Here is a 55554-nt window from a genome sequence, read left to right as displayed (position 1 = left end):
GCGCGAAGGCAAGCATCTGGTGATGGGCGAGGAGACCGACCGCCTCGTGCTGGGCCTTGCCGCGGCTGGCCTTGCCGTGACCGCCGCGACCTATGTCTCCGCCGGCACCGCGGCGCCGGTGCGCGCCGGTCTGACCCTGGTGAAGGATGCCCGCAAGGTCGGCCGGCTCGGCGAGGGACTGGCGGCCTGGGCCGGACGGTCCGCGCGCGAGGTGGTCGATGCGCCGATGCTGCAGCAGGCGGTCGCCTCCGGCTCGGTGCTGCGTCCCGGAGAGACCGCGACCGCGATCAGGGCGGCGTTCCGGGCCGAGAAGGCCGGTGCCCTGGTGCGGCTCGGCAAGGATGTCGGCCGCATCACCGAGAAGGCCGGAACGCGCGGCGCGCTCGATTCGCTCAAGCTCGCGGAGGGGCCGAAGGACGTCGCCCGTGCGGCCCGTCTGGCCGAGGCCAAGGGCGGCCAGACGCGCGCGATCCTCAAACTGCTCGGCCGCGGCGCGCTGCTGCTGACGGCGGGCGCGTTCAACCTCGCGCTCTGGCTGTTCGGTGCACTGATGACGCTGTTCGGGATGCTCGGCTCGCTCAAATCGATAACAGAGCGCGCCACCCAGTCCGCGATCGATCGCGGCAAGCGGCGGCGATTGCGGCAGGCGCAGGCCGCTGCGGCCAGACCCGAACTGGTCGCCGCCGCCTCCTGCGGCTAAACTCCGTCGCAGCATCTTCATTCTCAACTCCGGGACCGCAGGCCGATGCCGAGCTTTCACAACGGCGCCGTCGAAATCGCCTTCATCGATGAGGGGGAGGGCGATCCGATCGTGCTCGTCCACGGCTTCGCGTCGACCAAGAATGTCAACTGGGTTTATCCAGCCTGGGTGTCCGAACTGCGCAAGGACGGCCGCCGCGTCATCGCGCTCGACAATCGCGGCCATGGCGACTCGGCCAAGCTCTACGATCCCGCGAGCTACGCGATCGCGGAGATGGCCAGTGATGTCACCGCGCTGATGGACCATCTCGGGCTCGCAAGCGCCGATGTCATGGGCTACTCGCTGGGCGGTCGCATCGCCGCCCATATCGCCCTCGCCAGGCCCGAGCGCCTGCGTTCGGCGATCTTCGGCGGCATCGGCATGGCGATGATCGAGGGCGGCGGGCCGGGCGAGAACGTCGCCGCGGCGCTGGAGGCGCCGTCGATCGACGAGGTGACCGATCCCGTCGGACGCACCTTCCGCGCCTTCGCCGACCAGACCCGCTCCGACCGGCTGGCCCTGGCCGCCTGCATGCGCGGCTCGCGCGGATTGATCTCGCGCGAACAAGTCGGCCGCATCGCCGTGCCGGTCCTGGTCGCCGTCGGCACTGCCGACGAGGTCGCAGGCTCCGGGCCGGCGCTCGGCGCGCTCATTCCCGGCGCGGAGGTGCTCGATATTCCCAACCGCGATCACATGCGCGCCGTCGGCGACAAGGTCTACAAGGCTGGCGTGATCGATTTCCTGTCACGGCGTTGACGGTCGATCCGAGCGCGAGCTGATGGGCCGGCAGCCGGCCGGGGCGCTCGCGTTGGGTCACGGCCCGGTCGGAGATCCAGATCAGCGCTGGCTCTCTCCTCCGCCATTGCGAGCGAAGCGAAGCAATCCAGGGTTCTGGTGGGTCCCTGGATTGCTTCGCTTCGCTCGCCTCGCAATGACGTGGGGAGAGATTGTGCCCACCAAACAATTGCCGCCTGGACGGCCGCGGTGCCCGCGCACTACGGCGCTGCGTCGATGCGTTCGCCGCCGAGCCAGCGTGCCGCGGCGATCAGCGCGGTGAAGCTGGCGATCCAGACCAGGCGGGCGCCGTAGCGGTCATGGGGACCTGAGATCACGCCGCAGATCACGGCGTTGCCGAGCAAAGCGAGCGTCACGGTCACGGCCAGGAGGGCGACATCATCGCGGCGCCGGCGCCAGATCGCATGGGCGGCGATGGCGGCCACCGCCAGCATGGATCCGAGCGCGACCGGCACGTGGAGCCAGTTCACGACCGCGAAATTGATCTCCCAATGCTGCTGATGCGCCGCGCGCATCTGCTTTGTCTGGGACGGGATGTAGCGCTCGATGATGCCATAGGTGTGCGGCACCCAGCCATTGGTGCCTTCGCCGGTCGCCACATGCAGCAGCTGCTCGACCGTGGCAACCGCCGCCGCCTTGGCCTGCCACAGAGGATAGGCCGCGAGCGACTGCTTCACGATGAACCCCATCTCGTCGTTCATGCCCTCGAAGCGGCCGAGCTTGTTGAACATGCTGTTGCCCCACAGGAAGTCATCCGCTGTGGGCGGCAGCTCGTTGCGATAGGGGCAGAGCTTGAGCTTCTCGCGTGCGCAATGGTCTTTCAGGTACTGCGCGACGATGCCGTCCTGGAGCATGCGGCCAAAGGCGACGCCGGTGCCGCCCGGTGTCCATGCCAGCTGGCCGGACAAGGCGACGTTGGCCGCGAGCAGCATTGCGGCTCCGGCGACGATGGTCAGGCTGGCCTGCACCAGGCCGGAAAGCGCGATCTGCCGACGGAGCCACGGATAGGCCATCCAACCGGCGCAGCACAGGCCGAACAGCACGCCGAGCGTGGCGCTGTGGGTGGCGGAGGCGAACGCGACGAAGCCGAACAGCGCGCATTTTTCGAGCGGTGAGATGCGCTGCGCCTGCGTGACCAGGATGAACAGCGCAAGCACCGACAGTCCGGCAAAGATGTCGGTCAGCAGCATGCTGGCAAGCCAGGGCAATGCGGTGGTCAGGATCAGCAGCAGGCCGATCCAGAGCAGGCGCAGCGGCTGGGCGAGCCCGAGCACACGCAAGGTCAGCTGCAGGATCCACAGCGTCGCCAGCGCCTGCAGGCCGAGATTGAGCCAGAAGCTGGAGCCTTCGCCCCAGTGCAAATAGAGCCCGAACACGGTCGAGCGGCTCGGCACCAGGTAGCCCTCATACCAGCGCGCGAGATAGCCGCCGGTGTCCCACTGCAGCAGCGGATAACCGTTCCACAGCGCGGGCGCCACCAGGAAGATCGGAATGACGATCAGGGGGAGCCAGGCCGATCCGGCCTCACTCGCGCGTTCGTCCAGGATCTGAGTGTTGCTGATGCCTGCGTCCCCCGGTTCGGAGCACCATGGCCAAAACATGGCCCTTGCGGTATTCATCAATAGACGCAGCATGATGGATGGTAAAGCCGACCCCGTGTTCCAGCGGGGGACGGCCAGCCATCTGTCCTGCCTTGGTTCCTTTTGCGCAACGGGCGGGGCCGAGACGCCTGGACTTGTCTCGCACCAAGCTGACGTCAAGCTGACGTCAAGTCTCTCAAGAAGGCGGAACCCGCCACCGCGAGGGCTTGCCCCGCCTTGATTTCCGGTTCCGACCGACCAATTTGAGCCGACGCGGGGCCGCTGGACCCCGCGGTATGGCCGGCAAGTAACGGAAATGTCTCAATCCCATGTTCTATGGGGGCGAGGCAGGCTGGAATGGATCGGTCACCCCGAGCAGCTCGCGGAGGACACCGTTTCACGCGCTGTGCTATAATCCCTGCCGATTGAATATGCGAGAAGCTGCCATGGCCATGCACCAGACCAACCCACAGGGCGGAAAGCTTGCTGCGCTCGATCCGATCTGGGATCGGATCCGCCACGAGGCCGAAGAGATCGTCCGCCGCGAGCCGGAGCTCGCGACCTTCATCTATTCGACCGTGCTGCATCACAGCAGGCTGGAAGATTCGGTCGTGCATCGTGTGGCCGACCGACTCGATCATTCCGCGTTGTCGGGCGACCTGATCCGCCAGACCTTCGACGACGCGCTGCGCGACGAGCCGGACCTCGGCCACGCCTTTCGCGCCGATCTCGTCGCGGTCTATGATCGCGATCCGGCCACCGCGCGCTTCATCGATCCGTTGCTCTACTTCAAGGGCTTCCATGCCCTGCAGACCCATCGTCTGGCGCATTGGCTGCATCGCAAGAACCGCAAGGATTTCGCGTTCTATCTGCAGAGCCGCTCCTCGGCGGTCTTCCAGACCGACATCAATCCGGCGGCCCGGATCGGCCGTGGCATCTTCCTCGATCACGCCACCGGCTTCGTCTGCGGCGAGACCGCCATCATCGAGGACAACGTCTCGATTCTGCATGGCGTGACGCTCGGCGGCACCGGCAAAGAGAATGAGGATCGCCACCCGAAGATTCGCCATGGCGTGCTGATCGGCGCAGGTGCCAAGGTGCTCGGCAACATCGAGGTCGGTCATTGCGCGCGCATTGCTGCGGGATCCGTCGTCGTGAAGCCGGTCCCGAACAACGTCACGGTTGCAGGTGTACCGGCGAAGATCGTGGGTGAGGCGGGCTGCGCGGAGCCGTCGCGCACCATGGACCAGATGATCAACGCGATCGGGATCTGAGCTGGAAGGCAGCTGCGTCAATCTCGAAGTCAAGAGCTTTTCAACCGCGGAATTTCGTGCGAACACACTGACCGTCTGTGGATCTGACGATCCGTCATTGTCTCGGCGGAGTGAATGTGAGATCCACGGCGTCCCCTTCAGCTTCGTTCGATAACGCTTGGTGCGACAACGCTTGGTTCGACAACGCTTGCGCTGCCTCGCCAAGATCAACGGGCTGGATGATCGAGCTCAAGGACACGGGCGTGTCGCTCCGTCACGTCCTTCAGACAACACGCAAACCTCGCTGCAATTGGAGATTCACCCGTGGACGTTCAGGAAGTCAGGAAGCTCGACGCGTATTTGAAGCGCGTGTTCGGCAATCCGAAGATCCGTGTTGTGCCGCGGCCGAAGAAGGAAGACTCCGCCGAGGTGTATATCGGCGAAGAGTTCATCGGCGTGTTGTTCGTCGACGACGAGGATGATGATCGTTCGTTCCAATTCCAGATGGCCATCCTGGAAGACGATCTCGTCGAGTAGGACGCGCGCGCTCAGGGATTCTGCGTCGGTCCGGGCGGCGTCGCCTGCATGAGCGTGAGCCGGAGCCCGGCGGGCTTCGGCGCAAGCGACATGGGGTGCACCGGGAGAGTGCATGAGATCGCGAATGTCGATCCTGTCGACATTCCAGGCGTCGCCAGGCAACGCTGCAGCGCGAACTACCTGGTCGGGTGCATCTGCGTGGTCAGCCGCTCCATCGCGGCCGCGACGTCCTGCCATTGCGACAGCCAGCTGCGCGGAAAGCGGAAGATGAGATCCGCTCCCTCGACCCGGCGTTCACTCAAGCACATCCCCGGCGTCGCTGCGTCACGTGTGCATCGCGCCACCAGCATCGGCTGCTCTGCGAGGAACAGATCCTCAACATCGTAAGGCGTACCCGAGCGGAAGTTGCGCATGCTCAACCCGTCCTGCACCGACACGACATTCGGGTTGAGATAGCGCGGATAGATCGTCTTCAGCCGCGCCTCCGGCGACAGCGCATCGTGATGCGCTGCGATCGACACGAAGATGCGATCGATCGGGTGCGGTGCCTGATCGATCTGATCGGCGCTGACGTGATGCGGTGCCTCCGGCGGCGTCAGCGACGGATAGTCGAAGCCGAGATCGACGCGCTCCTGCGGGCCGGTGTGACGCTGGATCTTCACCCGAATGGCTGCCGCGGGCACGTTGAACACGGTGCCGCCAATGCTGACCGGCAGGCGCTCCGGTCCCTTGAACGCGCTGGCGCGCCATGTCGGCCACAACAGATAGGCAACCAAGGCCGCCGCCAGCGTCGCCAGCACGGCGCCGGCGATGATCGGCACGGCATGACCATGGCCGTTCGAAGGACGGGCACTGCGGACCGAAAACATCGTCATGGCAGGCAGGGGATCTCTGGACCGAATCAGTCCGGACTATGCCACGGCGAGGCGGTTTCTGCAGACCCATGCCGTCAGGTGGCCGCGCGCCTCGCGCGGGCCGAATTAACCCTTCCTTAAGGCTAATGTGGCGGGCGGGCGGGGATTTTGCCAACCTGTCTCGGCAAGTTCTGCAGTGTGAGGGTGCGTTCGATGTCGGCCGAGGCGTTCAATTCCCTGTTCTCGCTTCTGATCGGTTTCGCCCTGGCCGGCGCCTTGGCGAGCGGCTATCAGGCCTATTCCGAGCGCCCCGCCGGCTTCGAACTGCTGCAGCAGGGGGTCACGCCGCAGCGCTTCGCCGCCGTGCCTTTCCTGGTATTTGCCGCTCCCTTCATCATCATGCGCAACACGCTGCGAGGCGCCCGCATCGAGCGCCGCCGCTTCGAGTTCGTGATGCTGGCCACCGTGATCGCCGGCTTCTGGAGCATGATGTCCGGCACCTTCGTCGTGATGACACTCCGTGCCGCGGGGGTGCTGACCTAGTTCCCTGCGTTGTTGTTGTCGGCTCCGCGGTTGCTTGATCATCGCGTCAAGGCTGTGCGAAGGTCCTCCGCGAATGGGAGACCTCGATGGCCATTTACGAACTCGACGGGCAGGCGCCCGAGCTGCCGGCGGACGGACATTACTACATCGCCGACAACGCGACCGTGATTGGCCGTGTTCGTCTCGCCAAGGAGGTGACCGTGTGGTTCGGCGCGGTCATTCGCGGCGACAATGACTGGATCGAGATCGGCGAGGGCTCCAACATCCAGGACAACGCGACCTGCCATGTCGATCCCGGCTTCCCGCTGCGTGTCGGCAGGAATTGCACCGTCGGCCACAATGTGATCCTGCATGGCTGTACCGTCGAGGACGACGCGCTGATCGGCATGGGCTCGATCATCATGAATGGCGCCCATATCCGTCGCGGCAGCGTCGTCGGGGCGGGCGCCATCATCACCGAAGGCAAGGACTTTCCGGAATATTCGCTGATCATCGGCGCGCCTGCGCGCGTCGTTCGCACGCTGGAGCCGGAGCAGGTCGAACGGATGGGCATTGCCGCGAAGGCCTATATTGCCAAGGGGCCTCGCTACACCAAGGGCCTGAAGAAGATCGGCTGAGGCCTGCCGCGCGTTGCGCGGTGGGCTCGCTTCACGTCCCCTCGGACTCATTCGCCTCGCGCGCGCTGGCAACGCGCTCATGGCCGCTCGCCCACAGCGCATGCTGCTCGCTGCCGTCCTGATAGGGATTGGCCTCGGCCGGAATGTTCTCACGCGCGGCGCGCTCGCCCTGTTCGAATGGATCGGGGTCGGTGCTCATGCCGATACTTGGCTCCTCGTCGTCGGTTGGCGGCCCGCTTTGCCCGCCAGCGGCCGCGATCAGCAGCGCTCTTGCGCAGGCATGTTTCGGGCCCTGCCTGCGCAGCGCCTCTACTGTCCTCATCCCATCAATCCTGTTGGATCCAACCTGGTTCCGGAACGCGGCCTGCGCGGTCGGGTTGAAAGGGGAAAGGGAGAGCATCCTATGGCCAGATTTTCATTGGGCACTTTGATCGTGATTGCAGGTCTCACCACGGCGACCGCCGTGTTCGCGCAAGGCGGCGGTGGTGGGGGCGGCGGAGCAGGTGGTGGTGCCAGCGCCGGCGGGGCCGCATCTGGTGGCGGCGCAGGCGGCGGAGCCGTATCGGGTACGACGACGAGCGGGAGCGCGGCTGGTGCTGCTGCGGGCACCGCAGGCGGCGCCAATGCAGCAAGAACCGGCATTGGAGCGAGCGGCATCGGCACGAACGGCGCCAGCAATGGCGCGGCGCTGTCGCAACCGGGCGCGCCCGGCACCAATGGCACCAACAGCCTCGGCACGGCGCAGTCCTCAGGCTCGGGCGGATCGGGCTCCAATGCAGGTGTCACGACCGGCGCTGGACGTGGCGCGGGAGGCACGGCGGCCACGGGCCCCAACCGTGCCGGCGATTCGACCGATGCGACGATCCAGCAGGAGAACAGCACCGTTGATCGGAAGGTCAAGAGCATCTGCCGCGGTTGCTGAAGATTGCCCGCTGCGGCAGCGGCTATATCGAGATACCAAGATCGCGCAGATGTGAGCGGGCCTGCCTGCGTCGTGTTCCAAATCCGGCTTAAACGATGCGGTGACGCAATGATGCTGTCATTGCGTGGGTTGGATTTGGAGACGCATCGATGCGCATGAGATTAATGGGATTGCTGGCCGGCGGCGTGCTGGCGATGATGCTTGCACCGGGGACGGCCTCGGCGCACGGGCCGGGCGGCTTTCATCACTTTCATCACGGCGGATTCTATCACGGCTTCGGTCCCGGCTTCGCGCTCGGGTTCGGCTTCGGTTCGCCCTATTACTACGGTCCTACCTACTACTACCCCTACACATACGAGGATCTGGGCGGCTGTTATGTCGCGCGCAAGCGCGTGCGAACAGCGCACGGCTGGCGCTATCGCCGCGTCGAAGTTTGCGAGTGAACCTGAGCGCGGGGTGACGCGTTGGGCGATCACCCGACGTTAATCACGACCCTTCTTCCTTGATCGCCGCGGCGCTGGATTGAGCGGCGATCGGGACAGAGCTGGCGCACTGCTTGCATCGAACGAAACCCTTGCATGGGACACAGGCATGATGAACTCACTCACATCCCCCGAACTCACGATGCTGTTCATGGGCGTCGTCCTCAGCCTCGGCACTGCGCTGGTCTGGATGGTCTATGAGCTGGAGCAGGGCGCGCGGCAGCCGGCGAAGATCCGCCGCGACCCGCCCCAGATCGGCTGATTGCCAAGGCCGCTGGTTCGCCGACGTACGAAGCGGGATGCGCCCGGTGCTGCTGTACCGGGCGAAATCTTGATGGCGAGCGCGTGGTCGGCAGGCGCGCTCAGCTCAGAACGCCGTACTTCTTGAACCAGGCCTGCATCTGGGCCCAGGCATCCTCCGCGGCGTCCTTGCGATAGCTCGGGCGGTAATCGGCATGGAAGCCATGCGGCGCGCCAGGATAAATCTTGAACTCGGCGGTCTTCTTGTTCTCCGCAAGCGCCGCCTTCATCGCCTCCACGCTGGCCACGGGAATGCCGGTGTCGGCTTCGCCGTAAAGACCGAGCACGGGCGCCTTCATCTCGGGGGCGAGCTGCGTCGGGTTCTTCGGCCAGAGCGGGTTGGGCGCATCGGTCAGCGGACCGTAGAACGCGACGGCGGCCTTCAGCCCGGCATTGTGGGCTGCATATTCCCAAACATTCCGGCCGCCGCGGCAGAAGCCGACGATGCCGAGCCGCGAGGTGTCGCCGCCCTGTGACTTCGCCCAGGCCACCGTCGCGTCGAGATCCGTCAGCAGCTCGGCATCCGGTTTTGCATTCACGATCGGCAGCAATTCTTTGATGTCGGCGATCTTGGTCAGGTCGGTGCCCTTGCGGAAATAATAGTCGGGTGCGACCGCGAGCGCGCCGAGCTTGGCCAGGCGGCGGGTGACGTCCTTGATGTATTGGTGCAGGCCGAAGATCTCCATCGCGACCAGGATGACCGGAGGATTGCTGGCGCTGGCGGGCCTGGCGAAATAGGCCGGCATCTCGCCGTCGGCAACCTTGATCTTGGCGTCGCCAGCGTTGAGGCCGTTGGTATCGGTGGTGATGACCTCCGCCCTGACCGGACCGGCGGCCAGCGTGTAGCCCGCGGTGACGGCCGCAGAGGCCGTCATGAAGCCACGGCGCGAGAAGGGAGCGGCTTTGGTCAGTCCGATGACATCGGACGTCAGGGCAGGTTCGACGGACATGGGGGAGCTCCTCTGCATGGGGGTGGTATTGAGCAGAGAATGATCGGTGAAAAGCAAGTCACCAGCCGGCGAGCCGGCCGCCCTCAATCAGATCCCTGTCGCTCTGCCAAATTCCTGTTGCGCCGCAAAGGGAGCTCAAAAAAACAAGGCCGTCGGCGCAGTATGACGCCAACGACCTTGCCAGCCCCGGATATTGAAATTGGCCCTGCGCCATCCTGAAATTGGCTCGCCATCCGGTAAGCCGAAGATGGCCCAACTCGTGGCGGGGTTTTGTGAAACACTTCACAAGACCCCGGAAAAATTCGGCAGCAGTTCTACCGTTTGGTGTCAGGATCGGCTGCGGCGATGCCGGTGACCGCTGCGGCTGGCATGGGCGCGGCTTCGGATGTTGCGATTCCGGGGCGCGGCTGAGGCCTGCTCCGACGCCTGGGTGCTGGCGAAGGACTGCCGAAGCCCGTCGACCGTGTCTTTCAAGGTCGAGACCTGGTCAGTCAGGCGCTTGGTATCGGCCTGCTGGGCGGCCAGCAGGCGGCGCATGCTCTGCAGCTCCTCCTGCATGCTCTGCAACTGATCGATCGATTCCTGCTGGCTCGCTTCGAGGCCCTTGGTCTTCTCCACGAGCTGCTCGGACGCCTGCACCGTCCGGGCCTGGATCTGTTTGGTCAGTGCGACGGCGCGTTCGGTCTCGGGTGGGCTACCGCCATAGGCTCGCCATAGCATGATACCGCCGATGCCGGCGATCAGCACCGCCAAGGTGGCGGCCGCGAGCGCGATCGGGTGCGAGCTCCTCGCGGGGCTGGTGCTGGATTTGTCGAGATACAGTCTGGTGTCGCGCGTCACCGGGTTCATCACGAAACCACCCTAATCGAAAACAGGTTCTCGGATTCACTCCCGAAATGCGGGAGAGGCGGAAAGCTCGAGCAAAGGATGTTGTCCGCTCAGCCCGGATCATTGGTGCCTAACGGACGAACCAAGTCCTGAGGGTTTGATCGGGGAATCCGACAAAAGAGAGGCTCGTGCGTCCAAAAAACGGCGCCCGTGCCGTGCGCCCGCGCCTGCGGTCGCGAACTCGGGCGGAGTTGGACGCGGCGGGGCAACCGCACGGCCGCGTCGTGCCGATATGTTGCGGTCGGTGCCGGGGCCGGCGCCGCTTCAGGCCGTCAGCGCCAGCAACGTCGGAGGGGCAGTGTCTATTGGGGGGAGTTGCAGTTCCGGCAGATCGTGAGCTTCTGCTTCAAGCGCGCCTCGTCGGCGAGGTCTGCGGCCTGTTCTTCCTCCCAGCTCATCCGGCCGCGGGAGGCCGAGCCTGATTGCGAGGACATCACGTCGACCCGCGAGTCGCCTCTGCTGCGCTTGCCGCCTTTGCGCGGCGAGCTGATATCCGGCTCCGTGACCAGATCGGTATCTGAGGAGGCAAGCCGTCCGTCCAGATCGGCCGCAGCGATGGCCGTCTGCGGGCCGGCGCCGGTCGGCGCAGCCGCCATCGCTGGAGCTCCCGCGGGCGCGTCGGCCGAGGCCAGCGGCCCGGTGCAGCCGGTTCCCGACATGCAGCAATTCGCCAGCGTCAGGGCCACGGCCAGCAGCGTCGCGCTTCGCAGGAGGATCATCATGCCAATCACCTGACCCCGACGGTTCCGGGAAAACAAAGTTGGGTTGGCCGAGTCGGCCCGAGCTTGAACCTACACGCGAAGCAAGGCCGAAAAAAGTTGCAGCCAACGTTTGCAGCGGCGCTCGGCCAGGACTGCGTGCCTTCGGCGGCGCGCTGCGTGGCGTTCGAGCCCGCCATGCGAAGCTAACAGGGGCTGCTTGCCACGACCACGCCGAAACCCCTCGTCGCGATCCCATGCATCGACCGCCACATCCATTGCCGCCCCCAGATGTCGCCATCGCGCTGGTCGATGTTTGCCGGCCGGAGCAAGCGCGCTGCGGCTTGGCCTCCGGGCCAAGCAAGGCCTGGAAAAAGTTGCGGCCAGGCCTTGGGGGAGGCCTGGCCGCGCGCGAACCGGTCTGGGACGGGGAGGGGTGGGGATGTGACCGGGTCGCGTAACTCGAATGATGTGGTCTCGAAGCCTCTCTGATCAGCGCTCCTTCGCGCTGGCGGTTGCCACGGCCGGGCGACCGTCGCCGAGCGAAACCCAGACATTCGGGTCGCTCTGCGACTGCCGCTTGACGAAGCGGTAGCCGGTCTCGGTCCAGGCGACGACGTTCTCGTTCTGATTGTCGAGAACGTACTCGCCCTTGTCGGTCTTCACGGTGAGGACCGCGTGTCCCTCACCCTTCTTGTCGCGCACCACCGTGATCAGCAGCGCCTCGCGGGGCCAGCCGGCATCGATCAGCAGCTTGCGCTTCAACAGCACGTAATCCTCGCAGTCGCCGTAACCGTCGGTCGGCAGCGACCATTTCTCGACCACGCCCCAATGGTCCATGTCGGTGATCGGCTTGACGTTCTCGTTCACCCAGCGATTGACTTTTATCAGGTCGCGCCACGCCGTCTGGGACAGCACGATGTCGCGGGGCTGTGACGCGCCGCCGCGGCACTCCTCAGGGGTCTCGGTGCAGAACTCGATCCAACCGATCGGGGCCCGCGTGGTGTCGCCGAGGCTCGCATACAGCACCCGGTCATCACCGGCATGGGCAGCTGCCCCCATCGCCATCAGGATGGCGATCACCGCCAATCCTTTCGCCTGTCCCGTCCGCTTGACCATTTTGGCCCCCGTTTTGTTGGGACCATGTGTCTCACAAAGATTTTTCGCTGCCGCTAAATCGCCACGATGGATTTGACGTAAATCCAAATAAAACAAAGGGATAATTCGAATCCCTGTTGAATCGAATAAGCCTAAAATTTGAATCGATCGCAGTTAGTTCAAATGCGCTGCATTAAGCCGCGCAGGGCTGTTATTGCAGCGTCGCGCGCGCGCTCAGTCGCGCTCATTAACTGCAATGGATGGCTTGGGCGGTGGCCGAACGCGACACGGCGCCCGCGATGGCGGACGCCGTGTGCCCCGTGGAGTTGCGGGATTTGCGGAACTTGCGGCTTTACCGCGCGGTAACGCTCTCTTCGAGCGTTTCGGCAAGCTGCGGATGGACAAACTCGATGGCGAAGCCGCCTTCGAGATTTCGCACCACGCGCGCCTGCACGCGGCCGAGCATCACCTGCGATTTCATCGGCGGCCGGGTCTCGGCGGCAATGGCCGCGCCCGACAGCGACATGTCGATGATGCGGCAGGTCATCTTGGTGCCGTCCTCGAGCGTCAGCACCGCGATCGGGTTGCGCGGAATGATGCGGTCGTGGCGGCGATCCTCCGGCAGATTGAGTATGTCGCGATTGGCGAGCCAGGTGAGCTGGGCGGCGAGCTTGTCGCGCTTGCGCGCGGTCGCGCCGATCGTCATCGCAAAGCCGTTGTCGATGATGCGGGTGATCTTGCCCTCGACACGGCCGATATGGTCGAGATAGGCGATCACGCGGTCGCCGACATTGCCGATGCCGGGCGCCAGCAGCGCCAAGCCGCCGGGCGACATGTTGATCACCTGGCAGGGAAACTCACGGCGATCCGGCAGCATGTAGCGGCCGAGCAGGTGGACCTTGACCCGCTGGAAACGGCGACGCTCCTCGGCGGCCGGCAGAGACAGTTTTTTGTTCGGCAACGCCATGTTTCGCCACTCAAAGCCGGCTCTTAACAGGGCCGGACGATCCAGCAACGAAACTAAATGCTGCAGGGTTAATTCAGCGTTATCGCAGCACCGCGCTTATGCATGTGGTTCGCGTTTTGCGGGAACTATGTAAGCCAAGGTGAGCGCGGGCCCGCATCATTCGGGGGCGCTTCGGGCGACGACAGCCCTCAGCGCAGCCCTTCATAGACCATCAGGCCGCGGGCGAGGGCGAGCTTGCGCAGCGCGCGCGGCACGATCGGCTCGGTTGGCACATGGAGGTAACGCCAGGACGCGATCTCCAGCGGTCCGAGCGCGCCTTGCGGCGTTTCGAACGGCGCGAGCAGGCCGGTCAGGCTGATCGGTTCATGCGCCCGCGTGGCGAATGGCAGCAGCAGCAGCTCGAAATGGGCGGTCGTGCGATCGGGGGCCTGTGCGGTCACGCCCGCAATGGCGGGCAGCGTCTCCTCGCAGACGACGGTCGTGATCTCCTCGATCTCGCGGCGGCTCGCCGGCGCGAAATGCGCCGGAAAGCTCTTGTCCTTCACATCGCCGCCGAGCAGGGCGCACAGCCGGGTGCCGGCCATGCGGAACGGAAAGCCGCTGTCGGCATCGCAGGACAGGACAAAGCTGTCGCCGAGCAGTTCGCGCACGGCAGCGGGTTCGAAGTCGCCGCGCTCCGGCGCCTTGGCATGGCCGCGCCGATCGTTCCAATAGGCGAAGAACTCGCGATTGGACGGATGTTTCATCTGGATGACCCCTCGCGCCGTCGACGCTCCCGAGACATCGCTGTCTCGTTTTCGTCCAGGCGCCTCCCTGGTTTGTTGTGCAGGAGGGGCTGTGCAGCGTCCATGCCGATGGTGCGATCGTGCCGGCCTTCTCCTCGGCTTCCGCGCGTTAAGGTTAAATTAACGATGTGCTTGGCGAAGGCGTTGGGGCCGTTAAGATCGCGTTCACCAAATCGCGGCGGAAGGTGGAAGGTCCGCCGCGGATCGGTTGAAGACACGAGGCGGCGTCAAACAGTCCGGTCACCGCGACGGGGAGGGGTGGGGAACGACCCCCGGGCTTCCCGCGACGGAAAGGCTGGCGGATCTCGAGGGAGGGTTTTCTCAGAACCCTCCCTCTTTCATTTGGTCGCTTTGATTGGTCCCATTCATTTAGTCCATTGTTTTAGTCGCTTGGGTCGCGGCTCGCGCCGCCGGCCGCGCTCGTCATCAACTCTGCATGTGCGCGCTTGCGCAGATCGGCGGAAGCCGCCTATCTGACGGGTCTGTTCCTCCCGTGGAAGGCGTTCGTTTTGGATTCCCCGTCAGACCTCCCGCAAGATCCGCCGCTGGCCACGTCGCGGGAACCGATCCTGAACCTGCCGGGGGCGCTGACCGCCTACATCGTCCTGATCGCGGCCATCCATCTGCGCGTCCTGCTGCCGGAGGATTGGGACACGTTGATCATCGACCTGTTCGCCTTCGTCCCGAAACGATACGACCCCACGCTGATGGATGGGGCGTTTCCCGGCGGGACGCCGGCCAAGGTCTGGACGTTCGTCACCTATTCGCTGCTGCACGCCAATCTGACGCATATCGGCTTCAACGTGCTGTGGCTGCTGCCGTTCGGCAGCGCGCTGGCGCGCCGCTTCGGCGCATTCAGGTTCTATCTGTTCATGGCGGTCACGGCGGCCGCCGGCGCGCTGGCGCATCTGCTCACCCATGAGCACGCGCTGGCCCCGATGATCGGCGCCTCGGCCTCGGTGTCCGGGACGATGGCGGCCGCGATGCGCTTTGCGTTCGTGAAGGGCAGCTTTCTGTCCTTCAGCCGCGGCGATGCGGATGTGGCGGCGCGCGTGCCGGCGCTGTCGCTGTCGCGTGCGCTGCGCAATCCGCGGGTGCTGGCGTTCCTGGCGATCTGGTTCGGCGTCAACATCGTGTTCGGCGCTGGCGGCCTGTCGATCGGCGCCGAGGGGGCCAATGTGGCTTGGCAGGCCCACATCGGCGGCTTTGTCGCCGGCCTCATCCTGTTCGCGCTGTTCGATCCGATCACGCATGTGCGTGATGATGCTGCACCTGCGCTGCCGTCGGATGTCATCGATCGTTAGTTGCCGCGATCCTGCGCTTGCGAGCGGCGCCGATTTCATTCATCATTTGCGACAGGTGCAACCGGGGCACGACTCCGGGCGAACAGAGCGGGCTGTTTTCATGAGGTCATGATGCGGCCTGCCGGCGCGATTCAACCAGAGCGCGACTGGTGCATTGCCAGACTGTCGATGGACGCAGACTCTCGATGGACGCTGCGTGAGATGCGGTCCGAGACGCATGGTGCGGCTCGCAGCCACGTCGTCGACCAACTTCTCTAAGACCAACTTCTCTAAGACTCGCTGCCTCAAGAGTAAGACTCGCTACCTCAAGACTCGCTGACTGAAATCTGCTGCAAGCATCGGCCGTCACGACGCCTCGATGAGAAGGGCGCACCGGCCTTCCAAGGAGACGAGCAATGACAGTACGTGCGATCCTCGACATCAAGGGCCATCAGGTCGAGAGCGTCGAGCCCCAGACCACACTTGCCGACGCCGCCAAGCTGCTCGCCGACCGCAAGATCGGCGCGGTGTTGGTGATGTCGGGCTCGCGGATGGAGGGCATCCTCTCCGAGCGCGACATTGTGCGCTCGCTCGGCGAGCGCGGTGCCGCGGTTCTCACCGAGCCCGTATCCGGCGTGATGACGCGCCGCGTCGTCAGCTGCCGGCCGGCCGACACGGTTGCGTCGATCATGGAGACGATGACCACCGGCAAGTTCCGCCATCTGCCGGTCATCGACGGCGGACTGGTGGTCGGGCTGATCTCGATCGGCGACGTCGTGAAATGGCGCGTCCAGGAATATGAGGCCGAGCAGGAAGCGCTGCGTCAGTACATCAAGACGGCGTAGCCCCGCTGCCGGTGGTCGGCGCTGCGGCTCCGGTCGGCTGGCCGATCGCCTCCTGGATCGAATCCAGCGCACGTTCGGCCGCCCTGGTGCCGAACGCGATCAGATCGGCTGCGCGATGAAAATCGAACCAGCCGATCTGGCCGACGCGTGGCGAGATCAACAGGTCCGGCGGGTCGCCGGCGAGGCGGGCACGGGTGATGCGGTCCTGCATGATGTTGAAGGCGTCCACCATCACCGAGGAGATGCCCGGCCGGCCGCCGCCGCCGAAGAACTGCCGCTTCACCGCGCGCTCGGGCGAGAACAGCTTGCCGAAGCGGCGCCGCGGCGGCGCGCTCTCCATCACTGTCTCCGGCACCTCGACCGGCTGGCCATGCGAATAGATCGTGGTCGAATGCGTGAACACGTCGCTCGACAGGTTGGCGGCGATCACGATCTCGGCGCCGAGCGCGCGCGCGGCCGACACCGGCACCGGATTGACCATGGCGCCGTCGACCAGCCAGCGGTCGCCGATCAGCACCGGCGCAAAGATGCCGGGCAGGGCATAGGAGGCGCGCATCGCGTCCACCAGGCTGCCATGGGTCAGCCAGATCTCATGTCCGGTGCGAATCTCGGTCGCGACCGTGGCGACCTTCATGGGCAGTTCTTCGATGGCGACCCGCCCGAGCGACGCCTCGAGCTGGGCGGCGAGCTTCTCGCCGCCGATCAGGCCGGAGCCGTTGAGACGGATGTCGAGATAGCCGAGCACGTTGCGCATCTGCAGGCTGCGCGCCCATTCCTCGAGCGTGTCGAGCTGGCCGGCCGCATAGGCCCCGCCGACCACGGCACCGATGGAGGTTCCGACGACGACATCGGGCACGATGCCATGCGCCATCAGAGTCCGGATCACCCCGATATGGGCGAAGCCGCGGGCTGCGCCGCCGCCAAGGGCGAGGCCGATCACCGGCTTGCGAATCGTGCCAAGACCGACATTGTTCTCCTCTGCTCCGCTCTGGCGGCGTCCCATCAACATGTCCAGCACGGTCATCTCCACGCATACGCCATTCGGGGACGAGGAACCGGCCCGCGGCACATCGTCACCGAGTCTCAACCCAATCCTACCAGAAGCACGTTTTATACCGGTTGACGGCGCTACGAGATGCCGCCGATTTGATGTTGCCGCAATGAGCGGCCGCGCAAGCTGACAACAGGCGCGAGCGGGGATGCGCGGCGGGGGGTCTCCGGGTGCGCTCAGTAGAGGCTTGAATTTGCCGCGTTTTCGGTCAAAAGCAGGATGATGACGACAGGTCGCGGGTTCTCCAGATTCCGGCGCAGCGGGCGGCTTTGGCTGGTGCTCGCCTTGTCGTGCCCGCTCACCGGCCTTGCGATATCGCCCGCCGCAGCCCAGCTGTTCAGTGATCGGCCGCCGCCGGTTCCGCCCGCGTCGGTGCCCGACCCCGGGCCGGCGATCAATCTGGCGCCGCCTTCTGGCCCCGGTGCCGGTCCTGTCGCGCCTCCACCAGCCGTGCCGCAGGCCTTGCCGGGGCCGCCGGTCGCCGCGATTCCACCGGGCGCGCCGGCTGGACCGCCGCCGGTCGCAGCCCCGCCGCCGGCGGCGCCCAACCAGGGCGTCTTGTCGCTGTCGGCGCGCTACGGCAAGGATCTGCCGAACATCAATGGCGGTCTCGTCTGGCGCGTCTTCGCCGACCGGCCGGACGAGAGCGGCGCCTTCAAGATGCTGCGCGAGGATCGTGGCGCGACGCCCAATATCGTGCTGCCGCCCGGCAATTACGTCGTTCATGTCGCCCTCGGTCTCGTCAGCGCCGTCAGGGCGGTGAACCTGAAGGCGGAAACCGATCGCGAGTCGTTCGTGCTGCCGGCCGGCGGATTGCGGCTCGAAGGGCGGGTGGGAACCAGCAAGATCCCGCCGAACCAGATCTCCTTCGCCATCTACAAGGGCAGCCAGTTCGACGGCCGCGAGCGGGCGCCGATCGTTCCCAACGTCGCGGCCGGCGACGTGCTGATGCTGCCCGAGGGCACCTACTACATCGTCTCCAATTATGGCGACGCCAACTCGGTGGTGCGCTCCGACATTCGCGTCCAGGCCAGCAAGCTGACGGACGTCACCGTCACCCACCGCGCCGCCGTGATCACCTTGAAGCTCGTCTCCGACAAAGGCGGCGAGGCGCTCGCCAATACCGCCTGGTCGGTCATCAACCCCGGCGGCGACGTGATCAAGGAATCGATCGGCGCCTTCCCGAAGGTCGTGCTGTCCGAAGGCGACTACCGCGCCATCGCCAAGAACGAAGGCAAGGTGTTCGAGCGCTCCTTCAGCGTCGTCAACGGCGTCGACGGCGAAGTCGAGGTCCTGGCGCGCTGAGCGCGCAGGTGCCGTAGCCCGCAGAGCCGCTCATCCCGTCGCGCTCTTAGCCCATTTGGGTCATGCCGGATCACGCCGGCGGTGGCACTGCTCAAGCTCGTCGGTGGGCTGGGAAGAGCGATATCTTGGACAGGCTGGACCTTTCGGATCTGGAGCGCGAGGTTGCCGCGTTCTGCCGGTTTTTCGCGTCGATGCCGACGAATCCGGCGGAGGCGATGCACGGCACCGTGTCACACATGCACGCGCTCTGCGCCGCGCTGGCGCGGCATCCGCGGGAGCTGTGGCGATCGCGCGACATCCAGGACGTGCTGCAGGCTGCGATCAGGCTGCAGGCCGCATCGCCCTTCGTGCGCCGCCTGCGCGAATGGCCGCGGGGCTATCCTGGCGATTTCGAGACCATAGAGCTTCTCGTCCAAGGAGCCGAGCTTCCCACCGGCGCCGACCCCCGCAGTTGGATCGATTGGTATGCGCTGAACACTGTGATCGGCCAACAGCACCGCAACAAGATCTGGTGGCAGTATCAGCGGATGAGCGCCGTCACGCCGGCCAACATCCTTGCGCTGGGCTGCGGCGGCGGCGCTGATTTCAACCTTGGCCCGCATCGGTTCGAACGGTCGCACATCGTGCTCCTCGACCTGGATCAGGACGCGTTGCTGCTCGCCGAGGATCGGCTCCGGCGATATTGCGACGTTCGCACCATCTGCGCAGACGTCCGCAGGGGGCTGCGCAAGGCTCAGGACGACGGCCCGTTCGAACGCGTCGTGTGCGGCGGGTTGTTCGACTATCTGGACGATCGCATGATCGTCGTGCTGCTCAAGGACATCCGGGAGCGCCTGCTCACCTTCAGGGGATCGGTTCTGTTCACCAATATCGCCGAAGGCAACCCGTTCCGGTGCTGGATGGAGGCGATTGCGAACTGGCACCTGATCCACAGGTCCGAGGCCGACATCGCGCGGCTGGTCGCAGAAGCCGGCTTCGACCTGTGCGGGCTGAGGATCGCGCGCGATGCCACCGGGCTGACGCTGCTCGTCGAGGTCGCTCTCGACCCTCTGGCATGACCTGCCTTCGGCACGAACGTCTTGCCGATGAACTTTCCTTGCGCATGATCTTCTCGGAAAACCGGTTTCCACTTTTCCGGATCATGCTCTAGCGCAGCACCAGCCTTGCCAGCAGACCCACCAGCTCGCTCTGCCGGGAAATGCCGACCTTCTGGAACACCCGCTTGAGCACGTTGCGCGCCGTGTCTTCGGCGATGCCCAGCCGGTTGGCGGCATCCCTCGGCGGCAGTCCGGCGCCGACCAGGGCGGCGACCCGGGCCTCGCCCAGCGTCAATCCGAGGACGTCGCGGATGACGGCCGGATCCGCCGGCTCATCGAGCTTCTGCTGGATCGCGAGCACCATGGTGCGCGCATCGGAGAACAACATCTGGGCCGGGCTCGCTTGCGGCGAGATCGGCAACAGATACACGACGAGCCGGCTCGTCGTGCCGGAACTGACAAGGATCGGCTTGGGGTCGGCAACGACATGACGGTGATCGTCGCGCGCGGCAAGGGCGATCATGTCGTCGATCGCCGCGCCTGACGCTCCGGTTCGGATGCGCAGCCGATCGCGCGCGATCTGCAGGTCGCCCCCCAGCAGAGCCTGTCCGGCAGGATTGCAGAACACGACGCGGCCCAGGGAATCGAGCACGAACACGCCGATGCCGAGCCGCGCCAGCGCATCGCCGAGCCCGAACTTGGCAAGCTCCGCATCGATCAGCCGGATGGTGAGGCGAAGTGATTTCTCGACATGCTGTCCGATGCGGCTGAGCAAATCGAGCTCCGCATCCGAATAGTCGCGCCGGCCCACCTTGCCTTGCAGGCTGAGCAGCACGCCGATCTCGGCATCGGGCGACACCGCCACGCCGGCAAAGGGGCCGAGACCATGCCTGATCCTGAACTGCACGAAGAACGAATCGGTGTCGATTTCCTGCTCCGAGCAAAGGTGGCGGGTCGCGTAGGGATGTCCGCTGAAAAAATAGCCGCGCTCGGTGGCCCGCAACGCGCCCGTGTCGCGCATCATCCAGCCGTTGGCTTCGTAGTCCCGCTGAGCCTCGACGAGATCAGGTGACACGATCGTGGCGTAGGAATTGTCGGCTCGGCGCCACATCAGCAGGGCGCCGGCATCGCCGAACTGGTCGGCGATTGCCTTCAGCGCCTGTGGCCAGCGCAGCGGATCCGATGCCGCGTCATAGATCGATTCAATGACTGCAATGAGCCGGCCGTCCGCCGGACCTGTATCCACCTGGACCGCTCACAATAATGGTCTTCGTGACGTGAAAAGACGTAACATGAAAAGAGATGTGCGACATGGCCGTCACAATCGTCAGGCTAACACCGCCGGCCGGACCTTGCCAAACGAAAATATCAGGAGCGCGCGGGCGCCGGGATCAGCGACAGCGCGGCGCCGCCGTCTCGCGCGCTCTCTCTCGCGCGAGACCACGGTCACCGTTGTCGCTCAGCGAACCGGCTGTGCTTTCGGCTTCGGCTTAGGGCGCGACGGCGGCCGGGCTGGAGGTCCATCGACACGTCCTTGGCCCTGCATCAGGCCCGTTCCTGCCAGCGTCAGAACCCGGCGGATGACGTCATTCCGATCGTCACCGCGGACGATCTGGCCGTCAACGAGAAGCAATCCGAGTCCATGCACGAGCGCCCACAGAAACAATCCCGCAATCGGCAGCTCGGCAGCGGGCAGCCGGGATGCGAGGCTTACCTTCATGATCTCGTAGCCGCGCGTCCGCAGCGCTCGGATCGCTGGGCTGTGCTGCGAGACGGCCGGGAAGCCCTCGCCGAACATCAGCCTGTAGAGCGCGGGGTTGGCCCGCACAAACGCGACATAGGCCTCGCCATAGGTCAGGAGCGAGCCGCCTGAGTTCGGGGGGCGTAGTGCGTCGTGTCGTCATAGTCGCTAACGCGCACTAACCATGGAAACACTTAAAACTGTCATAGTTGCGCGTGGCCTGCAGAACGCACCCCGCCTTTACAACTCATTAGACGCACTCGACGCATGGGTACGCAGGAACCGTCTGCAGGGCGGATCGTACTGAAGACGTGAGGAATGCAATGAGTGCCGCCAAGACGATGTCAGAAAAGATCAGCAACGATCTCTTCGACGATATCCCGGTGCTCAAGCGCAAATGGCAGGCGGCGTTGAAGCCGGGCCAGACATTGCCGCGCTATGAGGACGTGATGCTCGGCAGCCTCGGTCGTCTCGCCGATCACATCGCGGTGTTGAAGAATGACGGTGGCGTGCTGGAGATCTCGCGCAGCGGCCGTTATGTCCAGCATTGGCTGCAGGACGAGCGATGGGACATCGCCGTCGCAGCCGTGTCGCCGGATTGCGCCACGGTGCTGACGGAGGCGGCGAGCTCCGCGCTGTCGAGCCGGCAGCCGCATGCGGCGACGGCGCATTGCGTGCGCGATGGCATGGTTCGCACCTATGATGTGCTGGCGCTGCCGACCAGCTCGCGCTGGGGCAGCACGCTGGTGGGGACCTATATCAACGAGCGCTCCGCGCAATATAATCTGCTCGATGCGATCTTCTCGACGACGGACGACGGGGTGATCTCGCTTGCGACCATCCGCGACAGCGCCGGTGCGCCGCGCGATTTCCAGGTTGTGCATCACAATCGCGCGGCGGCCGAGCTGCTCAGGCTGCCGTCGAGCGACCTGCAATGGCACCGCCTGAAGCAGGGCGGCCATGTGCTGTGCGGCCCGGACGTGATGGCGCGGCTGTTCGAGGTCGTGGCGCATGGTGGAAGTGACCAGTTCGAGCTCGACAGCGACGACCGCAATCTCCGGCTTGGCGTCCATGCGTTCGGTGACATCGTCTCGATGACCATTGCCGACGTGACCGCGCTCAAACGGCGTGAGGCCTCGTTCCGGCTGCTGTTCGACGCCAATCCGATGCCGATGTGCATCCTCGACGGGAAGACTGCGCAGATCCTCAACGTCAACGATGCGATGCTCCGGCATTATGGTTACAGCCGCGCGGATCTCCTGTGCATGAACGTGTGGGATCTGTGGCCGCCGGGCGAGTGGGGCGCGGTCGACGATGCATTGACGCGGCTGGCCGATGGCGATCTGTTTCACCGCGACTGCCGCCACTGCAAAGCCGATGGAAGCGAGATCGAGGTCCTGACCTACGGACGCGAGATCAATTACGACGGCCGCGACGGCGTGCTGATGGCCATCGTCGACATTACCGAGCGCCGTCGCGCCGAGGCGCGGATTGCCTATATGGCGCATCATGACGGTCTCACCGGCCTGCCGAACCGGGAGTTTTTCCAGCAGCGCCTGGCGCAGGAGCTCGATGAAGCCGCGTCAGGGGCGAGGCCACTCGCCGTATTGTGCATCGACCTCGACCTGTTCAAGACCGTCAACGACTCGTTCGGCCATCCGATGGGCGATCGTCTGCTGCAGGCGGTCGCCGGCCGCCTCAAGCAGCAGATGCACGGCGGCAATCTGGCGGCGCGGCTCGGCGGCGACGAGTTCGCCGCGATCGTCAGCCAGGACGGCGCTGATGAGTCCGGCGAGTTCGCGGCCCGCCTGATCTCGGTGCTCAGCGCGCCCTATGACATCGACGGCAACGAGCTCGTCATCGGGGCCTCGATCGGCATCGCATTGTCTCCGCTCGACGGCACGAGCTGCGAAGAGCTGATGAAGAATGCCGACATGGCGCTGTACCGCGCCAAACAGCACGGCGGCCGCGTGCACCGCTTTTTCGAGCGGGAGATGGATCTGCAGGCGCAGAAGCGGCGCGACATGGAGCACGATCTGCGCCGCGCCTTTGCGCAAGCCGAGTTCGAGCTGCACTACCAGCCGCTCATCGATGTCGCCAGCAACATCATCAGCGGATTCGAATGCCTGCTGCGCTGGCGCCATCCGGACAAGGGCATGATCTCGCCGGCGGAGTTCATTCCTGTTGCCGAGGACATCGGGCTGATCGTGCCGCTCGGCGAGTGGGTGTTGCGCGAGGCCTGCCACGAGGCGGCGACATGGCCCGATGGCATCAAGGTCGCGGTGAACCTGTCGGCGGTGCAGTTCCGCAGCCGCAACCTGGTGCAGGTCGTGATGCAGGCGCTGGCGCAATCCAGCCTCGCCCCGGAGCGGCTCGAGCTGGAAATCACGGAGTCGATCCTGCTCGCCGAGACCGATGCCAATCTGGCGACCTTGCATCAGCTGCGTCAGCTCGGCGTCCGCATATCGATGGACGATTTCGGCACCGGCTATTCCAGCCTCAGCTATCTCAGAAGCTTCCCGTTCGACAAGATCAAGATCGACCGTTCCTTCGTGAAGGACCTAGCGCAACGCTCCGACTGCCTGGCGATCGTCCGCGCCATTTCCGGCCTGGGCCGCAGCCTGAACATCATCACCACGGCCGAAGGCGTCGAGACATCAGAGCAGCTCGACTGGCTGCGCGCCGAAGGCTGCAATCAGGTGCAGGGCTATCTGTTCAGCGCTGCCAGGCCTGCCGCGGAGATTGCAGGCCTGTTGGCGCGGTTCGGCGCACGATCATCGAAGGCGGCGTGATGGGAGGATGATAGATCAACGCTGTCGGCCACACGTTCCCTGTCGTCTCCGACAAATGCGCTGCAGGCGCGCGCCGATCCGGGATCCGTAACCACAGGGTCAAGTGGCGACCGGCGGTGCCGAACGAGCGTCTGTCGCCGAGGCCGCCGGTGGTCATAGGTCCCTGTGTTCGCGGGGGGACGACAGCGGAGCTTGTCGCCGTCAGAACCGCGTCACGATGTCCGCGAGCGCCGGGCGCGGGCGGTCCTCGCTCGGCTTGGTCGGCTTGCCGATATGAATGAGGCCGGCGAGCTTCTCCTCCGGCTTCAAGCCGAAGCCGTCGAGCACGTCGCGGTCGAACATGAACCAGCCGGACAGCCAGCAGCCGCCATAGCCGAGCGCGGTCGCCGCGGTCAGGATGTTCATCGCGCTGGCGCCAGCCGAGAGCTCCTGCTCATAGGCCGGCACCTTCGGATGCGGCTTGGTGAAGCTGACGAGGCCGATCACCAGCGGCGCCTCCATGAAGCGGTTCTTCTCGACCTCGAGCTCGGCGGCGGTCGCCTGCGGGTGCGTCTTGGCGAACACCGATGCGATCACCTCGCCGGCGCGGCGGCGGCCGTCGCCCTCGAACACGATGAAGCGCCAGGGCGCGAGCTTGCCATGGTCCGGCACGCGGGCGCCGATGGTCAGGATGGTGTCGAGCTCGGCGGGCGAGGGGCCGGGACCGCTCATCTCGCGTGGCTTCACGGAGCGGCGGGTCTTGAGGAGTTCAATCGCGTCGGGCACGTCGGTGGGTCTCTGTTGCGTTTCGGGGCAGAGATAGCATGGGCCAGGGCCGGCAACGAGACCGCGGCACGGCGTTTTGATCGGTTCTCGGCTTTGCGCCGGCACTGCCGGTCGGCGGTCAGCCGTCCGCGCCAGCCAACCCCGCCGCGATTGTGGACCATCGGGCTGATCGGTAAAACGATGACGACACCGTCCGGCCCTGGCCGGCAAGCGCCCGGATTTGCCGTAGGAATGACCCCGCTGACACTGTCACCTGACGCCGTGCTCCGTCTTTGCAGCCAGCCTGGCTTTCCCGATGCGATGCGGGCCTCGGCCGCCGCGGCTGTCAACCTGTACCGCGGCGATCGTATCCTCAATGCGCTGTTGAGCGACCGGGCGCGGGCGCTGTTTCCCCATATCGTGCTGTACCTGCACTATGCCGGGCCGCGTGAGGGCGAGCGCGGACTGACCGTCGGCGCCATGAAGGACATGTGCGTGCGGCTCGATCTATGCAGCCCCGGCCGCTGCGAGGCGATGCTGGCGCTGATGCGTGCCGTCGGTCTCGTGGCGGCGGCCCCGCGTCAGGATCGACGGCGGCGGCCGCTGGTGCCGACCGAGAGGCTGATGGCGCTGCATCGTGAGCGCTGGGGCGGGCAGTTCGACGCCATGAGCGCCGTCATCCCGGCTGCTGTCGCCTATCGGGCGGCCTTGCGCGATTCCAGCTTCGTCAGGACCTTCGTGCGCGAGCTCGGCCAACGCTTCATCGCCGGGCTTCGCTTGCTCGACGGCGCGCCAGAGCTGGAGCCGTTTGCCGAGCGCACGGCCGGCATGGTCATTCTGTTCGGCCTGGCTTTGGCCGGCGCCGCGGACCGGCCGTTTCCGCCTGTGGACGCCGTGCCGTTGTCCATCAACGCTCTCGCGAAGCAGTTTTCGGTGTCGCGCAAGCACGTGCTGACGCTGCTGCGCGAAGCCGAGGCCAATGGACTTCTCAGACGTGGCGGCGCCGCGATGGACGCCATCACCATCCTGCCGCGCGGACGCGAGGCGCTCGCGCACATGATGGCAACGATGTTTATCTACATGGCAGAATGCGCCGAGATCGCGCTGCAGGCGGCGGGCAGGGAAGGGCGTGGGGCGGATGCTGCGGCCAGCCTGTCGGCGTAGCAGGCGTCGCCCGGCCGCCCGGGTCTCACGGGCCCTGGCAGAGAACCCGCATGTCGCTTGCGCCGAAGCCTGTTGGGCTTCGGCGGGCGCTCATGCGGGCTACGCCTCGTGCGGCCATTCAGGCCTCACGCCGCCTCGCGCTGGCGGCGCTGGACGTCCGGCGGCGTCGCCTCGTCGACCAAGGCGGCGATCGCGTCCGCCGTCGGCATCACGGTCTGGCCGTCGCGGCCGAGCCGGCGGACGGAGACCGAATGTGTCTCGGCCTCCTTCTTGCCGACGACGAGCAGAGCCGGGATCTTCTGCAGCGAGTGCTCGCGGACCTTGTAGTTGATCTTCTCGTTGCGCAGATCGATCTCCGCCCGCAGCCCCGCCCGGCGCAACGCCGCCAGCACCTGCTTGGCGTATTCGTCGCCTTCCGAGGTGATGGTGGTGACAACGACCTGGGTCGGCGCCAGCCACAGCGGGAAGCTGCCGGCATAGTGCTCGATCAGGATGCCGATGAAGCGCTCCATCGAACCGCAGATCGCGCGATGCACCATGACCGGCGCCTTCTTGGCGCCGTCGGCGTCGATGTAGAAGGCGCCGAACCGTTCGGGCAGGTTGAAGTCGACCTGCGTGGTGCCGCACTGCCAGTCGCGGCCGATGGCGTCGCGCAGCACATATTCGAACTTCGGCCCGTAGAACGCGCCTTCGCCCGGGTTGATCTCGGTGCGGATGTTGTTGCGCTGCGCCTTGATCTCGTTCAGCACGGTGGCCATCACGCGCTCGGCATGATCCCACATCTCGTCGGTGCCGACGCGCTTCTCCGGCCGGGTCGACAGCTTCACCGTCAACTCGCCCTCGAAGCCGAAATCGGAATAGGTCGAGAGAATGAGATCGTTGATCTTCAGGCATTCCTCGGCGAGCTGATCCTCGGTGCAGAAGATGTGCGCGTCGTCCTGGGTGAAGCCGCGCACGCGCATCAAGCCGTGCATCGCGCCGGAGGCCTCGTAGCGGTGCACGACGCCGAATTCGGCGAGCCGCAGCGGCAGATCGCGATAGCTCTTCAGCCCATGCTTGAAGATCTGCACGTGACCCGGGCAGTTCATCGGCTTCAGCGCAAACCAGCGCTTGTCCTCGGCCTCGTCGCCGGCGGACTGCGCCGCGAACATGTTCTCGCGGTACCAGTTCCAGTGACCGGAGGTCTCCCACAGCGACTTGTCGAGGATCTGCGGCGCATTCACCTCGTCATACTCGCCGGCGAGGCGCCGCCGCATATAGGCGATCAGCGCCTGGAAGATGCTCCAGCCCTTGGGGTGCCAGAACACGACGCCCGGACCTTCCTCCTGGAAATGGAACAGATCGAGCTCGCGGCCGAGCTTGCGGTGGTCGCGCTTCTCCGCCTCCTCGATCTGCTTGAGGTAGGCGTCGAGCTGCTCCTGCCTGGCGAAGGCGGTGCCGTAGATGCGGGTCAGCATCGGATTGTTGGAATCGCCGCGCCAATACGCGCCCGCCACCTTCATCAGCTTGAAGGCGTTGCCGATCTTCCCCGTCGAGGTCATGTGCGGGCCGCGGCACAGATCGAACCAGTCGCCCTGGGAGTAGATCTTGATCGGCTCGTCGCCCGGAATGGCGTCGACCAGCTCGACCTTGAACGCCTCGCCCTTGTCGCGGAACACCTGCTTGGTCTTCTCGCGATCCCACACCTCCTTGGTGAAGGGCTTGTCGCGGCCGATGATCTCGCGCATCTTTTTCTCGATCGCGGCGAAATCCTCGGGGGTGAACGGCTCGTTGCGGAAGAAGTCGTAATAGAACCCGTTCTCGATGACAGGGCCGATCGTCACCTGGGTTCCCGGCCACAGCGACTGCACGGCCTCGGCGAGCACATGCGCGCAATCGTGCCGGATCAATTCCAACGCGCGCGGATCGTCGCGGTCGACGAGCTCGAGCTTGGCATCCTCGGTGATGGGGTCGTTGAGGTCGGCGAGGTCGCCGTTCAGCGCCATCGCGACGGTGCGCTTGGCGAGCGAGGGCGAGATGCCCTTGGCAATATCGAGGCCGGTGGTGCCCCGCGGATATTCGCGCTTGGCCCCGTCGGGGAAGGCGATCGTGATCTTCTCGACCGGGGCGGCGGGCTTCAGATTGCTGAGGCTGTACTGGAAGCCGGATTTGGAATGGTCGGATTTCGAATCGGGGGATTTCGAGTCAGGCATGTCTCTCTCCTTGAGCTCACTCCTGCGAACGAGCGCAGGTAAGCGGGAGCAAGCGGTATAGCAGGGGATTCGGAGGCTGCAACCCGGGGCAGGGCGGGAAAACCGGTCGATCCGACCCGGCGGGCCGCTGCGGAGATTGTCGCGGCGGGCTGGTATGATACAACTTCAAGTGTTTGGGATATGGGGACGCGTTGGCGATGGTGTCTGCAGGGGAGGCGCCGCTGTCTGTTTTCTTCCGGCGGGGCCGCATTCGGGTTGCAGCCGTGCTGATCGCGCTGATGGTGCCGGGCGCATCGCTGCAGGCGGCGGTCGCGCCGACGGGCAGACCCGCAGCGCCGGCCAGATCAGCCGTCCAGGTCAGACCTGCGTCCCAGGCGAAGCCGGCCGATCAGGCCAAGCCAGCAATGCAGGCCAAGCCGGCGTCTCGACCGGGGGCGCCCGCGCGTCCGAGCGGGGATGGGGCCGCGGCGATTTCCTTTGCTCTCGTCAAAGGCGCGCCTGACGCCTGCGGACCGGGCTGCGACAGCTGGATCGCAGCCGAAGGCAAGATCGACAACAGCGCCGCGGCGCGTTTCCGCAAGTTCATGAAGCAGATCGGCGACCGTAAGCTGCCGATCTACTTCAACTCCCCAGGCGGCAATCTCGAGCAGGCGCTCGCAATCGGCAACATTCTGCGTGAGAAGAAGGCCTCCGTCCGGGTGGGCCGCACCACCCTGCAAGAGTGTGGCCTTGAGCCGCAGGAGGGTGAGGCTTGCACCAGGCTCAAGCAATCCGGGCGCGAGCTGCACGGCGATGTCTGGACCCGCGGCGCGATCTGCAACTCGGCCTGTCCCTACCTCATCCTCGGCGCGTCCTCGCGCGAGATTGCTCCGGACGTCACGCTCGCGGTGCATTCGCCACGGGTCATCCTGAACTTCACCGGCGGGGTGCCGAGCCGCGAGCTCAGGGCGCAGGCCATGCAGCGGGCGATGGAGCGCTCCGACAAGATGGTGCTCGGGTACATGGCTCGGCTCGGCGCGGACCCGGGTCTGCTGACGGTGGCGCGATCGGTGCCGTTCGAGGGCATGCGCATCCTGACCCGGGAGGAGATCGCGCGGTTTGCGCTCGATCGCCGCGACCGTGTGGAAAGCTCCTGGATGTTCGAGGCCGCTGCCCGGGGCATTGTCTACAAGACCATTCTTTCGCGCCAGGACGGCGAGACCTCGTTCCGTACCATGCGGCTGCAGCTGGTCTGCTTCGACCAGGATCGCTTCGAGCTGGATGTCGAGCGCAACGCGCCCACCGGACTTGGCGGTGCCGGCCTGGTCTTGGCGAGCGGCAATGCCAAGCTCAACTTCCTGTGGCCGCCGCGACGGTCCGGCGACCGCGAAACCTGGGGCGTCTTCCTGAACGCTGGTCAGATCAGGGCGTTGGCCGCGGCGCCGCTGGTCGAGTTCGGCGATGCCGGAGCGAATGCTGCGCGTCCCAAGCTCGGGCCGTTCCCTGTTGCCAGCGACGGGCTGCAGAGCGCGCTGAAGCGGCTGGCGGACACCTGTCCGCCGTCAAAAGCGGTCGCTCAACCGCCCGGGGCGGCGGTTCCCCGGACGCAAGGCTCGTCCCCACAGGCGGCGGCTCAGCCGGCGCCATGAGTGCGATCGAAGAGAATGTCATGGCCGCCATGAAACAATTTCATGCAGGTGCATGAAATTTTCTGCTATTGAAGTGCGATGACGTCCCATCAGACTTCCCCCCGCTTCGCCCCGACGGCACTGATGCTCGGCAACATCGTCACCGGCTGTTCGGTCCTCGCGCCCGCCGGCATGTTGCCCGAACTCGCCGCCGGTCTCGGGATCGGCATTCACACCGCGGGCCTGCTGATCACCTTCGGGGCGGTGGTGCTCTGCATCTGTTCGCCTTTGACGGCGTGGCTCACCAGCCGCTTCGATCGCCGCCAGCTGCTGGCGGCGACCCTGCTCGTGCTGACCCTGGGCAATCTCGGGTCTGCATTCGTGCCGGACTATGCAGGTCTGCTCGCACTGCGGTTGCTGATGTTGGCGGTCGGCGCGCTGTATACGCCGCAGGCCGCGGGCACCGCAGCCTTGATCAGCCCGGTGGAGACACGCGGCAGCACCATCGCTTATGTGTTTCTCGGCTGGTCGCTGGCGGCCGCCGTCGGACTGCCGCTGATCACCTTCATCGGCAGCCATTCCGGCTGGCGGGCGGCCTACCTCGCGGTGGGGGCGGCCGGCGCGATCAGCCTGCTGCTGCTGACATGGCGCCTGCCATCGGGCTTGAAAGGCGCGCCTGTCGCGCTCAAGACCTGGACCGAGCTCGCCCGCAACCGCATGGTCGTGCTGCTGCTTCTGATCACGACGCTGCAGATGTCAGGACAGTTCGTCATCTTCACCTTCATGGGACCGCTGTTGAACAGGCTGACCGGTGCCGATGCCAACCAGGTCGGGCTGGTGTTCGCGATCTACGGGGCCTGCGGCTTCCTCGGTGTCGTCATTGCCACCCGGATCGTCGACGGCTGGGGAGCCTATCGGACGTCGCTCCTGTTCAGTTGTCTCCTGTTTGCTGGAATCGCGGTCTGGACCCTCGGCGCGGGATCCTATTCCCTCATGGCGGTTGCCGTGGCGATCTGGGGCCTGGGCTTTGCGTCCACCAATTCCATGCAGCAGGTCCGCCTCGTGGCGGCGGCCCCGCCGCTGGCGTCAGCCTCTGTCTCGCTCAACACCTCCGTGCTCTATATCGGCCAGGCGATCGGTTCCGCGCTCGGCGGCAGCCTGTTCGCGCGCGGTTGGCTCGATGCCACCGGCTATGCCGCGATGGGCTTCGCAATGCTGGCGCTGCTCGCCATCCTGGCCAGCCGGCCGCGGCTGCCCGTTGCCGTCCTGGCCTGAAGTCCCCCGCGATCAGCGGCTTGGCGCTTGGCAAAACCGGTCGGACCGGATTAAAGCCGCTGTGGTGGGAGGCTGTGGGGCGGAGATGGCGCCAGAGGAGGCGGATCATCTCGACCGGGTCGATCTCGCGCGCCCACGGTTTGGATGAAAGAGACATGGCATGAAAAAGACGATATTGAGCCTTGCCGCAGCGCTGTTTTGCACCTCTGCGCTGGCCCAGAACGCGCCGATGGTCGGTGATCGCCCGCTGGTGCAGGTCAAGCCGAAAGGTGCGAAGACCGCGGCCGCCGCGCCGGCCAAGCCGCAATCGGCCGCAGTGAAGCTCCAGGCGTGCCTGGAGATCGACGACGGAACCAAAGAGCGGTTGAACTGCTATGACGCCGTGATCCCGCCGGCCGCCAAGCCGAAGGCGATGAAGGCGAAGACGGTGGCCGACTGCAAGTTCACCAAGGAGGAGGACGAGCGGCTGGCCTGCTTCAATGGTTTCGTCGAGAACATGCCGAAGCTGCCCAAGACGTGATGCCAGGTCCGGGGAGGGCGAGGCCTCCCCGGCAAAAGGTTGGCCGCATTGTGAGGCGCGCGGGGCGAGCCGAACTACTTGTCAAGCTAAGAAAACGCAAGATTGTGCGGACGCGCGCCCGCCGGTGATATGGCCTCCCGTAACGACGAGGGTTCGGAGGCTGCCCCGTGATAGAGCGGCCTATACTTGCCGTCTTCGGCGTCTCGAAGACCTATCCGAGCAGGCATGGTGCGCTGCCGGTTCTTCAGGACGTCTCTCTGGTGGTCTGCCGATCTGAATTGTGCGCGATCAAGGGGGCGTCCGGCTCCGGCAAGAGCACCTTGATGAGCCTGATCGGGTTGCTGGATCGACCGGACGCGGGTCGGATCGAAATTACCGGCCTCAGGGTGGACCGCCTCGGTGCGGACGAGCAGGCCAGGCTGCGCAATCGGCTGATTGGCTTCGTCTTCCAATCGTTCAATTTGCTCCCGGGGCTTTCGGCGCTTGAAAATGTCGCGCTCCCCCTGCTGTACCGCGGCGTGTCACGACCTGCGCGCCGGGACATTGCGAGATCCGCTCTGGCGCGGGTGGGTCTCCAAGACCGGATCGACCACCGCCCGAACCAGATGTCTGGAGGGCAGTGCCAGCGCGTCGCCATCGCGCGCGCGTTGGCAGGGCAACCGGCCGTCATTTTGGCCGATGAGCCGACCGGGAGCCTCGATACAGCGACATCCGAGAGCATCATGAATCTGTTTCTCGATCTCAACAGGAATCACGGGACCACGATCATTCTGGTGACGCACGATCCGACGGTGGCCGCGCGCTGTCCGCGTCGAATCGTCGTGAGTGACGGTCGCGTCGTCGACGACAATCGCGATGAGCTGCGCGATGCAGGACCCTGTTGAGGGGACCGAGGTATCGACGTCTCCGCTGCTGCTGGAGCTCATCAGAGAGGCGATCGCCGACGTGCATCTCCTCAGAGGCCGAGCGCTGCTGGCACTGATTGGAATCGCAATCGGGACCGCCGCGGTGATTGCGATGCTTCACATTGGGCACACGGCACGCGTCGAGTCGATGCGTCGTTTCCAATCCCTGGGAATTGACCGGTTGAGCATCGTCGCGGTGGGAACGACAACCCGGCTCCCGGCCATTCCGGAGAGCTTCGTCCACATGCTGTTGCAGCCGTCTTTCGGAATCGCGAGCGCAGCTCCGATCGTCAGCGCCGGGACGACGCTTCATGTCGGGCGCCAACGCATTGGTGCGACCCTTATCGCATCCAATGATCAGTTGTTCGAACTGGCAAAGGCGGACTTTGCGCGCGGGCGTGCGATCTCGGACCTCGATGGATTTGCGCCGTTCGTGGTTCTTGGAGCTGGTATTGCCCGGGAGGTGCGAGCTGCGACAGGGCAGGAGCCCGGTCCGGGAGATCAGATCAGGATTCAGGATCAGATCATGACGGTCGTCGGTGTTCTTGAGCCGACGGAACAGAACTTCGTCCTCAATCTCGATCTGAGCCGGTCCGTCGTCATTCCGCTGATGGCTGCGCGGCGCTTGGTGTCGGCGTCGGCCGTTTCGATCTCGCGCATTGCTGCGAAGTTTTCGGCAGGGGTCGACGGTGCTGTCGCGAGTTCGGCGATCGCTGCGGCCTTTCGGCAGCAAGTGCCGCAGGGCGGCGCGCTGCAGATCCAGACCGCGCGGCAACTGATTGCCAGTGTCGACGAGCAGGTGCGGATCTACAGCCTGCTGCTGCTTGCGATTGGCGCCGTCTCTTTGATCGTCGGAGGCGTCGGAGTCATGAACGTGATGCTGATGAGTGTCATGGAGCGGCGGCGCGAAATCGGCGTCAGGATCGCGATCGGCGCCAGGCAGCAGGACATCGTGGTGATGTTCCTGACCGAGTCGATGCTGTTGTCGGCGATCGGCGCCGTCGTGGGGACGATCATCGGCTCGGCCGTCGGATTTGCCTTCGCAAAGATCAGCGGCTGGACATTCAGCCCGGCATGGGCCGCCCTGCCTCTCGGCGTCGGGATGAGCGTCTGTGTCGGGCTGTTCTTCGGTCTTTATCCGGCCGTCAGAGCCGCCAACCTCAATCCCATCGATGCGTTGCGAGCGGAATGACATGGTGCTCAGGCCGCCAGCCGCGCCGTTCCGCCATCCCCGCAGCCGGCGCGCGCCGCATGGCTTTGCCCGGCTTGGACTCCGCGCGCTGGTTCTGGGCGTGACCGTCAGCGCCTGGTGTCAGGCGGCGCCGGCCGAGGGGGCGGGAGCCCAGGCGCATCGGTCCAGCCGTCCACCTCCGATGCCGCAAAAGCGCGCCGCCGATGAGCAGGACAGTCCGATCAAGGGCGCCACGCTGACGCTCGCCGACGCCGTCTTTCTCGGACTGCGCGACAACCGCGCCATCAGGAGCGCCTATATCGACAGGATCGCGCAGAAATTCGATCTTCGCGTCGCTGAGGATCGTTTCTCACCGCAATTGGGCGTGTCCGGATCGGCGGTACGCCAGTCGATCGGTGCGATCGGCACCAGCACCGTTCAAGTCTCGCCTGGGGCCAGTATCTTGCTGCCGACCGGCGCGACTCTCGGCTTCGCATGGAACACCTCCTTCACCGACGTCGCGGGGACCCAGACGCGACGATCGACCGCCGACGTGACGATCAGCCAGCCTCTGCTGCGCGGCGGAGGCACCGAGGTCACCATGGCGCCGCTCGGAATCGCGCGCCTGACCGAACGGATCAATCGGCTCAATCTCAAGCGGACGATCTCGAACACGATCGGGCAGGTCATTCTTGCATACCGCAGTCTGCTGCAGGCGCAGGAAAGCTGGCAATTGGCGCAGAATTCGCTGAAGCGCGCCCGCGAGCTCGTCGACGTGAATCGGTCGCTGATCCAGGCCGGCCGCATGGCGGCGGTCGAGATCGTCCAGAGCGAGGCCAATGTCGAGAACCAGCAGATCCGCGTGCTCGCCGCGGCCAGGAGCATCGAGATCGCGCGGTTGAATCTGCTGCAATTGCTGTCGATCGATCTGGGGACTGCGGTGATCGCGGGAGAGAGCACCAGCCCTGAGCGCCTCCGCCCCGATCTGCGCAACGTCATGCGGATCGCGTTGTCGGAGCGACCTGACTTCCTCGGGCAGCTCTGTGTGGTGGAGCAGAACAGGCTCGGTCTCACCGTCGCTGAGAACCAGAAGCTGTGGGACCTCTCGGTTTTCGCCAGCGGCAGCTTCGGCGGCAGAACAGTCACCAGCGCTGCGGCCAAAGACAGCCAGCGCATCGCCGATGGGGTCATCGGCGTGCAGTTCAACATGCCGCTGACCGGACTGCAGCGCGAGCAGCCGGCCGTACAGGCCTCGACCGCACTGCGAACCTCCGAACTGCAACTCGCCGCGATCCGGCAGGGTGTCGAGCTTCAGGTGCGCTCAGCGGTGACCGATATCGAGATGTCCTGGAGTCAGCTCGAAGTGGCAAGAAAGGCCCGCACTCTGGCTGAACGCGCGCTCGCCATCGAGAACGAAAAGCTCCGGGCCGGCCGGTCGTCGGCGTTTCAGATCCGCGCGTTGGAGGCCGATCTTCGCGATGCCGAGCAGCAGCAGCTGAACTCCGCCATCGCTTACCTCAACGCTCTGACCACGCTCGACATGGCCCTCGGAACGACGCTGAAGACATGGCACATCGATCTCGCGGACTAGAACTCCGCGACCCAATCGCCGGACCTGTTCCGCTGCTGCACGATGCCGATCCGGGGACCCGCTCCGGGCCATTCGCCGCAAGCGCGAGCTCGCCTCGGGGCCGGCACGGCTTGATCATGGCCGGCGCTGCGCTGCTCATCCTGAGCGCCGCTGCCGCATGGCTGGGAGCGCCCTGGGGCAACAAGGCTGGCAGCACCGCGCCGCCATCCCCGGCGCTGCGGTCGGTCCGGGTCTCGGCCGGGACGGCGACCCGACAGCTCGTGGCCATGGGCACCGTGGCGCCTGCGCGGAGCGTCGCCGTTACGGCGCCCTATGACGGTTCGATCGCTGAGAAGAAGGTCGCGCTCGGTGACACCGTCGCCGAACGGGACGTTCTGATTGTCATGAATGCGGAGGACATCCAGAGCCGGGGGCGGGAAGCCAGGTCGGCGACCTTGAAGGCTGCCATTGCGCTCGACGCGTTGACGCATTGGGAGGCCGGACCCGAGGTGACGCGCGCCAGGCGAGGCGTGGAGGCTGCTCGGACCGTGCTCGCCCGGCTCGAGCGCAAGGTAAACGACACCAGGCAACTCTACGACCGCGGGATCGTCTCGCGGGTCGAGTTCGAGGCGGCCGAGCAGGAGCGCGACAATCAAGCATTCACCGTCGCGACGGCGGAGCAGGACCTGACCGCGACCCTGGCGCGGGGCGGGGCCGATTCCCGGCGTCTCGCCGAACTCGAGCTAGAAAATGCGAAGGCGAGATTGGCGGACGTTCAGCGTCAGGCGGACGGCACGATTGTCCGTGCGCCGGTTGCCGGCGTGATCGTGAAGCCGCCAGCGGTCAATGCGAGCGGAGCGGTGCCGCAGACCGTCGAAACCGGCGCACGCGTCCAGCGGGGCCAAACGCTGTTCTCGGTCGCCGACCTGTCGAGCCTGATCGTGGACGGCAAGGTCGACGAAATCGACGTCAATCAAATCCGCATCGGCCAATCTGTCGCCATTTCCAGCGATGCATTTCCGGGTCTTCCCCTGCGAGGACATGTTGTGGGCGTCAGCTCCGAAGCAACCCAGGACAGCGCCAATCAAACCGCGATGTTCAACGTTCGTGTTCTGATCGACGACACCAAGAAGGACGACATCCGGATCGGAATGTCCGCGCGCATGACCATCGAGCTGGATGCTCGGCCGGGAGCGCTGTTCGTTCCGATCGGGGCCGTCCGGCGCGGCCCATCCGGCGCAACAACCGTGAAGCTGATCGATTCGACGTCAGGACAAGCGCAGGAGCGTTCAGTTCGGCTCGGGGTGACGACGCCGACATCGGTGCAGATTCTCTCCGGGCTGGAGGACGGAGATGTCGTGGCGGTCGAGTGAGGCAGCCAACGAGCTCATTGCGCGGAGGGAGCCCGTTCGCGAGAAGAGCCTGCTCGCAATGTCATGGTCTGCAGCGCGGCTGTCGATACGGCCCAGGTGCCCAGTATGAGACGCCCGAATTCCGGCTTGGCAACGGCGATCTCACGGGGCTCCCAGCCGACACGGCGATAAATACGGGTCATCCCGGAGGTGTACAGCCCGATGATCTCGCGAATGCCGTTGGCAAGCGCGAATTCACAGAGCCCGATCATGAGCTCTGAGGAGACTGCATTTGGCTTCGATGACGTCTGGTCGCCGTGAACGCAAAACCGGGTGCATTCCAGGATCTCCGCGCTCCGAATGACAATGGGAGGTGAGAAGAAATCGCGGAATTCGTTGTCCAGCATCGTTTCGCCGACAGCGCGGAGCAGGCGCAACGAGCCGACCACCTGTCCGGCGGTGTCGATGGCCATGAGATAGATGGTCCGCTCGTGCTCATCGTAGCGGTCCATTTCGCGGCCGTCTCTGACGACCACCCGCCATCGGAGGCGTTCATGGAACACTTTGGCGCGGCCGCGAAACATTTGATCGAACCAGGCGGGAACGCGCGGCTCATCTGCTCTCGTGAGAATCTCGATCATCAGATACTGACCAAGTCCTGTCGTGACCGAGTCCTGTCGTGACTAAGTCCAGGCGTGACCAAGTCCAGGCGATAGATGGGGTCGCGTTGCCGGATCGGACCAAAGAGCAATCGGTTGAATCGGTTCGTTTTGGCAACGGTCGACACATCACGCGTCCGAGGTCTGCTCGTCGCGCCGTTGCAGCGGATCAGGCGCGGATGAGATCGAGGCTGATGGCTTTGGCAATCCCCTGCGTCAGCGTGGTGCATTCGAGCTTGGTCCGCGCGGTCTGCAGATAGAGCCTGACAGCTGTCGTGGAAACGCGCAGGTCGGCGGCAATCTGCTTCGGTGCGAAGCCGCGGGCCGCCAGCTGAAGCGTCTCGCGTTCTCGGCGCGATAGCGGGCGTCCCATCCCCGGAAGATCGCGCATGCCGCTGAGCCGCACGGCCTGATCGTGAAAGAAATACGCGATGATCATGAAGTCACGCATCATCGCGAGACGCGTGGTCTGCCATTGGCCAGCAGAGAGATTGCTCGTCAGCGAAAACAACGCGCGCTCTCCATGAGGACCGCGGATCGGAATGGTCATGCCGTTGCGGCCGACGCCGAACGATCGGGCTTCACGGAAGAACGCGCGCACGTCGGCCTCGCCGCTCTCGAGGTTGCTCCAGTCGAGCGGAAGCAGGCTCGCCAGGCCGTGTTTGATCACGGGATCGATCTGGAAGTAGTCCTGGGTCTTGTAGCGTTGGACCCATTCGGCGTCATAGGTGAGCAGCAAGAGCGGATTCGGTTCCTCCGTCCGGGGCAAGTGTCGCGCATTGTAGACGAGATGTGCGAGCTCATATTCATGACGGGTTTCTGACAGCACGTTCGAGAGCTCGCTCAAGGAGGTGGTCCGCACAATTCGTTCACATGCCGATTCGCATTTGCAACTCATCGTTTTCCTGCCTGTAAGCGCATTTTTCTCAAGCGTAGATGTGGCTCAGCGCTGCTGAATGCAATGTTAGTAGATGAAGCTTTGCGGTGACAAGATCGAACGGTGATGACTTCTGCGTTAGACTGCAATCGATCGGAGTCGCGAGCACGGTTGCTTCAACCGTCGGTTGATTATTTATGGAGCTGTGCCGGGTGCGAGTTTGATGCGGATACAAGGGCGTTGCGATAGGCGAACGAACGCGTTGGCATACAAGATGATGTCGATGTCGGAATCACAAGCGCTGAATGCGTGTATTGAACTGTTCAGCTTTGCAGAGGAACCGCGTTCCATGGCACCGTTTGAGTGTCAAGTTGATAAAACCTAAGATTGAGTGATGAAGGTCCGGCGTGTCTATTCGCCGCGTCGATTTGAAGGTCTTGGTGTTGGTCTCATTCTCTTTCTGCCCGCGTCGGCCAATCGAGTCGATCAGATCGGCGAAACGCCGGGTGGCAGTTCATGGAATGGCGTTTTCTCCGAGGTCGGATATCGACATGAGATCAGCGCAAGGTGGACCTTAGGAGAGTTAAATGAACAAGTATGGATCGAGACGGGCGTGCGTTGCAGCTCTGGCGGCTGCGATCGCAGTTGCCGGTGCTGGCAGCGCGTCGTCACAATCGGCGCAGACGGTAAGCGTCAACTACACGGTGACGAATTCGTTTGGGGCGGCTATTACTCTGGATACGTCGAGCTGCACGCCGAGCACCACCTTCTCCCCGCCGGCAAGCATCGCCAGCGGCGCCACGGTGACGTTCAGCGCATCAGCAGCTTCGAGCGATCTGCAATGTTCGGTCAGCTATCAGAACGGTGCGAACGGTTGTCGGTTCGACTTGCAGTATCAGTCCCAGGGGCCATTCGGACCCTTCCCGGTCGCCCTCGTGTCGGTCTCCGCTTATAAGGGGACCGGTGGTCGTCCGAATTGCAGCGGAAATGGAACGACGGGCACCAACGCGGCGTCCGGCACCTTCACGATGCAGTAGCGTGCACGATTCAGTAAGCGTGCACGTACAGTAGCGCGGACGAGTCGTTCCGACGCTGGATTGAAGTCAGGGAGCGCGGCAAGGTCTGGCCTGCCGCGTTCCGCTTGTGGAATTTGCATGCAACTCCAAACCGCGCCACATTGCGTGCACGCGCTATATGGCGGCTATATGGCGTGAATTGCCTCTCGGCGCCGATCTCTGAGTGGTGGCAATCCTTGTTCGGTGTTCGGTGATTTCTTTTGAGAGATGCCTTTATCTGCGTTTCGAAAGTCTCTGTTCGAAATCTCTCTTCGAAGCCCGCAGCGTGTGTCAGCGATCTCAGCTCATGCTTGAGCGTCTGTGCGGGTCATCTATCGCGCGTCGTTATCTGTCGCGCGTCTCAGGCGTGCTCGCGGCAATCCGGATGGGTGGCTGCGCCGCCGCCATTTTCGTCAGTACGTCCTTGATCGGAAGTCGCGTCCACGCCTGCGTGACATAATCCCGATGCGTCATGGCTTCATCGGTCTCGACAAAGACGACGCTGCCCGGACGCAGTGGCCGATCCTGCCCCTTGAGAACGTCGCCTTCGAGAACGTCGATGCCCCGGCTGCGGAGCATGGCCATCAATTCTTGATCGTGGTGCGCGGTATAGCGGGTGTAGGAGCTGATAAAGAAGCCTGAGCGATGGCGCTCGATCCAATTGGCGAATTTATCGAGTTGGCCGTACACCGCGTCGAGCAGCACAACGCCGCGCACACGGTCGCTGATGCCGCCGACCTCGAGGCTCCAGGCCGTCGGCAGGAAGCCGCCGCTATAGCCGACGATCACGATCGGCATGCTGGCGAAGGTCTTGACGTTCGCCGGATCTCCGGTCAGGCGGGCGAGATGCACCGCGGCCTCATCCATGAAGCGCTTGAAGCCGCCGGGCTGCCAAAATTTGCCAGCGCTCGAATCGGCGGCGTCGACGGCCATTTGCGGGGCGAGCAGCACCGCATTGACGCCGGAGTCGGTGATCTGCTGCGGCACCATCTGCCGGTCGCGCACGTCGCGCTCCAGCGTGGCCCCATTGCCGTGGAAGAACACCACGATCACGCCGGGCTTGCGGGCGTCGAATCGTTCGGGGACATGCACCAGCACGCGGTTGTCGTTGTAGGTCTGGTCCTGCCAGTAGACCCGCCCCGAAAAGCTGCGGTGGCCGCGGCGGTCGCCGCTCGACACGTTGAGGAAGGGGGCGTCGGAGGCCGGATTGTTGCCGAAATAGGGAAAGGCCGACGACGCCATGCTGACGAGCGTGGTGACGTTGTCGCGCTGGGGAGGCGCCGGCGCCTGCGGTTCGAGCGACACAAGCTGAGCGGGCGGCGGCTTGGGCGCAAATTCAGCTTGTGTGTGAAGCGCGAGGCTTTCGCTCGCCGTTGGAAAGCGATCGCGAAATTCGGGGGGCGGGAAGCGCTGTTCGAAGGTGAACTCGCTGGCTGGCGCTGCATTGGCGGCCAGCGCTGCGGGCTCGGGCGCCTGGCTGCCTTGTGTCAACGAGAGGCCGAGTGTCAGGCCCAGGCCGAGCGCCGCAGCAGCGGCGCCAAGGGTTGCGCGTCGAGAGGGGGGAGTCGAGCGGGGGGCACGCAGACGCGGCCGCGCTGCGGCGCGCTGCTGCTGACATCCCGACGATCTCGAACCGGTCCCGATCATGCGTCCCCAGGAAACGGGCCGGATGTCGGCCCGCAGACAACGGTTTCGCTCAATTTGCGCCGGCGTCATTGAGGTTGCGTTAAGGATACCCTGGCGCAGCACCGACGACACACCACGCGATTGTGTCGCGATTGTGGGAGGCATCGCCCGATGCAGGGCGCCGCGCCCGGCGAGCGCCATCGGTTCGCCATGACCATTCAACGAACGAAGCCCGCCATATTTAACGCGCGTTAACTATGCTTGAATGCTTCGGCCGGAACATGGGCCCGAAAGCAGGGGAAAGGGACGCTTGGCGTCCCTGATCGAGATGGCTGCATCCGAGATGGATCAGGCGACCTGGGCGGGCCGGTCAGGCAGTTCCGTCGTGGCGTCCGTGTCATGGCCGGTCGCGACCGCCGTCGTGATCGCGGACATGATCGGCGTCGGCGTCTTCACCAGCCTCGGCTTTCAGGTCAAGGACATCCCCTCCGGATTTGCCATTCTGGTGCTGTGGGCCGTCGGCGGCCTCGTCTCCCTGTGCGGTGCGCTATCGTACGCCGAGCTTGGCACCATGTTTCCGCGGTCGAGCGGCGAGTACAATTTCCTGACGCGGGCGTTCCACCCGGCGGTCGGCTTCATGGCCGGCTGGGTGTCGGCGACCGTTGGCTTCGCAGCGCCGGTCGCGCTCGCGGCGATGGCCTTCGGCGAATATGGCCGCGCGGTGCTGCCGGGCGTGTCCCCGCTCATGCTCGCGGTCGGCGCGGTGTGGCTCGTGACAGCCGTGCAGCTCGGCGGCATCCGCCGGTCCGGCCATTTCCAGCTGCTGTCCACGGTGCTGAAGCTCGGCCTGATCGTGGCCTTCCTGATCGCGGGCTACGTCATCACGGTCCCGCAACCGGTCTCGTTCCGGCCTGCGGCGGCCGATATCGGCCATGTCACCAGTGCCGCGTTCGCGACCGGCCTGGTATTCGTGATGTATGCCTTCTCGGGCTGGAATGCGGCCACCTACATCATCGGTGAGCTGCACGCGCCGGAGCGGACCTTGCCACGCGCGCTGCTGGTCGGCACGGCGGTCGTCCTGGTGCTCTATATGGCGCTGAACGCGGTGTTCCTCCGCGCTGTTCCGATGCAGGATCTCGCCGGCCAGCTTCAGGTGGCCAGCATCGCTGGCGCTCACATCTTCGGCGAGACGGGTGGGAGGTTCGTGGCCGCGATGATCTGCGTCGGGCTCATTCCCTCGATCGCCGCGATGATGTGGATCGGTCCGCGCGTGCTGATGACCATGGGCGAGGACGTTTCGGCGTTGGCGGTCTTTGCGCGCCGCTCGCGCGACGGGGCGCCGACTTACGCGGTCCTGTTTCAGCTCGCCGTGGCCACCCTGATGCTGTTCACCGAGAGCTTCGAGGCGGTTCTCGATCTCGTCCAGTTCTCGCTGTTGTGCTGTTCGTTCCTGACGGTGCTCGGCCTGATCACATTGCGCGTCACCAAGCCCGATCTCGCGCGCCCGTACCGGGCCTGGGGCTATCCGATCACGCCGTTGGTCTTCCTCGGCGTCACCGGCTTCATGATCTACTACCTGGTCACAGCGCGGCCCTGGCAGGCGGGGCTCGGCGCACTGGCCATGGTCTCGGGACTGCTGATCTATTGGTTCGCTCACGCGCGACCGGGCCGGGCCGCCGCCGCAGCCGTGTCGGGATCGGAGTGAGCATGGGCGTGCTGACGAAAGCCTGGCTGGTCCTCGCCTGTCTGCTCATCTCGATGAGCGGTCCGGTGCGGGCGCAGACCGTCACGGCCGACGACACCGCGCGCGTGCTGGCGGGGATGGCGCCGTCAGCGGGATCGCCGCTGGCCGCCGTGACGGAGGACCCGGCGTGGCGGCGCCATGCGGCCTTCCTCGACAATGCCTTCAACCTGCTCGAGCAGCGGCAATTGTCGCGAATCCGGAGCTGGGCCGATCTCAATCTCGCGGCACCGCGCCCGGCCATGTTCTATTTCTTCTCAGGCCCGGATTTTCTCTACGCCGACGCCTTCCATTCGAAGGCCACGACCTATGTGATGGCCGCGCTCGAACCGACGGGTCCGGTGCCGGACCTCACGAGATTGCCGCCCGGCAGCATCGGACCCGCGCTGTCCTATGTCGAGCGCTCCTTGCAGTCGATCCTGAGCTTCTCCTTCTTCATTACGAAGAACATGAAATCGGATCTGCGCGACGGCGAGATCGAGGGGACGCTGCCGATCCTCTACGTGTTCCTGGCGCGCACCGGCAAGACCATCCGAAGTGCGAGCCTGATCTGGCTGGATGAGAGCGGTGGATTGCATGCCGGCAACGAGCCGGCGACACGCAACGCGACCAGGGGCGCCCGCATCAAATTCGCCGGCGCCGATGGCGTCGAGAAGACACTCGATTACTTCTCCACCGACCTGTCGGACTCTGGAGTGAAAGCGAGCGGCTTTCTCAAGTTCTGCGAGCCGCTGGCGCCAGCCAACAGCCTGCTGAAGAGCGCCTCCTATCTGCTGCACGAGCGCAGCTTCTCGCAGGTCCGCAGCTGGCTGCTGAAGAACAGTGCCACGATCATCCAGGATGATTCCGGCATTCCGCTTGCGAGCTATGATCCAAGGGCCTGGCGGTTCTTTCCGTTCGGCCGCTATCTCGGGCCGATCGACAAGTTTCCCGACAAATATCAACCGGGCTATGCCGCGCTGTTCGAGCACGCGCCGCCTTTGGATTTCGGGATCGGTTATCGCTGGCGGACCCGGGAATCGAACCTGTTGCTGTCGGTCAGAACGCCGTCGAGCGACACGACGATCTCGGCCGAGGCGACCGGCCCCGCGGACACGAGCTATCAGCCGCCGCGTGCGCGCCGCGCGCCGCGTCCGCCGGAGTTCATTCCCATGTATCCGCCGCCGCCGCGCCGCGACGATTTCATGTTCTGGCCGCGCTGGTGAGGGCGCGTCGCCTCCTCATGCACGCCTCACCAATGCACGCTCTGACTCGGAACGATGTAGGATGTCGTGGTCGGGGGCAGGGTGGTGCTGTCGGCCAGATAGCGCCAGGCGCCGATGATGACGATCACAAGGGCGATGATGCAGAGCATGTCCAGCTGGCGCGGGTCGTGCTCCGTTCCGTCATGGCCCGGGCTCTTGTCGGACCGGCCAGGTCCAGGGCTGATTGTCCAGCGCATCGTTGTTTCCTCCCGACAGGAAGTGTCACATCAATGCAGAACCGAATGGCGGCGTTCCTCTTGGCGGCGCCGCCTCTCATCTCATCGCCATCATCATAGCGCGATTTTTTGCCCAACTGACTTGCTGCAGATCAAGCAACGCGGAGGCCGCCTGCTGCGATGCACATCAAGTCGGCCCGTTGACTCCGCGCCAGCGCGCATAGCGCCAGGGCAGGTACCAGCGGGCGCGGGGAGGCATTTCGGCCGGGATGTTGTCGATGCCGGAGGTGCCGAACGGCTGGCAGCGCAACAGACGGGCGAGCGTCATCCAGCCGCCGGCCCATAGTCCGTAAGCCTCGATGGCCTGATCGGCATAGACCGAACAGGTCGGCAGATGCCGGCAGTTGTAGCCGACCAGCGGCGACAGGCTGTGGCGATACAGCCAGATCAGCCCGCGCGCGGCGCGTCGCGGGAGTCGGGCCAGCAAGGCCGGAGACGGTTGCAGCGGATGGCCGTCGGGATGAGAACATGAGGGCTTCATGAGCGCCGTGCCGGATCGATGAGCGAACGTTTGATCGGTTCCCGGGCAAGGAACCTCAGCTCGCGCGCTTTTGTGGTGACGTGATGCAACAATGACAGGTTTTCAGCGGCGCTGCAGCACACCGCAGCTGGACGGTCGGGGATTGCCCGGATACGTTTCTCGACAAGGATGTGACAGACTAATAACGGATTTGAGGCCAGTCTGTCAGGTCTTGCCGCGAAGGAAACGATGAACTGCGTACCGAGCTTTGCGAGGGGGGCGGATTGGGCGTGAAATTGCTGCGGTCGCGTGAAATGCGCTGGATGCTTCTCGGTGTCGCTGCGCTTGGGACGGTGCTCGGTGGGGCGATTACCGTCATGTCCAACTCGGCGCGCGCCGGGGGCGCGCTCGAAGAGCGCAAGCTGCCGATGCGGTTCGAGTGGGTGGCCTGTGAGCCCAATTGCGGCTGGGTCAGCGCGGTCGGCATCGTCACCGGTGACACGCCCAAGGATTTCGAGGAATTTGCCAGGGAGCGTGATTTGAGCGGGGCGAGCCTCGTGCTCGATTCCAGCGGCGGTTCGGTCAACGACGCCATCACTCTGGGACGGCGGTTCCGCGCTCTGAAGCTGCGTACCACGGTCGGCACGACGTTGCGGCCGAGCCGGACCAATGACCGGCCGCGGGTGGCATCGGAAGCCTATTGCGAGTCGATGTGCGTGTTCTTGCTGCTGGCCGGCACCACGCGCTACGTCCCCGACGCGGCTCATGTGCGCGTCCACCAGATCTGGATGGGCGACCGTGCCGACGACGCCAAGGCCGCGAGCTACACGGCGCAGGACCTCATGATCGTCGAACGCGACATCGGCCGTCTCGCCAAATACACGTTCGACATGGGCGGGGCGGGGGATCTGCTGTCGCTGGCGCTGAACGTGCCGCCGTGGGAGGATCTCCACGAGCTGTCGCGCGCCGAGCTGCGGCTGACCAATCTCGTCACCACCGACATGATTGCCGACGTGCTGCCGTCCAAGGGGACGGTGCCGGTGGCCGAACTCGCGCCGAAAGCACCCGAGAAGGCCAAGGACAAGCAGCAGGACCGTTTCCCGGTGGCGACCGATCGCGACAAGGCACAGCTGTCGCGCACGGCGGAAGCCTTGCCGCCAGCCACGGTCGCGGCGACCCCGCAACAATAAGCGGGCCCCTCAGGCTCTTTCGATTCGTCGTACAGACAGAAGCGAGGGCCGGGGCTGTCGTGCTCCCAGGACTTGAGAAGAAACGGTCCGCCGTTGCGCTTTCGTGAACTGCGCCACGGCTCCATCCAATGGGCATGAGCGACGTGTCACATTTGTCCTTGCCCGCGGCGTTTGCCGTCGTCATGGTCGCCGGCTTCGCGGGTCTGGGCATGCCGGCAGCATTCGCGGCTTGCGATGCTACGTTGCGCGGAGAGCTGCTTCCGGACCCCGGATCACAGTTTCGAGGCTTTCGAATCCGGCCGACAAAACTGCTGTTCTTCTCGCTTGATGAAATCCGGGAAGATCGCGGCGACAGGGGCGCCGTGACCTTTCAGTCGTTCAGGGTCACGAACGCCAGGACAAGATTCCCGATTCCCTTCGAATTGACGATCCATTCGTCAAAAGATTGCCCGCAGGAGCTGAGATTGAGGGTCGCCGGCTCCGACCGCGACGGTCTTCATTACGAGTACCCGTTGTCGGGTTCGAAGCAGATTCGGTTGGAAAAGCAGGAATTTGAGAGGGTGATCGTCCACTGGCCGAGCTTCTGAGCGCCAGGTCGCGCTCGGCTGGGCTGGATGCGGCCTCAGCCCTGGGCTGTCGCCGCCGCCGTGCTCTGCGTCCTGTCCTGGGCCTTGTCCCCGGCCTTGGCTTCGATCTGGTTGATGGCATCCACGACCGCGTCGAACGTCAGCAGGGTCGAGGCGTGGCGGGCCTTATAGTCTCGCACCGGCTCGAGCAGGGCGATATCGGCCCATTTGCCTTCCGGGGGGGCGCCATTCTCCTTGAGCATCCGGCGGACGGTCTCGCGCAATTCGCGCAGCTCGGCCGCGTTGGAACCGACCACGTGGCGGGCCATGATCGAGGAGGAGGCCTGGCCCAAGGCACAGGCTTTCACGTCATGGGCGAAGTCGGTCACCACCGGGCCGTCCATCTTGAGGTCGACCTTGACGGTCGAACCGCACAGCTTGGAATGGGCGGTTGCGGTCGCATCGGGGTGGTCGAGCCGCCCGAGCCGCGGAATATTGCCGGCAAGTTCGATGATCCGCTTATTGTAGATGTCGTTCAGCATGTGCCTGACGTCCCCGGAATTACCGGCGGTCGGCCTTGGCGGCCGGGTTTCATCGCCCTATATTGCGACTATATGGAAACGATTGGCAGGAATTCCAGCCACATCCACAGGCGTCCGGCGCGACAAGCGCCAAGCCTGCGGGTCACACCTCTGCAGGTGACGCCCTCAAGGTGACGCTCTGCCGGTGACACTCCGGTCGGATCTCCGGCCGGTCGAACGGAGATGAGATGGACACTTTGATCAAGACACTGCGCGCGAACAAGCCGGAGACCAAGCCGTCCGAGGCCAACGCCCGAGCTGCGGAGCTCGACCCGGCCGAGTTCCTGGCCGCGGCTGTGCGGGCTGATCGCCCCCGGCCGTCGCGCGCCGAGGCGGAGGCCGCGGTCTATACCCTGCTCAATTATATCGGCGAGGATCCGACCCGCGAGGGCCTGGTCGATACGCCGCGCCGCGTCGTCGAAGCCTATGACGAACTGTACCAGGGCTATCATCAATGCCCGGCCGAGGTGCTCGACCGCACTTTCGGCGAAACCGCCGGCTATGATGATTTCGTGCTGATTCGCGACATCGAGTTCACGTCGCAATGCGAGCATCACATGATGCCCTTCTACGGCAAGGCGCATATCGCCTATACGCCCGTCGAGCGGGTGGTGGGCCTGTCCAAGCTGGCGCGCCTCACTGATATCTTCGCCCGCCGCCTGCAGACGCAGGAGCATCTCACGGCGCAGATCGCGGCGGCCATCGATGAGGTGCTGAAGCCGCGCGGCGTCGCCGTCATGATCGAGGCCGAGCACACCTGCATGTCGGTGCGTGGCGTTGCCAAGCATGGCGCGGTGACCTTCACCAGCCGCTTCACCGGCATGTTCCGCGATAATCCGGCCGAGCAGAGCCGTTTCCTGTCGATGGTGCGCTCGCCGCAACGGTGAGCTGCGCCCGGATTTCAAGCGAGAGTTCCCTTGTCTTCATCCTCAGCCGAGCGCGAGGAGGGCGTGGCCTTCCTGCCGAAATTCGACGCGGGCGGCCTCGTCACCTGCGTCACCACCGATGCTGCGACCGGCGACGTGCTGATGGTCGCCCATATGAACGACGAGGCGCTGCGCCGCACGGTCGCGACCGGCGAGGCCTGGTATTTCAGCCGCTCTCGTAACGCCTTGTGGCGGAAGGGCGAGAGTTCGGGCCAGACCCAGCGCGTGATCGAGATGCGGACGGATTGCGACCAGGACGCGGTCTGGCTGCGTGTCGAGCAGACTGGGGCTGCCTGCCACACCGGGCGTCGCTCCTGCTTCTATCGCCGGGTCGAGCGTACCGAGGCGGATGGCGGGGCCCGTCTCGTCTTCGTCGATGCCGACAGGCTGTTCGATCCCGATGCGGTCTATCGCAAGTAGGTCAGAGACCTGCCTGCGCTGGCGCACGGCTCGTCCATTGGCCTGATCCGGCCGCCGGGTTAACCGAGCATTAACCATAACGGCCGCATTTTGCCTGATGTTTCCGGCGCGTTCGTCTGCCAAACAGCGGGTCATCTCATGTCGGTCGACGCCTCCAACTCATCGCCCACCGGGATTCTCGATGGCGTCCGCGCCCGGGTTGCCGGCGCGATCAAGCAGGCGGCCGACAGCGTCGGCGCCAGCTTCGAATATCTGCTGTCGACCGCCAAGATGGAGTCGGATTTCAACCCGACCGCAGGGGCATCAACCTCTTCGGCGCGCGGGCTCTACCAGTTCATCGACCAGACCTGGCTCGGCACCGTCAAGGAAGCCGGCCCTGATCTCGGCTATGGCCAATATGCCGACGCGATCACCAAGACCTCGTCCGGCGACTACACGGTCAGTGATCCGGCGATGCGACAGGCGATCATGAAGCTGCGCGACGATCCGCAGGCGTCGTCGGCGATGGCGGCCGCGCTGACGCAATCCAACAGCTTCCAGCTGACGGCCAAGATCGGCCGGCGGCCGACCGATGCCGAACTCTATATGGCGCATTTCATGGGGGTCGGCGGGGCGGCGAAGCTGATCACCAGCGCTCAGGAGACGCCCAACGCGTCCGCGGCCCAACTCTTTCCCAGCGCCGCTGCGGCGAACCGGTCCATCTTCTACGATCGCGACGGCCAGGCGCGCAGCGTCGGCCAGGTCTATTCGGTCCTGAACGCGCGCTATGCCGGTGCGGCCAACTCCTCGACAACCCGCGGCGCGTTGGCGCTCTATGGCGGCGGGACGTCCGCCAATGCGGCGGGCGGTGGGGCGCTGCCGACCACGGACACCGCGACCTTCCTGTCGATGTTTCCGGACGCGCGGGGGTCCGGTGCGGCCGTCACCGCCGATGCATCGCGCGCGAGCCGGCCGGCGGATCCGACATTCCGTTCGCTGTTCCAGGTCGACGGCCAGTCGAACCAAGCGGTCTCCGCGACCGTGCGCGAATTGTGGGGCCGCTCGTCGGCGTCCACCGCGGCCAATGCCGCGGGCGAGGGCAGCAATGGCAGTGCCGGCGCGTCGCGCCGGCTCGATCTGTTCAGCGATCCCAGCGGGACTTTCTCGGGCGAAGGCTAGAGGCTGGTTGGCCCGCGCGAGAGCCAAAGCAATCTCGTTCCGGTCCGCACTCGATCGCCGGGTGGGGATGTCCTGGTCCTGGCGGGACGATCGTTGTTTGGCTGATTGACGGCGCATCCTCCTGGCCGCCGGGCGCGGCGAGGGAGTTGGCCGATCGCCGTGCGGCGGCAGGCCCACTTGACCAACAGATGCTTTTTTTGTCGCTCGGTTTGCGCCCTGCGCCGCCGCTTGCAGCCGCATTTTCCCCGTCCAATTACGGCAAAACGGTGCATTGAGCGGTATCATAAGGCAGAAATTGTGCCCGGTCTTAACAAAACATCAACAAAACCAGTCACTTATGGTGAACGCTTTGTTAAGCGTCGTGGTTTATTTTCGGTGCTGTTGAGGCCCTCGTGGCCTTGTTTTGCAAGTTGCGTAAGCCGGAAAGACCATGATCGTTCGGCAGTTTCTCAGTTGGGTCAGAACCGCGCCCGCCGGTGAGCGGGCAGAGGCCACCCGGGCTCTGGCCCGTGCGTGGTTGCTGTCGGATCTCTCTGATGAGGATCGGGGCGCCGCTGAAGGCGCGCTCTTGATGCTCCTCGACGATCCGTCGCCGCTGGTGCGCCAGGCCATGGCGGAAGTGTTCGCCCGCTCGGCGGATGCACCGGCCGCCATCGTTCAGGCGCTCGCCACCGACCAGCCGTCCGTCGCGGCCATCATCCTCGAACATTCGCCGCTGTTGATCGATGCCGACCTCGTCGACATCGTCGCGACCGGCAATTCTGAAACCCAATGCGCGGTGGCGCGGCGCATCGGCCTGCCGGCGCCGGTCTGTGCCGCCATCGCCGAAGTCGGCAGCGCGGCGGCCGCGCTCGAGCTGATCGAGAACGCCTATGCTGAACTGCCGCCGTTCTCCTGGGACCGCATCGTCGAGCGCCACGGCCATCTCGCCGCGATCCGCGAAGCCATGCTGGTGCTGGACGATTTGCCCGCCGCGACCCGTGCGGCGCTGGTCGACAAGCTCTCCGAGACTCTGGCGCAGTTCGTGGTCGCCCGGAACTGGCTCAGCGCCGACCGGGCAGGGCGCATCACCAGCGAGGCGCGCGACCGCTCGACGATCACGATTGCCGCGCGGTCGGGCGGCGAGGAACTGCGTGGCCTCGTCCAGCATCTGCGGGCGACGGCGCAACTGACCGCCGGCCTCATCCTGCGCGCGCTGCTGTCGGGCAATGTCGAATTGTTCGAGACCGCGCTGTCGGAGCTCGCCGACATGCCGCGCGCGCGGGTGTCGTCGCTGCTCAACGATCGCGGCCGCGCCAGTTTGCAGGGGCTGTTGCGCAAGGCCGGGATTCCCGACACCACCTTCGAGGCCTTCGCCATCGCGCTGGATGTCTGCCGCGAGAATGGGTTTGCCGATACGTTGAGCGGCGCGGCCATCCTGCGCCGCAAGATGGTCGAACGCGTGCTGACGCATTGCGCGACCGACCGCGACGCGGCCGAGCCGCTTCTGATCCTGCTGCGCCGCTTCGCCACCGAATCCGCCCGCGACGAGGCCCGCGAATTCTGCGACGAGGTCATCGCGGAGGATTTCGTCGCCGGACTGGAGTTCGGCCTGATCGCGGCCTGAGGCGTGGCTCCATGCCGTAGATGGGGTAACGGGCCGACCACCCGAGCGGCACGCTCACTCCGGCGCTATTTGGGAGCGCGTTCGCGTGGTCGGCCCGTTACCCCATCTACGCAGTCTGCCCATCATCATTGCGAGCGCTGCAATCCAGAAATCTTCCGTGGCGATGCGCCGATGCGCTGCCCGTCAATCTAGGGAAGATCGCTCGGCACCAGGCTCGGGGCCAGAATCGCTTCCAGATGCTCCGGGCGGTTGCGATTCACCTGGATCAGGTAATCGTCGGCGACGCGGCGGAGCCGCCGGCTCAGCTCGGCGGCGACGGTGGGGCTGTGATATCTGGTGTGGTCATGCACGATCGCCTGGACGGCGTTGACGTGATGCTCGAACAGTTCGGCGGGGACCTTGTCGAGGTCGGGCGCATGCTCGATGATCCGGCACAGGCTGTCGGCGACTTCGGCGGCGGCGGGATAGCCGAAGGTCGCGGCATCGCCCTTGATGTCGTGGGCGGCGCGGAACATCTCCTCGCAGGCGTCGTCGTCAAAGCCGGTCTTGAGCACGGCCGCGTAGGCTTTCGTCAGGCGCTCGGCCTCGGTGTCCATCCATGACTTGAACTCGCCGGACAATCCGGCGAGCGCGGCTTCGGCGCGTGCGACGGGATCATCGAGATCCTTTTCCTCGGCGCGGCTCAGCACCTTCTTCAGCGGATTGGGCTGGGTGATCACATGATGCGTAGGATAGCTCTTGACCTGGATCGCCGGGGCTTTGTCTTTCGCCATCTCGATGTCCTGCATATGCCGACCAGCGCACTGTGAGTGCCGTGAACATTAGCCGAGGATGCGGGCGCGCTGGTCCGCGATCCCCGGACGCCGTTAACAGAGGCTCACTGCCGCGGCTTCAAACTGCGGAGCGCGCTTTATCCAGAAGTGATGGCTGCTGGAAGATCTCAGCCTCGCCGCCGACGCGGCGCTCGGGGCCGATATAGGCAGTGTTGGTGTTGCGGCGCCGGTCCGGTCCAAAATAGGTCTTGGTCTTGATGAAGGGCCGGGGATTGGCGACCACGTTGAGAATGCGCTGGTAGAGGCCCTTGGCCGAGATCGGCTTGGCCAGAAACTCGGTCACGCCGGCATCGCGCGCCACCGTCACGCGGCGCTTCTCCGAATGCCCTGTCAGCATGATGATCGGGGCATAAGGATTGCCCTTGGCTTCCGGCTGGCGAATCATCTGTGCCAGTTCCAGGCCGTCGAAGATCGGCATCGCCCAATCGGTGATCACAATATCGGGCGAGAAATGGGTGTACATTTCGAGCGCGGTGGCGCCGTCCTCGGCTTCATTGACCTCGCGGGCGCCGAACGAGTGCAACAGCGTGCGCAGGATACGGCGCATATGCGGGTTGTCGTCGCAGACGAGGAAGCGCAGCTTGTTGAAGTCGATGCGATACATTTGGCCGGCCTGAAGGCATCACCGGTGACGGTGGTCAACGCGCATTAACCATACGGAGTGCCGGGTTAACAAAGCGTTGCGGCCCGGGCTGTTTCGGGCGCGCCGGGACGACGTGCGCCGTGCTCGTCAGTGTCTTGCGACTCTCTCCCGTCATTGCGAGCGCAGCGAAGCAATCCAGAGTCGTGGGCGGGACTCTGAATTGCTTCGCTGCGCTCGCAATGACGCGTGGAGGGATTTCGGCTCGAACGAGACGCCGGCCCGGATCTCGCGATTGCCCGCGTCCTGCCGGCTCCGGCCGTCGCCCATCCGTGCCAGGGATATGACGGGTTTGCCGCTAATACCCGAACTGCTCGCTCAGGATGCGTTCTTCGAGGCTGTGACCGGCGTCGAACAGCATGCGCATCGAGATCGTCTTGTCGGAGAGCACCTCGACGCGCAGGACGTTGCGGACCTCGTCATGGTCGGCCACCGCCGCCACCGGGCGCTTGTCGCCCTCGAGCACCTCGATGATCACATAGGCGGTGTTCGGGAGCAGGGCGCCGCGCCAGCGCCGCGGCCGGAAGGCGCTGATCGGGGTCAGCGCCAGCAGTGCTGCATTGATCGGCAGGATCGGACCCTGCACCGAGAGATTATAGGCGGTGGAGCCCGCCGGGGTCGCCACCAGCACGCCATCGGCGATCAGCTCCGGCATGCGCTCGCGCTCGTCGATCAGAATGCGCAGCCGCGCGGTCTGCGCGGTCTGGCGGAACAGATAGACCTCGTTGATGGCGTGATGAATGTGAACCACGCCGCTGGCGTCGGTGGCCCGCATCAAAAGCGGGTGGATCACCGATTCCTGCGCCGCCGCCAGCCGCCCATGCAGGTCGTGCGTGCTGAATTCGTTCATCAGGAAGCCGACCGTGCCGCGATGCATGCCGTAGATCGGCTTCCCCGAGCGCATATGGTCGTGCAGCGTCTGCAGCATCAGGCCGTCGCCCCCAAGCGCGACCACCACCTCGGCGAGATCCGGATCGGCATTGCCATAGAGGGCGGTGAGCTGCGCCAGCGCGGCCTGGGCCTCGGCACTAGGGCTCGCGACGAAGGCGATCCGCTCATATCGCTTGGGCGTGGTCATGCGTCGCAGGGCTCGCTGGTCGGTTGCCGGTAAGGCGCCGTGTCGTCTAGCCGACCTTGGCGGTCCTTGTCCATCGGGAGCGGTAGGGCGGCAATGCGGCGGCGGAACGTCGGCGTGGCCGAATGACGACGCCGACGCAAGCGCGTTGAGCGCCGGCTGGCACTCATTTCGGCCAAGAGCATGTCATCGGCCTGTCATTTCGTAAGCCTGTCATTTCAAAAAACTCTCATTTCTCCTGCAGCGCGCGCACTGGGTCCCAGGCGGCGGGGCCGGCCTGACAGGCGGCGGTGACGCGGGCGGCAAACAGCGCGCTGGGCGTGTCGACCGCTGCGGCAGCAGCAAAGCACTCCCCAGCCTGCGCAAGCTCTCCGGCGCGCCAATGTGCAAGACCGGCGGCGTAGCCGTCGAGCAGGCGGCGGTCCTGAGGCGTCAGCGCGTCGGCGCGGCCATGCAGCTCGTAGATGCTCAGCGACTGCTCACGTCCTTTGACGCGGATCGTGTCGAGCTCGCGCCAGGCGAATTCGTCGCCCGCGAGCTTTACGGTGCTGTCGGAGGCGATGATCGTGGTGCCGTAGAACTTGTTGGCGCCTTCGAGCCGCGAGGCCACGTTCACGGCATCGCTCATGACCGAATAGTTGAAACGCCGTTGCGAGCCGAAATTGCCGACCAGCGCGGCGCCGCTGTTGATGCCGATGCGCTGCGCCACCTTGATGCCCTGGAACGCCGTCGATGTGCGGTTCAGCTCGGCGAGCCTGGCCCGGCAGTCGAGCGCGGCCCGCGCGGCGCTTCGCGCATGGTCGGGGTCATCGAGCGGCGCACCGAACATCGCGACCACGGAGTCGCCGATATATTTGTCGACATAGCCGTCATGGCTTTCGATCACGTCCGTGATCGCCGACAGATATTCGTTGGTCAACGCCATCAGCTGTTCCGGCGACATCTGCTCGGCGATGCGTGAGAAGCCCTCAATGTCCGAAAAGAACACGGTGACCTCGCGGGTCTCCCCGCCGAGCTGCGGCAGGCGGCGCGAGGCCAGCATGCGCTCGATCTCGCGCGGCGCCAGATAATACGCGAAGCTCTTCTGCAGCAGCCTGCGGTCCTTGTCGGTGACCATGAAGCGATAGCCGGTGGTGGCCGCCAGCGCGAGCACGCCGGCTGCGAGCGGCTCCGCAAGCGGCAGCGCATAAGCGTGATTGAAGAGGGCGGTGGCCAGCGCGGTGTAGAGGACGGCCAGCAACGCCAGGATCGCGGCGGCAGAGGCCGGCCGCAGCACGCGGGCGAGCGCCGCGGCCAACAGCGCCAGCGCGGTGGCGATCGCGACCACCGCCGGCCGCTTCAGCTCGATCGCGGCATCCTGCCGCACCAAATTGTTCACCGCGGTCGCGTGGATGTAGACGCCGGCAATCGTGCTGCGCGCGAAGCTCTGCGGCACCGCGCGCTCGCCCAGCACGCAGCGGGGCCGCCGCGCTCCTTCCGCCCGGGTCGCGAACCGCTTGGAGGTCAGCCGGCGATCCTCGATGCCGACGGTGCCGATCAGGACGACCTTGCCGGCAAACTCGCGGCGGAAATAGTCCTTGTCACCGTTCAGCGCGCAGCTCCGCAAATCGGCGAAGGAATAGGTCGGGATATCCTGCGCGCCACCGGCGAAATTCAGCGTCATGGTGCCCGCCACGCTGCCGGGGACCGTGTAGTCGCCGAGCGTCACGCCATCGGGCGCAATGCGCGGCGCGAGCCCGAGGCTGCGCGCCGCCAATTCCAGCGCCATGCTCGGCACAGCCTTGCCTTCGGCCGACAGCGTCAGCGGGTGCCGGCGGACGACATCGTCGCTGTCGGTGTAGGTGTTGAGCGGTCGTAGATTTTGCTGCTGGCGCACCGCGATGCGCTGGCCGGGAGCGGGCAGGATCGGCGGCTCGCCGAAGATCTCACCGAGCACGACCTTGCCGCCGCCGGCGGCAGCCGCCAGCGCGCGCAGGAAATCGCGGTCGAAGCCGCGGGTCTTCTCGCCGAGCGTGGTGTCTCCGAGCGGAATTTCGGACTGCTCGATCGAGGTCTGGAACACCATGTCGAAGCCGACCACCTTGGCGCCGCCGTCGAGC

The 55554-nt window shown here is 65.2% G+C and carries 55 protein-coding genes (2 of these 55 cut by a window edge); 31 read left to right on the top strand and 24 right to left on the bottom strand.

Going from position 1 to position 55554, the window contains the following annotated elements; genetic code table 11:
• On the top strand, window positions 1-700 hold the 3' portion of the coding sequence (locus tag HL671_RS19870) for a hypothetical protein (RefSeq protein WP_012045190.1). The gene continues 452 nt to the left of window position 1, outside the view; only the last 700 of its 1152 coding nucleotides appear in the window; its start codon lies off the left edge, out of view; it ends in the stop codon at window positions 698-700.
• A 45-nt stretch (window positions 701-745) separates the two neighbouring features.
• Window positions 746-1495: an alpha/beta fold hydrolase gene (locus HL671_RS19865; RefSeq protein ID WP_012045189.1), complete on the top strand. Its 750-nt coding sequence runs from the start codon at window positions 746-748 to the stop codon at window positions 1493-1495.
• A gap of 239 nt (window positions 1496-1734) precedes the next feature.
• Here HL671_RS19865 and HL671_RS19860 read toward each other — a convergent pair whose 3' ends face one another.
• The gene (locus HL671_RS19860) at window positions 1735-3135 is read right to left on the bottom strand and encodes a hypothetical protein (RefSeq protein ID WP_172237750.1); all 1401 of its coding nucleotides are present in this window, start codon (window positions 3133-3135) and stop codon (window positions 1735-1737) included.
• A gap of 425 nt (window positions 3136-3560) precedes the next feature.
• On the opposite strand from HL671_RS19860, the gene cysE reads away from it, so the two are divergent.
• Both cysE and HL671_RS19850 read left to right on the top strand, forming a co-directional pair.
• Window positions 3561-4388 (top strand): serine O-acetyltransferase, encoded by an 828-nt coding sequence (gene cysE / locus HL671_RS19855; RefSeq protein ID WP_012045187.1) that lies wholly within the window; start codon window positions 3561-3563, stop codon window positions 4386-4388.
• Window positions 4389-4691: 303 nt separating this feature from the next.
• Entirely contained in the window at window positions 4692-4904 is a 213-nt protein-coding gene (locus HL671_RS19850; protein ID WP_006611186.1) for a DUF3126 family protein, read from the top strand.
• 176 nt (window positions 4905-5080) lie between these two features.
• Here HL671_RS19850 and HL671_RS19845 read toward each other — a convergent pair whose 3' ends face one another.
• Window positions 5081-5779, bottom strand: coding sequence for a hypothetical protein (locus tag HL671_RS19845; RefSeq protein WP_012045186.1), 699 nt, complete (start codon window positions 5777-5779; stop codon window positions 5081-5083).
• 192 nt (window positions 5780-5971) lie between these two features.
• Between HL671_RS19845 and HL671_RS19840 the strand changes: the two genes are divergently transcribed.
• Together HL671_RS19840 and HL671_RS19835 are read left to right on the top strand one after the other, a co-directional pair.
• Window positions 5972-6301 carry a DUF6949 family protein gene (locus tag HL671_RS19840; RefSeq protein ID WP_012045185.1) on the top strand — a complete coding sequence of 110 codons (330 nt, stop codon included), beginning with the start codon at window positions 5972-5974 and terminating at the stop codon, window positions 6299-6301.
• A gap of 86 nt (window positions 6302-6387) precedes the next feature.
• Window positions 6388-6918, top strand: coding sequence for a gamma carbonic anhydrase family protein (locus HL671_RS19835; protein ID WP_012045184.1), 531 nt, complete (start codon window positions 6388-6390; stop codon window positions 6916-6918).
• 31 nt (window positions 6919-6949) lie between these two features.
• On the opposite strand, the gene HL671_RS19830 is transcribed toward HL671_RS19835, so the two are convergent.
• On the bottom strand, window positions 6950-7117 hold the full coding sequence (locus tag HL671_RS19830; protein WP_012045183.1) for a hypothetical protein: 168 nt from the start codon (window positions 7115-7117) through the stop codon (window positions 6950-6952).
• Between the two features lie 204 nt (window positions 7118-7321).
• Here HL671_RS19830 and HL671_RS19825 point away from each other — a divergent pair, with 204 nt between their 5' ends.
• The 3 genes from HL671_RS19825 (at window position 7322) to HL671_RS19815 (ending at window position 8584) form a co-directional block, all read left to right on the top strand.
• The gene (locus HL671_RS19825) at window positions 7322-7840 is read left to right on the top strand and encodes a hypothetical protein (protein WP_172237747.1); all 519 of its coding nucleotides are present in this window, start codon (window positions 7322-7324) and stop codon (window positions 7838-7840) included.
• 149 nt (window positions 7841-7989) lie between these two features.
• Window positions 7990-8283, top strand: a complete 294-nt coding sequence (locus HL671_RS19820; protein ID WP_041750868.1) for a hypothetical protein — start codon at window positions 7990-7992, stop codon at window positions 8281-8283.
• A gap of 148 nt (window positions 8284-8431) precedes the next feature.
• Window positions 8432-8584 carry a hypothetical protein gene (locus HL671_RS19815; RefSeq protein ID WP_012045180.1) on the top strand — a complete coding sequence of 51 codons (153 nt, stop codon included), beginning with the start codon at window positions 8432-8434 and terminating at the stop codon, window positions 8582-8584.
• A gap of 100 nt (window positions 8585-8684) precedes the next feature.
• On the opposite strand, the gene HL671_RS19810 is transcribed toward HL671_RS19815, so the two are convergent.
• From HL671_RS19810 to HL671_RS19785, 6 genes are all read right to left on the bottom strand, one after another.
• A complete protein-coding gene (locus HL671_RS19810) occupies window positions 8685-9572 on the bottom strand; it encodes a dienelactone hydrolase family protein (RefSeq protein WP_041750867.1) in 888 nt (295 codons plus the stop codon).
• A gap of 327 nt (window positions 9573-9899) precedes the next feature.
• Window positions 9900-10421, bottom strand: a complete 522-nt coding sequence (locus HL671_RS19805; protein WP_012045178.1) for a hypothetical protein — start codon at window positions 10419-10421, stop codon at window positions 9900-9902.
• A 341-nt stretch (window positions 10422-10762) separates the two neighbouring features.
• The gene (locus tag HL671_RS19800; RefSeq protein ID WP_172237744.1) at window positions 10763-11182 is read right to left on the bottom strand and encodes a hypothetical protein; all 420 of its coding nucleotides are present in this window, start codon (window positions 11180-11182) and stop codon (window positions 10763-10765) included.
• Between the two features lie 468 nt (window positions 11183-11650).
• On the bottom strand, window positions 11651-12277 hold the full coding sequence (locus HL671_RS19795) for a transglutaminase-like cysteine peptidase (RefSeq protein ID WP_012045176.1): 627 nt from the start codon (window positions 12275-12277) through the stop codon (window positions 11651-11653).
• A 331-nt stretch (window positions 12278-12608) separates the two neighbouring features.
• Window positions 12609-13223, bottom strand: a complete 615-nt coding sequence (locus tag HL671_RS19790; RefSeq protein WP_041750866.1) for a PilZ domain-containing protein — start codon at window positions 13221-13223, stop codon at window positions 12609-12611.
• A gap of 188 nt (window positions 13224-13411) precedes the next feature.
• Window positions 13412-13969 carry a PAS domain-containing protein gene (locus tag HL671_RS19785; RefSeq protein ID WP_012045174.1) on the bottom strand — a complete coding sequence of 186 codons (558 nt, stop codon included), beginning with the start codon at window positions 13967-13969 and terminating at the stop codon, window positions 13412-13414.
• A gap of 548 nt (window positions 13970-14517) precedes the next feature.
• Here HL671_RS19785 and HL671_RS19780 point away from each other — a divergent pair.
• Both HL671_RS19780 and HL671_RS19775 read left to right on the top strand, forming a co-directional pair.
• Window positions 14518-15312 carry a rhomboid family intramembrane serine protease gene (locus tag HL671_RS19780; RefSeq protein ID WP_172237741.1) on the top strand — a complete coding sequence of 265 codons (795 nt, stop codon included), beginning with the start codon at window positions 14518-14520 and terminating at the stop codon, window positions 15310-15312.
• A 395-nt stretch (window positions 15313-15707) separates the two neighbouring features.
• Window positions 15708-16136 (top strand): CBS domain-containing protein, encoded by a 429-nt coding sequence (locus HL671_RS19775; RefSeq protein ID WP_012045172.1) that lies wholly within the window; start codon window positions 15708-15710, stop codon window positions 16134-16136.
• Here the strand turns inward: HL671_RS19775 and HL671_RS19770 are convergent.
• The gene (locus HL671_RS19770) at window positions 16123-17154 is read right to left on the bottom strand and encodes a patatin-like phospholipase family protein (RefSeq protein ID WP_012045171.1); all 1032 of its coding nucleotides are present in this window, start codon (window positions 17152-17154) and stop codon (window positions 16123-16125) included. The genes HL671_RS19775 and HL671_RS19770 overlap by 14 nt on opposite strands.
• Before the next feature lie 252 nt (window positions 17155-17406).
• On the opposite strand from HL671_RS19770, the gene HL671_RS19765 reads away from it, so the two are divergent.
• Window positions 17407-18492 carry a hypothetical protein gene (locus tag HL671_RS19765; protein WP_041750865.1) on the top strand — a complete coding sequence of 362 codons (1086 nt, stop codon included), beginning with the start codon at window positions 17407-17409 and terminating at the stop codon, window positions 18490-18492.
• A 62-nt stretch (window positions 18493-18554) separates the two neighbouring features.
• Window positions 18555-19550, top strand: a complete 996-nt coding sequence (locus tag HL671_RS19760) for a methyltransferase domain-containing protein (RefSeq protein WP_172237738.1) — start codon at window positions 18555-18557, stop codon at window positions 19548-19550.
• A gap of 88 nt (window positions 19551-19638) precedes the next feature.
• Here HL671_RS19760 and HL671_RS19755 read toward each other — a convergent pair whose 3' ends face one another.
• Both HL671_RS19755 and HL671_RS19750 read right to left on the bottom strand, forming a co-directional pair.
• Window positions 19639-20775 carry a helix-turn-helix transcriptional regulator gene (locus HL671_RS19755; RefSeq protein ID WP_172237735.1) on the bottom strand — a complete coding sequence of 379 codons (1137 nt, stop codon included), beginning with the start codon at window positions 20773-20775 and terminating at the stop codon, window positions 19639-19641.
• Between the two features lie 213 nt (window positions 20776-20988).
• Entirely contained in the window at window positions 20989-21327 is a 339-nt protein-coding gene (locus HL671_RS19750; RefSeq protein WP_012045167.1) for a hypothetical protein, read from the bottom strand.
• 266 nt (window positions 21328-21593) lie between these two features.
• Here HL671_RS19750 and HL671_RS19745 point away from each other — a divergent pair, with 266 nt between their 5' ends.
• Complete coding sequence (locus HL671_RS19745) at window positions 21594-24062, top strand: putative bifunctional diguanylate cyclase/phosphodiesterase (RefSeq protein ID WP_172237732.1); 2469 nt, start codon at window positions 21594-21596, stop codon at window positions 24060-24062.
• A 201-nt stretch (window positions 24063-24263) separates the two neighbouring features.
• Here HL671_RS19745 and HL671_RS19740 read toward each other — a convergent pair whose 3' ends face one another.
• Window positions 24264-24827, bottom strand: coding sequence for a nitroreductase family protein (locus HL671_RS19740; protein ID WP_012045165.1), 564 nt, complete (start codon window positions 24825-24827; stop codon window positions 24264-24266).
• Between the two features lie 231 nt (window positions 24828-25058).
• On the opposite strand from HL671_RS19740, the gene HL671_RS19735 reads away from it, so the two are divergent.
• Window positions 25059-25970, top strand: a complete 912-nt coding sequence (locus tag HL671_RS19735; protein ID WP_172237729.1) for a hypothetical protein — start codon at window positions 25059-25061, stop codon at window positions 25968-25970.
• A 125-nt stretch (window positions 25971-26095) separates the two neighbouring features.
• Here HL671_RS19735 and thrS read toward each other — a convergent pair whose 3' ends face one another.
• The gene (gene thrS, locus HL671_RS19730; protein ID WP_172237726.1) at window positions 26096-28162 is read right to left on the bottom strand and encodes a threonine--tRNA ligase; all 2067 of its coding nucleotides are present in this window, start codon (window positions 28160-28162) and stop codon (window positions 26096-26098) included.
• 404 nt (window positions 28163-28566) lie between these two features.
• Here thrS and HL671_RS19725 point away from each other — a divergent pair, with 404 nt between their 5' ends.
• From HL671_RS19725 to HL671_RS19695, 7 genes are all read left to right on the top strand, one after another.
• Window positions 28567-29790, top strand: a complete 1224-nt coding sequence (locus HL671_RS19725; RefSeq protein WP_172238040.1) for a COG3904 family protein — start codon at window positions 28567-28569, stop codon at window positions 29788-29790.
• A 78-nt stretch (window positions 29791-29868) separates the two neighbouring features.
• Window positions 29869-31044 (top strand): MFS transporter, encoded by a 1176-nt coding sequence (locus HL671_RS19720; protein ID WP_172237723.1) that lies wholly within the window; start codon window positions 29869-29871, stop codon window positions 31042-31044.
• A 160-nt stretch (window positions 31045-31204) separates the two neighbouring features.
• The gene (locus HL671_RS19715) at window positions 31205-31564 is read left to right on the top strand and encodes a hypothetical protein (RefSeq protein ID WP_012045160.1); all 360 of its coding nucleotides are present in this window, start codon (window positions 31205-31207) and stop codon (window positions 31562-31564) included.
• A 167-nt stretch (window positions 31565-31731) separates the two neighbouring features.
• The gene (locus HL671_RS19710) at window positions 31732-32448 is read left to right on the top strand and encodes an ABC transporter ATP-binding protein (RefSeq protein WP_012045159.1); all 717 of its coding nucleotides are present in this window, start codon (window positions 31732-31734) and stop codon (window positions 32446-32448) included.
• Complete coding sequence (locus HL671_RS19705) at window positions 32420-33661, top strand: ABC transporter permease (protein ID WP_210263978.1); 1242 nt, start codon at window positions 32420-32422, stop codon at window positions 33659-33661. The genes HL671_RS19710 and HL671_RS19705 overlap by 29 nt, the downstream gene beginning before the upstream one ends.
• A gap of 1 nt (window position 33662) precedes the next feature.
• Complete coding sequence (locus tag HL671_RS19700) at window positions 33663-35231, top strand: TolC family protein (RefSeq protein WP_172237717.1); 1569 nt, start codon at window positions 33663-33665, stop codon at window positions 35229-35231.
• Between the two features lie 116 nt (window positions 35232-35347).
• Window positions 35348-36583, top strand: coding sequence for an efflux RND transporter periplasmic adaptor subunit (locus tag HL671_RS19695; RefSeq protein ID WP_172237714.1), 1236 nt, complete (start codon window positions 35348-35350; stop codon window positions 36581-36583).
• A 14-nt stretch (window positions 36584-36597) separates the two neighbouring features.
• Here HL671_RS19695 and HL671_RS19690 read toward each other — a convergent pair whose 3' ends face one another.
• Together HL671_RS19690 and HL671_RS19685 are read right to left on the bottom strand one after the other, a co-directional pair.
• Window positions 36598-37203 carry an acyl-homoserine-lactone synthase gene (locus HL671_RS19690; protein WP_172237711.1) on the bottom strand — a complete coding sequence of 202 codons (606 nt, stop codon included), beginning with the start codon at window positions 37201-37203 and terminating at the stop codon, window positions 36598-36600.
• 187 nt (window positions 37204-37390) lie between these two features.
• Window positions 37391-38068, bottom strand: coding sequence for a helix-turn-helix transcriptional regulator (locus tag HL671_RS19685; protein ID WP_246579696.1), 678 nt, complete (start codon window positions 38066-38068; stop codon window positions 37391-37393).
• A gap of 617 nt (window positions 38069-38685) precedes the next feature.
• On the opposite strand from HL671_RS19685, the gene HL671_RS19680 reads away from it, so the two are divergent.
• Window positions 38686-39135, top strand: coding sequence for a hypothetical protein (locus HL671_RS19680; protein WP_012045152.1), 450 nt, complete (start codon window positions 38686-38688; stop codon window positions 39133-39135).
• Between the two features lie 363 nt (window positions 39136-39498).
• Here HL671_RS19680 and HL671_RS19675 read toward each other — a convergent pair whose 3' ends face one another.
• Entirely contained in the window at window positions 39499-40644 is a 1146-nt protein-coding gene (locus HL671_RS19675) for an alpha/beta hydrolase family protein (protein WP_172237708.1), read from the bottom strand.
• A 463-nt stretch (window positions 40645-41107) separates the two neighbouring features.
• Between HL671_RS19675 and HL671_RS19670 the strand changes: the two genes are divergently transcribed.
• A complete protein-coding gene (locus HL671_RS19670; RefSeq protein ID WP_172238037.1) occupies window positions 41108-42484 on the top strand; it encodes an APC family permease in 1377 nt (458 codons plus the stop codon).
• Window positions 42485-42486: 2 nt separating this feature from the next.
• Entirely contained in the window at window positions 42487-43725 is a 1239-nt protein-coding gene (locus HL671_RS19665; protein WP_172237705.1) for a hypothetical protein, read from the top strand.
• Window positions 43726-43751: 26 nt separating this feature from the next.
• Here HL671_RS19665 and HL671_RS19660 read toward each other — a convergent pair whose 3' ends face one another.
• Together HL671_RS19660 and yidD are read right to left on the bottom strand one after the other, a co-directional pair.
• Entirely contained in the window at window positions 43752-43961 is a 210-nt protein-coding gene (locus HL671_RS19660) for a hypothetical protein (RefSeq protein WP_172237702.1), read from the bottom strand.
• A gap of 166 nt (window positions 43962-44127) precedes the next feature.
• The gene (yidD, locus tag HL671_RS19655) at window positions 44128-44481 is read right to left on the bottom strand and encodes a membrane protein insertion efficiency factor YidD (RefSeq protein WP_246579698.1); all 354 of its coding nucleotides are present in this window, start codon (window positions 44479-44481) and stop codon (window positions 44128-44130) included.
• A 263-nt stretch (window positions 44482-44744) separates the two neighbouring features.
• On the opposite strand from yidD, the gene HL671_RS19650 reads away from it, so the two are divergent.
• Both HL671_RS19650 and HL671_RS19645 read left to right on the top strand, forming a co-directional pair.
• Complete coding sequence (locus tag HL671_RS19650) at window positions 44745-45650, top strand: COG3904 family protein (protein WP_012045146.1); 906 nt, start codon at window positions 44745-44747, stop codon at window positions 45648-45650.
• Between the two features lie 128 nt (window positions 45651-45778).
• Window positions 45779-46237: a hypothetical protein gene (locus HL671_RS19645; protein WP_172237699.1), complete on the top strand. Its 459-nt coding sequence runs from the start codon at window positions 45779-45781 to the stop codon at window positions 46235-46237.
• A gap of 35 nt (window positions 46238-46272) precedes the next feature.
• Here the strand turns inward: HL671_RS19645 and HL671_RS19640 are convergent, their stop codons facing one another.
• A complete protein-coding gene (locus HL671_RS19640; protein WP_012045144.1) occupies window positions 46273-46758 on the bottom strand; it encodes an iron-sulfur cluster assembly scaffold protein in 486 nt (161 codons plus the stop codon).
• Between the two features lie 227 nt (window positions 46759-46985).
• Here HL671_RS19640 and folE point away from each other — a divergent pair, with 227 nt between their 5' ends.
• The 4 genes from folE (at window position 46986) to HL671_RS19620 (ending at window position 50907) form a co-directional block, all read left to right on the top strand.
• Window positions 46986-47684, top strand: a complete 699-nt coding sequence (gene folE / locus HL671_RS19635) for a GTP cyclohydrolase I FolE (RefSeq protein WP_012045143.1) — start codon at window positions 46986-46988, stop codon at window positions 47682-47684.
• Window positions 47685-47714: 30 nt separating this feature from the next.
• Window positions 47715-48143 carry a phosphoribosyl-AMP cyclohydrolase gene (hisI, locus tag HL671_RS19630; RefSeq protein ID WP_041750861.1) on the top strand — a complete coding sequence of 143 codons (429 nt, stop codon included), beginning with the start codon at window positions 47715-47717 and terminating at the stop codon, window positions 48141-48143.
• Between the two features lie 138 nt (window positions 48144-48281).
• Window positions 48282-49301, top strand: coding sequence for a lytic transglycosylase domain-containing protein (locus HL671_RS19625; RefSeq protein WP_172237696.1), 1020 nt, complete (start codon window positions 48282-48284; stop codon window positions 49299-49301).
• Window positions 49302-49731: 430 nt separating this feature from the next.
• Complete coding sequence (locus HL671_RS19620; protein WP_172237693.1) at window positions 49732-50907, top strand: DUF2336 domain-containing protein; 1176 nt, start codon at window positions 49732-49734, stop codon at window positions 50905-50907.
• 188 nt (window positions 50908-51095) lie between these two features.
• Here the strand turns inward: HL671_RS19620 and HL671_RS19615 are convergent, their stop codons facing one another.
• From HL671_RS19615 to HL671_RS19600, 4 genes are all read right to left on the bottom strand, one after another.
• Entirely contained in the window at window positions 51096-51680 is a 585-nt protein-coding gene (locus tag HL671_RS19615) for an Hpt domain-containing protein (RefSeq protein ID WP_012045139.1), read from the bottom strand.
• 118 nt (window positions 51681-51798) lie between these two features.
• Window positions 51799-52344: a response regulator gene (locus tag HL671_RS19610; protein ID WP_006612921.1), complete on the bottom strand. Its 546-nt coding sequence runs from the start codon at window positions 52342-52344 to the stop codon at window positions 51799-51801.
• A gap of 334 nt (window positions 52345-52678) precedes the next feature.
• Window positions 52679-53458, bottom strand: a complete 780-nt coding sequence (locus tag HL671_RS19605; RefSeq protein WP_012045138.1) for an NAD kinase — start codon at window positions 53456-53458, stop codon at window positions 52679-52681.
• A 226-nt stretch (window positions 53459-53684) separates the two neighbouring features.
• Window positions 53685-55554: the 3' portion of an adenylate/guanylate cyclase domain-containing protein gene (locus tag HL671_RS19600; RefSeq protein ID WP_172237690.1), read on the bottom strand. Its footprint extends 284 nt past the window's final position; the window shows 1870 of its 2154 coding nt (coding positions 285-2154); its start codon lies beyond the right edge, outside the window; it ends in the stop codon at window positions 53685-53687.

The sequence above is a fragment of the Bradyrhizobium denitrificans genome (assembly GCF_013179005.1).
Classification (GTDB): domain Bacteria; phylum Pseudomonadota; class Alphaproteobacteria; order Rhizobiales; family Xanthobacteraceae; genus Bradyrhizobium; species Bradyrhizobium denitrificans.
The sequence above is the reverse complement of the archived record's forward strand: the minus strand, read 5'-3'. Positions and strand labels throughout refer to the sequence as shown.

Excerpts from the sequence above, each read along its gene's own strand:
- HL671_RS19605 (WP_012045138.1), bottom strand. The coding sequence starts at position 53,458 with ATGACCACGCCCAAGCGATATGAGCGGATCGCCTTCGTCGCGAGCCCT.
- HL671_RS19795 (WP_012045176.1), bottom strand. The coding sequence starts at position 12,277 with ATGGTCAAGCGGACGGGACAGGCGAAAGGATTGGCGGTGATCGCCATC.
- HL671_RS19690 (WP_172237711.1), bottom strand. The coding sequence starts at position 37,203 with ATGATCGAGATTCTCACGAGAGCAGATGAGCCGCGCGTTCCCGCCTGG.
- HL671_RS19615 (WP_012045139.1), bottom strand. The coding sequence starts at position 51,680 with ATGGCGAAAGACAAAGCCCCGGCGATCCAGGTCAAGAGCTATCCTACG.
- HL671_RS19670 (WP_172238037.1), top strand. The coding sequence starts at position 41,108 with ATGGCTGCATCCGAGATGGATCAGGCGACCTGGGCGGGCCGGTCAGGC.
- HL671_RS19725 (WP_172238040.1), top strand. The coding sequence starts at position 28,567 with ATGCAGGCCAAGCCGGCGTCTCGACCGGGGGCGCCCGCGCGTCCGAGC.
- HL671_RS19835 (WP_012045184.1), top strand. The coding sequence starts at position 6,388 with ATGGCCATTTACGAACTCGACGGGCAGGCGCCCGAGCTGCCGGCGGAC.
- HL671_RS19840 (WP_012045185.1), top strand. The coding sequence starts at position 5,972 with ATGTCGGCCGAGGCGTTCAATTCCCTGTTCTCGCTTCTGATCGGTTTC.
- HL671_RS19715 (WP_012045160.1), top strand. The coding sequence starts at position 31,205 with ATGAAAAAGACGATATTGAGCCTTGCCGCAGCGCTGTTTTGCACCTCT.
- HL671_RS19695 (WP_172237714.1), top strand. The coding sequence starts at position 35,348 with ATGGCCGGCGCTGCGCTGCTCATCCTGAGCGCCGCTGCCGCATGGCTG.
- HL671_RS19830 (WP_012045183.1), bottom strand. The coding sequence starts at position 7,117 with ATGAGCACCGACCCCGATCCATTCGAACAGGGCGAGCGCGCCGCGCGT.
- HL671_RS19660 (WP_172237702.1), bottom strand. The coding sequence starts at position 43,961 with ATGCGCTGGACAATCAGCCCTGGACCTGGCCGGTCCGACAAGAGCCCG.
- HL671_RS19735 (WP_172237729.1), top strand. The coding sequence starts at position 25,059 with ATGACCCCGCTGACACTGTCACCTGACGCCGTGCTCCGTCTTTGCAGC.
- HL671_RS19775 (WP_012045172.1), top strand. The coding sequence starts at position 15,708 with ATGACAGTACGTGCGATCCTCGACATCAAGGGCCATCAGGTCGAGAGC.
- HL671_RS19845 (WP_012045186.1), bottom strand. The coding sequence starts at position 5,779 with ATGACGATGTTTTCGGTCCGCAGTGCCCGTCCTTCGAACGGCCATGGT.
- HL671_RS19640 (WP_012045144.1), bottom strand. The coding sequence starts at position 46,758 with ATGCTGAACGACATCTACAATAAGCGGATCATCGAACTTGCCGGCAAT.
- HL671_RS19760 (WP_172237738.1), top strand. The coding sequence starts at position 18,555 with ATGCCGGATCACGCCGGCGGTGGCACTGCTCAAGCTCGTCGGTGGGCT.
- yidD (WP_246579698.1), bottom strand. The coding sequence starts at position 44,481 with ATGAAGCCCTCATGTTCTCATCCCGACGGCCATCCGCTGCAACCGTCT.
- HL671_RS19790 (WP_041750866.1), bottom strand. The coding sequence starts at position 13,223 with ATGGCGTTGCCGAACAAAAAACTGTCTCTGCCGGCCGCCGAGGAGCGT.
- thrS (WP_172237726.1), bottom strand. The coding sequence starts at position 28,162 with ATGCCTGACTCGAAATCCCCCGATTCGAAATCCGACCATTCCAAATCC.
- HL671_RS19680 (WP_012045152.1), top strand. The coding sequence starts at position 38,686 with ATGAACAAGTATGGATCGAGACGGGCGTGCGTTGCAGCTCTGGCGGCT.
- HL671_RS19810 (WP_041750867.1), bottom strand. The coding sequence starts at position 9,572 with ATGTCCGTCGAACCTGCCCTGACGTCCGATGTCATCGGACTGACCAAA.
- HL671_RS19665 (WP_172237705.1), top strand. The coding sequence starts at position 42,487 with ATGGGCGTGCTGACGAAAGCCTGGCTGGTCCTCGCCTGTCTGCTCATC.
- cysE (WP_012045187.1), top strand. The coding sequence starts at position 3,561 with ATGGCCATGCACCAGACCAACCCACAGGGCGGAAAGCTTGCTGCGCTC.
- HL671_RS19860 (WP_172237750.1), bottom strand. The coding sequence starts at position 3,135 with ATGTTTTGGCCATGGTGCTCCGAACCGGGGGACGCAGGCATCAGCAAC.
- HL671_RS19825 (WP_172237747.1), top strand. The coding sequence starts at position 7,322 with ATGGCCAGATTTTCATTGGGCACTTTGATCGTGATTGCAGGTCTCACC.
- HL671_RS19720 (WP_172237723.1), top strand. The coding sequence starts at position 29,869 with ATGACGTCCCATCAGACTTCCCCCCGCTTCGCCCCGACGGCACTGATG.
- HL671_RS19610 (WP_006612921.1), bottom strand. The coding sequence starts at position 52,344 with ATGTATCGCATCGACTTCAACAAGCTGCGCTTCCTCGTCTGCGACGAC.
- HL671_RS19700 (WP_172237717.1), top strand. The coding sequence starts at position 33,663 with ATGGTGCTCAGGCCGCCAGCCGCGCCGTTCCGCCATCCCCGCAGCCGG.
- HL671_RS19625 (WP_172237696.1), top strand. The coding sequence starts at position 48,282 with ATGTCGGTCGACGCCTCCAACTCATCGCCCACCGGGATTCTCGATGGC.
- HL671_RS19750 (WP_012045167.1), bottom strand. The coding sequence starts at position 21,327 with ATGTTCGGCGAGGGCTTCCCGGCCGTCTCGCAGCACAGCCCAGCGATC.
- HL671_RS19745 (WP_172237732.1), top strand. The coding sequence starts at position 21,594 with ATGAGTGCCGCCAAGACGATGTCAGAAAAGATCAGCAACGATCTCTTC.
- HL671_RS19645 (WP_172237699.1), top strand. The coding sequence starts at position 45,779 with ATGGGCATGAGCGACGTGTCACATTTGTCCTTGCCCGCGGCGTTTGCC.
- HL671_RS19865 (WP_012045189.1), top strand. The coding sequence starts at position 746 with ATGCCGAGCTTTCACAACGGCGCCGTCGAAATCGCCTTCATCGATGAG.
- HL671_RS19805 (WP_012045178.1), bottom strand. The coding sequence starts at position 10,421 with ATGAACCCGGTGACGCGCGACACCAGACTGTATCTCGACAAATCCAGC.
- HL671_RS19815 (WP_012045180.1), top strand. The coding sequence starts at position 8,432 with ATGATGAACTCACTCACATCCCCCGAACTCACGATGCTGTTCATGGGC.
- HL671_RS19705 (WP_210263978.1), top strand. The coding sequence starts at position 32,420 with ATGAGCTGCGCGATGCAGGACCCTGTTGAGGGGACCGAGGTATCGACG.
- HL671_RS19820 (WP_041750868.1), top strand. The coding sequence starts at position 7,990 with ATGCGCATGAGATTAATGGGATTGCTGGCCGGCGGCGTGCTGGCGATG.
- HL671_RS19800 (WP_172237744.1), bottom strand. The coding sequence starts at position 11,182 with ATGATGATCCTCCTGCGAAGCGCGACGCTGCTGGCCGTGGCCCTGACG.
- HL671_RS19765 (WP_041750865.1), top strand. The coding sequence starts at position 17,407 with ATGATGACGACAGGTCGCGGGTTCTCCAGATTCCGGCGCAGCGGGCGG.
- HL671_RS19785 (WP_012045174.1), bottom strand. The coding sequence starts at position 13,969 with ATGAAACATCCGTCCAATCGCGAGTTCTTCGCCTATTGGAACGATCGG.
- folE (WP_012045143.1), top strand. The coding sequence starts at position 46,986 with ATGGACACTTTGATCAAGACACTGCGCGCGAACAAGCCGGAGACCAAG.
- HL671_RS19620 (WP_172237693.1), top strand. The coding sequence starts at position 49,732 with ATGATCGTTCGGCAGTTTCTCAGTTGGGTCAGAACCGCGCCCGCCGGT.